Origin of the sequence: Halovivax sp., assembly GCA_007119345.1 — an archaeon.
Classification (GTDB): Archaea; Halobacteriota; Halobacteria; order Halobacteriales; family Natrialbaceae; genus Halovivax.
Genome location: SKPV01000147.1, coordinates 1 through 41,190 on the forward strand (window position 1 = coordinate 1; position 41,190 = coordinate 41,190).

Sequence of the window (41,190 nt, forward strand, 5' to 3'; positions counted from 1 at the left end):
CAGCCGTTTCGAAGGCGACGGTTTGCCAGCCGTTTCGAAGGCGACGGTTTGCCAGCCGTTTCGAAGGCGACGGTTTGCCAGCCGTTTCGAACGCGATGGTTCGGCAGCTGTTCCGAACGCGATGGTTCGGCAGCCGTTCCGAACGCGAGCTCCCTCACGCGGCTCTCCGTCGAGCGTTCGGACGGGGGAGCGCCCGCTCCGGCGCGCTTCGCTCGCCGCTTCCCGAGGCGCTTTTATCCCTGCCTCCGATCCGAGACCGTGGCGCGCTTCGAGAGTCTCCGCGGGTTCGACGCCGGCGTCTGGGTCGTCGCCGTCGCCCGGTTCGTCAACGTCCTCGGTTCGGGGATCGTCTACCCTTTCGCGACGCTATACTTCTACCGCGAGGTCGGCATCCCGTTCACGCTGGTCGGAACGGGGCTGTTCGCCAACAGCGTCGGCCTCGCGATCGGCACACTGATCGGCGGCTTCCTGGCGGATCGGTACGGCCGTCGCCCGGTGATGGTGGCGAGCATGGCCCTCGCCGCGCCGTCGCTCGCGGCGTACGCGCTGGTGACGACGGCCGCGGAGTTCGTCGTCGTCGCCGCGGTGGCGGGCACGGTGATGGGGCTGTTCACGCCGGCCAGCCAGGCGATGATCGCGGACCTCACTGACGACGAGGCGCGCGATCGCGCCTACGCCCTGCTGAAGGTGGCGAGCAACGCCGGGTTCGGCGCGGGATTCGTCCTCGGCGGCCTGATCTACGGGGTGACCCAGACCGGCGTCTTCGTCGCGAACGGGGCGACCAGCGCCGTGGTGGCCCTGGTCCTCCTCGCCGCGCTCCCGCGATCGCCGGCGGCCGAGCGACTCGAGACCGGCGTCGGATCCGTCCGTGAGACGGTACGAGCGTGGGGGCGGTCGGTAACGCATCCGACCATTCTCGGGCTCGCGGCGCTGAACGTCGGCTTCGCGATCATGTACGCCCAGATGAACTCGACGATCCCGGTGCACGCCGAGGCGACGTTCGACCTTACCAGCGAGCAACTCGGGACGCTGTTCGTGCTCAATCCGCTGGTGATCGTACTCTTTCAGCTCCCGATCGTCGCTCGGATCGCCGACTGGCGTCGGACTCGGGGCCTGCTGGTTTCGGCGGGTTTCTGGACGGCGAGCTTCGTCGCCGTCTTCCTCTCGTACGGTGCCCCCTGGGCGATCGGCGTCGGCCTGATCGGCGCATTTCTCGTCCTGCGCACGATCGGCGAGATCCTCCACGCCCCGCTGATCACCGCCCTCGCGAGCGACGTCGGACCGGTCGCCGAGCGGGGCTCGAAGCTCTCGGTGCTGGAGGTCGCGAAGCGACTCGGCTTCGGCGTCGGCCCCGTGCTCGGCGGCCTCTTCTTCGACTTCGGCGTCGATCACCTCCTCTGGCCGACGCTCGTCGTCGGCTGTCTGTGCCTGGGACTCGGCGTCCTCGCGCTCGAACGGCGCGTGACGCCCCGCCAGAACGGAACCGCCGCGGCCGTCGGCGGTTGAACCCGACGGTTCCGGGTCTCGCGCGGACCCGCTCGCGTTCCCCGTGCGCACGCTCTGCGGAACTGCCGTGCCGTCGGCCCGCCCGCGATCAGACGACGGCCCGGACCCACTCCGCGGTGACGAACTTGTGCCGACACCCCTCACAGAGGTCCACCTCGACGACCTCTCCCCGATCGAGGTGGACGTGATACTGCTGGACGGGATCGGCCTCGCCGCAGTTTGCGCACGCGTACGTCATGTCGAGATCCGAAGCTACGACGCCCGACGATATAGGCGCTTGCCCCCCGTTCGCACGCTAGAACGATGCCTCGTGCCGAGACCCTACCGGGTCGAGGCACGGGAGCCGTGTGGCTTTGCCTTGGCCCGTCCCGGCGGCGAATCGGTCCGAGGACCGATCGGGTCGGGAGCGGATGGCGGGCGGATCAGGTCGGGAGCGGATGGCGGGCGGATCAGGTCGGGAGCGGATGGCGGGCGGATCAGGTCGGGAGCGGATGGCGGGCGGATCAGGACGGGAGCGGACAGAGGCTCGCGGTGAACACGACGGGGCCGTCCGTGTCGTTGCGCGCCCCGTGGACGATGCCACGCTCGTGGAGGACGACGCCGGGCGCGTCGATCCGCTCCTCCTCGTCTTCCTGGAGCACGGTGACCGTCCCCTCCAGTACGTGGAAGACGTTCGTGCTGTCGCCGTGCTCGTGGGGATCGAGCGTCGCGCCCGGTCCGAGCGCGAACGCTTTCACGAGCACGTCGTCGGTGACGACCAGTTCGGCGGTCTCCACGGCGTCCGGCTCCGGCTCGAGATCGGCGAGCGCCGACGCGTACCTGTCGAGGTCCATGACGATACCTACCCCGCCTGCGCACTTGAAAGGAGCCGGCGACGGAGCGACCGGCCCGACCGCGCTCGTCCGACGTTCCGTCATCGCGAGCGAACGCCCCGCCTCCGCTCCGACGACGCTCCGTCATCGCGATCGAACGCCGTCACGCACCGTCACGACGCCACGTCAGAGCCGCTCGCCCACCGTCTCGGCCAGCGCCGCGATCCCCTCGTCGATCTCCTCGGGCGAGACGTAGCTGAAGGACAGGCGCAAACACCGCCCGCCGTCGCCGTCCGGGTAGAACATGGTGCCGGGAAGGTAGGTGACGCCGGCGTCGACGGCGTCCTCGAGCATCGCCTCGGCGTCGATTCCCGGGGGCAGCTCGACCCACACGAAGAACCCGCCGTCGGGTTCCGTCCAGGTCGTCCCATCAGGCATCCGGTCGGCTAACGCCTCGAGCATTCGGTCGCGTCGGCGCTCGTAGGCCGCCCGGAGGTGGGGAAGCGAGTCTTCGAGGTGGCCGGCGTCGCAGTAGCGGCCGACGACGCTTCGGGTGAAGGTGTTCGTCCCGCCGGCGGACAGCGTCCGGACGGCGTCCCGGATCGGCTCGTCGGCGAGCAGCCAGCCCAGCCGCACCCCGGGCGCGACGGTCTTGGCGAACGTGCCGACGCGGATCACGCGGCCGGCGTCGTCGAGCGCGGCCAGCGGCGGTTGCGGGTCGCCCTCGTATCGCAGGTCGCCGTAGGCGTCGTCCTCCAGGACCGCGAAGTCGTACTCGGCAGCCAGCTCCAGCAAGCGGTCGCGGCGCCGGCGCGGGAGCGTGGTTCCGGTCGGGTTCTGGAAGTTCGGGATCGTGTACAGCAGCGTCGGCGACGGCCGGCCCGCCGCGCGCCGGTCCGCGAGGGTGGCCCCGAGGCTCGCGACGTCGAGGCCGTCGTCGTCGACGGGGGCGCCGAGGATCTCCACGCCGAAGTTCTTGAACACGCGAAGCGAACCCATGAACGTCGGCTGCTCGACGACCACGACGTCGCCCGGGTCGAGGAACGCCCGGCAGACGCCGTCGATGGCGTGGGTGGCGCCGTTGGTCACCATCGCCGCCGTCTCGTCGGGGTCGATCCCGCGGTCGGCCGCGCGCTCGACCACGAACTCCTCGAGGCGCTCCGCGTACTCGCCGCCCCCGTACTGCAGCGCGCTCTCGCCCTCGACTCGGAACACTTCCTCGACGGCGTCGGCGAGGCGCTCGGTCGGAAACGACGCCGGGTAGGGGAATCCGAACGCGAGCGAGACCGCGTCGGCCGTCGCGAGGGCCCGCCAGTCGCCGTAGGTCGATCGATCGAGGACCGCGCGGGCCTCGGCCGTCAGCAGGTGAGCGGCCGGGCTCGCCGCATCGTCGGGAACCATCTCGTGGGTGGTCAGGCGGACGAACCAAAAGCCTGCGTGTAGCGGAGAAGGTGGCGGGGCGGTCGCGGGCGGCTGGCGAGCCGCCCGGGCCCGGCGGGGGATCGACGCTCCTCGGTGCCCGTTCGGCGACCCCGCTCAGCTCGTGTCCAGCTCGATGACGGTCGTCTCCGTCACCGCGGCGTTCGCCTTCCGCCAGAGCCGGTTCGTCGTCGAGACGCCGCCGCCGAACTCGCTCGCGACGTCCCCGCGCGCGTACTCGACGGGTCCGAACGCGTCGGTCCCGGTCTTCTCGGGGGCTTCGACGTAGTACGTCGCCTCCCCGCTCGCGTCGTCGACGTCCAGCGAGACGACCTGCCGGTAGCCGTCGACGGCCCGAACGGCCGCGACGTCGCCGCCGACGACCTCCCAGCCGAGCGGAATCGCGTCGCGGACCCGTACATTCTCGTCGCTCTCGACGGCGATCGTGATCCGGTGGGTCTGGCCCGCCGTCACCGCGGACGCGTCGTGGTCGCGCGAGACGGCGGCGTCGACGGGCGCGTCTTCACCGACGGGAACGTCGTCCTCGTGGACGACGTGCGGGCCGCCGTTGATGCCGCCCGCGAAGGCGACCCCGTTGCGCTGGACGAGACACCAGAAGAACGGCGTCGACGCCGTCAGGCCGTCGCCGAGTTCCCCGCCGCCGCTCATCGTCCGCTCCTCGGGAATCTCCTTCCCGCGGCGGTAGTACGCCGTCTCGAGGAGGTACCAGTCGTCGGCCGGATCGCCCGGCTCCGCGTCTTCGAAGCGGTCGTCGTACTCTTCCACGTCCGGCCCCGCCGGCAGGGGATCTCCGGGGGCGACGATCCGGTAGATCCGCGCGCCGGCGTGGTAGTGACCCGCGTAGATGCGACCATCGGGGTCGACGTCGAGGTTGTGCGGCGAGAGCCGGAAGTTGCCGAACCCGTCGTACTCGTCGGGCTTCTCGTCCGGATCGTCCTCCCTCTCGGCCTCCGCCTCGAAGCCCGCGGCGTCGCCCCATCCCTCGTCGGCCGCGCCGTCGATGAGGATCCAGCCGTCGAGTTCCCGCGGCTCGGCCGCGGGATCGGCGCCCGGCCGATCCCGGTACATCTCGAACGGCGGTTCTGTCAGCGGCTCGTACAGGTCGTCGTCGGCGTTCCAGAGGATCGAGGCCGCCCCGAGGTAGACCGGTTCCGAGTCGCCCTCGATGACGTCGTCGAGCGGATCACCGTCCACCAGGTAGTAGTAGCCGGTCTCGCCGTCGTTGAGGGCGTTTCCGCCTTCTTCCTGCGGGTCGCTGTCGGGGTTCTCGTGGCCGACGACCATCACCCGCTTGCCGTCGATCAGCGTCGGCGCGGGGACGGTGTGGTGGGCCCGTTGACTCTCGAAGACGCCCAACTCCTCGATGTCCGTCGGGTCGGAGACGTCGAGAATCCGCGTCCCGGCGTCCAGATACCCGAGGTAGGCGATCGGAATCCCGTACCTCGGATCCTCCTGGACGACGACGTCGTGAGCGTACGTCTGGAGCGGATTCTCGATCCCGTCGCCCGCCGTCTCCTGGCCGGGCCACGTCCAGGTGTTGGCCTGCGCGAGCTGGTCCGTCCCGCGCTCGAACGCGAAGACGTTCATCGAGCCGCTGACGCCGTCGGCGCCGTGAGCGGTGAAGACGTACTCCTCGCCGCCGATCTGGTGGTGCCAGCAGTTGTGCGGGCCGAGCACCCACCGCGAGATGCTCACGCTGTCGACGACCTCCGGGTTGCCGGGGTCGGAGACGTCGACGGCCAGCAGCGCCGCGGCCTCCGCGCTGGTTGAGTGGTCGTCCGTCGAGAGCAGTCCATCCTCGTTCTCGCCGAACAGGGCGGTGAGCGGCTGTTTGCAGACGAAGACGTAGTCGCCGTCGTCGGAAACCTTGACGTCCATGCAGGCGGATTCGGTGTTGTCGTTGCGGACGAACGACAGCACCGTCAGGTCGGCCCCGTCGAGTTCGTCCTCGCTCTCGGCGCGGGTGAAGTCGCTGATCTCCAGAATCGCGAGGCCGCGCTGGGTGTCGTCGTCGGTGTCCGAGAACATGGTCACGAACGCGAGGTCGTCGTGGACGCGAAGCTCGGTCATCCCGCCGACGTGGGCGTCCTCGGGCTGGCCGGATAGACTCGCGGAGCCGACGCCGCCGGCGCTGTGGTAGCCGACGAGTTCCGACCGCACCGCGGTGTCGGCCACGTTGTCACCGAGGTAGCCGTCGGTGCCGCCGCCGAACTTGTTGTGGGCGCCGGCCCGCGTCCCGAGGGCCGCGACGCCGAGCGCGCCCGCCGCCGCTTTCATCACCGCTCGCCTGGTCGCCGTTCCGAGCGTGTCTCGTGGGAGCATGGTTCTCCGTGCGGTGGCTCGACAGGTCGCTGGTAAGGGTTTGGGACAAATCCGTCCAAACGACCGCCGCGGCCCCGCCCCTCCGCGATCGTTCGAGCGGGGTCGAGCGGACCCGGGCGCGCTCGATCGCCGCGGCGGCGCGGATCGCGCACCGTGCCGGGAGCCAAAACGGTTTGCCGGTGGGGCTCGACACCTCGGACATGCGATACATCGACTGCGGCCTGCTGTACGACGGCACGGGCCGGGAGTTCCTGTCCGACGCCCGCGTCGTGATCGAGGACGGACGGGTGAGCGAGGTCGGTCCGGTCGAGGACGTCGAAGCGCCCGCGGACGCCGAGCGCATCGACCATTCGGGAGAGGCCGTGATCCCCGGACTGATCGACGCCCACCTGCACATCTGGGGAACCCGCGCGATGGACCCGTTCACGTGGGTCACCGAGACGGACCGCGAGTCGCTGCGGGCGGCCCGCGCGACGGTCGACCTCCGGCGGATGCTCGAGGCCGGCTTCACCACCGTCCGCGACGTCGGCAGCGACGTGGCCATCGGCCTCCGCGACGCCGTCGAGGAGGGCGAGATTCCGGGTCCGCGGATCTACACGAGCGGGCGGGCGTTCTCCCAGACCGGCGGACACGGCGACCGTCACTTCCTGCCCAAACGGTGGCTCGACACCGAACACGACTCGTCGATCGTCGACGGTCCGACGGCCTGCCGCGAGGGCGCCCGCAGCCGAATCCGCGAGGGCGCCGACCTGATCAAAATCTCGACGACCGGCGGCGTCCTCTCGGAGAAGGACGAGCCCCACCACAGCCAGTTCACCGACGAGGAGATCCGCGCGTTCACGGAGGAGGCCCACCGCGTCGAGATTCCGGTCGCCGCCCACGCCCAGGGCGCGCCGGGAATCAAGAGCGCGCTGCGAAACGGCGTCGACACGATCGAACACGGCATCTACCTCGACGACGAGTCGATCGACCTCCTCCGGGAGACCGGGGCGGTGCTGGTCCCCACGCTCTCGATCGTCGACCGGATCTGCGAGCACGGCGAGGACCACGGCGTGCCCGAGTGGGGGATGCGAAAGGCCGTCGAGGTCCGGGAGGACCACGTCGAGTCGATCGCCCGCGCCTACGAGGACGGGATCCCTATCGCCGCCGGTACCGACTTCATCGGCCCGGAACTCGTCCCGCACGGGGAGAACGCGATGGAGCTCGAACTCTTCGTCGACGCCGTTGGAATGGACCCCGTCGACGCCCTGTACGCCGCGACCGGCGCCGCGGGGGAGACGGTCCCGGACGACGACGTCGGGACCCTCACAGCCGGCGACCGGGCCGACCTCGTCGCCCTCGCGGACGATCCCCGCGAGGACGTCTCCGTCGTCCGCGACGGGATCGCGGCGGTCTACAAGGGCGGCGAACTGGTCGACGGGTAACGGCGAACCGGTCGACGGGTAACGGCGAACCGGTCGAGAACTGAGGGTCAGCCGGTTTCGTCGCCGCCCGCCCGGTCCCCGTCCGTGCCGCGCTCGCGCGCGGGAACTCCCGCAGCCGGATCCTCGATCCAGTTGTAACACCGGAACGACTCCGGCGGCCGATCGCCCGTCAGCATCTCGATCGGAACGAATCCGCGGCCGCCGCGGGCCCCGGTCGGGCGCGCGTCCGCGTCCTCGTAGCGCATCACCTTCGCGTCGAGCGATACGGTGAGTTCGATCGTCCCCCGGTGGTCGTCGTCGGGGTCGAACGTCAGGTCGACCGCCGACGGGGCGATTCCCAGGTAGGCCCGGTTGTCCGCGCCCTCGACGGCCAGGTCGTGGCTGATCAGCGCGCCGGCGAGCCCCTCGAGCCAGTCGGCCATCGCGTCGGCGTCGAGCTCGCGTCTGCAGTCGAACCCCTCCGGCGACACCGTTCCCGAGTCGAACGCGAGGGTCGGGTAGACGAGCTGGTCCGTCGGGAGGACGTGGTCGGTCGATTTTGGGTCCGGCGGCGTCTCCGGGACGTCGAGGTCGTTCGACCCGGCCGTCTCGTCGGTCCCGTCCCGGTCACCGTCGTCGCTCGTCGGCTCGGCGCCCTCGTCGTCGGTCATCCTTTCCGACACCACCGTCTCGTCGCGGTCGGGATCGGTCGGGGCCCAGCTGGGATCGGCGGGGTCGCGGCCGGGATCGGTCGGGTCGCGGCCGGGATCGATCGGGTCGCAGCTGGGATCGGTCGGATCGCGGACGTCGTCGTCCGGACCGATCCGCCTCGTTGGGGCGTCATGCGTTCGCTGCCGCCCGTTGGCGCGATCGGACCAAGAATGTGTGGAAACGGGGCCGCGGATACCCGCGGTGGACGAACGGGACGGGCGATCACTCCGCCAGCCACTCGATCCACTCCCCGTAGGACTCGAACCGAGCGAGTCGGGTCTCCTCGACCGCGCCGCCGTCGAACGCGACGAGGCGGTACGTCGGGGTTCCCGGTCCCACGTCGGGATCGCCGGAGAGCCAGTACAGCGGTCGATCCCGCCCGATCGTCCGGAGGGTTTCTCGAAGGTCGGCGACCAGTTCGTCGTCGAGCTGGTAGCAGACGAGGGTGCTGTAGACGATCAGCGCGGCGGCGTCGGGCGCCCCGCGGCAGAGCCGCGGCACCGCCTCGACTAGATCCCCCTGCTCGACCGACGGCGGGTCGGCCCCGGCAACGTCGAGGGCGGCCTCCAGTCGTTCGTGCCGGCCGGGCTGGTCGGGCGGGATCAGCGCGTGGAGCCACTGCGCGTCCTCCGGGTCCGCGGGATCGAGGGGGTTCAGGTCGACGCCCCGCCGGGAGATGACGCTCGGAACGCGGTCCGGGAGCGGCGGGTCGCGATCGCCCCGAACGGCGGTCGAGAGCCCGACCGGCGAGTCGGGGTCGCCCGCCCGCCCGACGCCCGCGTACTCGTACCCGTACCGGTCCCAGTTGGCGTTCAGCCCCGCGCTCGCGCCGAGTTCGACCGTGGCCAGCCGCCGGCGACCCGCGAGCCGCGCGACGAACTCGAACGCCGGCAGGAGTACGACGGACCGGCCGACGTCGTTCGTCTGGACGCTCCGCGTGCGGACGAGCTCCCGGATGCGATCCTCGTAGCGCGGACAGAAGTCCCGGAAGTGGTCGGCCGCCGCGCCGGCGCCCTCGCCGTCACCGTCGGGCGTCCGTCCGTCCCCCGCTCCGTAGTATCGCTCCAGCGGGTGATCGGCGCCGGAGCGGACCACCGCGTGGACCGCCGCGAGCAGGAGCTGCGGGGCGGTCTCGGGCGGCGCCGCCGACGCGAGTTCGAGAAGCCGCGGGTCGTCGGCCGCTACGCCGGCCAGCCGTTCGTACAGTGGCGAGACGTCGGCCGCCCAGGCGGCGTAGCGCTCGAAGGCGCTCGCGAGTTCGTCCATCGATCCGATCGGTCATCCGAGCGAAGGAAAAGCCACCGACTTCCCGATCGCAGACCCCGAACCCGACCGCGCGTCCCTCAGAGTCGTCGTTCGCCGAACAGCTCGTCCATCGAGGGGCCGCCGACCGATTCCCGCCCGGCCGTCTTCTCGACGCGTTCGGGCGGTTCGACCGCGCCGGATTCGAACACGGCCGGTGCGGGCTCGGCGGCGTCGGCCTCCGACGACTCGTCTGCGAGCGCGATGATCTCGTCCGGGGATCCCACCTCGCAGTCGGCGAGGATCTCGTCCACCGCGGGCTCCGCGTCGAGCGCGGCGAACGCCTCCGTCGCGCACCGGCCGGCGGTCCGGTTTTGACTCATGGAACCAAGTCGGTGCACTATCCGTAAAAAATTACGTCAGACGCGTGACTGACGCGTACGAGCTAAAACCGGACGGACCGGCCGTCCGCGCCGGCTCCTGCCCCCGAACGTCTGTCGGCGGCGATTACGGCCCCGAACGTCTGTCGGCGGCGGCACTCGCAACCGACCGCCCGTGGCCGGCGATCGCTGCGATCGGCGTCCTCCCGGAGCCGGACCACGCACCCCGACTCCTCGCCGGCGATAGCATCCACGCCCGGATTATCCGCCCGCGCCCTTCTCTCCGCGATCGCGGCCCATCGCCGCGCCCGGGAGTCGCGCGACCAGGCGTCCGACGTACCCCAGTTTGAGGAGTCCGATCTGGACCGAGAGCCCGACGACGACCAGGCCCAGGAAGATCGGGTCCGCGGCGTCGAGCAACAGGGGATCGACGCTGGTGGCCGCCCGAGCCTCTTCGAACGCCTCCAGCGTGAGCGATCGGCTCGTCAGCGCGGCGCCGATCACCGACGTGAGGACGATCATCGTCGTGTGCGTCAGCACCATCCCGGCCAGCGCCACGGCGACGCCGATGCCGACGGCCGCGCCCCACTCGACGTACCAGGCGCCGTCGACCAGCACGGGGGCGAGGATCGTCAGCCCGATGTAGGTGCCGACGCCGAAGCCGATCGCCGCGACGGCGACCGACAGCAACAGGTGCGCGGCGACGACGCCGACGACGATTCCCGCGGCGATGCCGACGGCGGAGGCGGCGACGCCGCCCACGCCGATCGCGGCGCCGACGGTCGGTGCGGCCAGGTAGCCGCCGCCGGCGCCCAACAGCGCGCCCATGAGCGCGACGCCGTACCGGGAGAGCGTCGCGCCGGCGATCAGGAGTACCGCGCCGATCGCGACCGGCGCGACGACGGTTGCGTCTATCATGGGAAGTTCCTTCGTCCAGAGCAGGAAGTATCTTATGTCCGACAGTCACCACGTCGGGATCGTTCCGTCCGTCGACCGGTCGCTCGCCGCGTCCGGTCTTCAGGGGTGGTCCGATCCCCGAATCTCCGGACTCGTCCCCGACTCACGGACCCGTCGACGGTTCGTTTTCCCGCCCCGTGCACCGACCTCGCCCGGATTCGCCCGCGGGACGCGGAGGCGGGAAGGGCTCGACCGCGACCGGTCGGCTCCCGGTCGTTCTCAACCCTTGCGGGTCGCCGACACCACTTTTCTCATCGCCGGTGGCGTATCCGATAGCGTCAGCGCCTTCCGCAGGCGTAAGGAATTTACGACCCCTAATTACATATCATTACACCATGAGCACCGACACACCGGTTTCGGCGGACGTCGACTACGAGGACGGCGCGGACGAATCGCCCGCGGACTATCCGGCCCTTCAGGACAAGATCGAGAAGGCGATCGAGGTGACGAGGGCGGGCCTCGAGCGCTACGAGAACCCGGCGGTGATGTGGACCGGCGGCAAGGACTCGACGCTCGTGCTCTACTTCGTGACGGAGGTCGCCGAGCAGTACGACCTGGAAGTCCCGCCGGCGATCTTCATCGACCACTACCAGCACTTCGACGAGATCCACGACTTCGTCGACACCTGGGCGAGCGAGTGGGGCGTCGAGGTGATCTACGCGCGCAACGAGGATATCGGCGAGTACGTCGACGCGAACGACCTCGAGCCGGGCGACGAGATCCCCGTCGACGAACTCTCGCCGCACAACCAGCACCACGTCGAGGAGATCCTCGAGTACGAGGACGACTCCTTCCCGTTCCTGCTCGACACGTACGCGGGCAACCACCTCCTCAAGACCGTCGCGCTCAACGACGCGCTCGAGGAGTACGACGTCGACGGCGTGATCTCCGGCGTCCGCTGGGACGAACAGGAGGCCCGCGCGGACGAGACGTTCTTTTCGCCCCGTCACGACCCGGAGATCTACCCGCCCCACGACCGGATCCACCCGATCCTCCAGTTCGACGAGGCGGCCGTCTGGGACGCCTTCTGGAACTTCGTCGTGCCGGATACGGTAGAGGAGTTCCCCGACGACGGCTACGTGCCCGAGGGAGCCGACGATCTGCCGAGCGGCCTCGATCCCGCCGACACGCCCGTCTCCCCGAAGTACTGGGAGGGCTTCCGGTCGCTCGGCAGCGAGATCAGCACCGAAAAGAGCGACGACGAGCCCGCCTGGCTCCAGGACCTCGAGGGAACCACCGAGCGAGCGGGTCGCGCCCAGGACAAGGAGGACCTGATGGAGCGACTGCGCGACCTGGGCTACATGTAGCCGGGCCGGTCGTCGGTCCCCGGCCCGCGAACGAGCCGATCGCGGTTACGAGTCGTCCCCGCTATCCGGCGACGGGCGGACGAGGTTCGCGAGCGCGACCAGAAGCCCGAGGAACCAGCCGGTCGAGACGGAGAAGCCGAACCACATCCCGGCGTAGGCGGCGCCCTCCAGCTCGTAGTTCTCCCGAAGGAACTCGTTGGCCCCGCCGACGAACAGGACGTTGTCGAGCAGCCAGGCGGCGAAGTCGTAGCTCGGCTCGAGGACGTACGGTTCGAGCGACGGCGTGACGAGCGCCGCGACGACCGGCGGAAGGAAGATGGCCGTCATGGCGAACGGGTACGCCAGCAGGACGGTGGTCGCCCGGCCGCCGTACTTCGAGCTGACCGCGGCGATGGTGGTCGAGACGACCGCGACGCTGCTGGCCGCCGCGACGGCCAGGAACGAGTTCCACGGCAGTTCCAGGTAGGCGACGAGGCTCAACAACCCCCAGATCACGATCGCCAGAACGGTGACGCCGACGACCCCGAGCCGGGTCGCCGTCGAGTCCAGCTTCGATGCGTAAAACCGGGTCGCGAGACCGAACACGGCGAGCGGGTAGAGCACGAGGAGGCCGAGGGCGCCGATCAGGTACCAGCCGTAGTAGGTGATGGCCTGCGGCAGCGTTTCGGGCTTCCACTTCCCCATGACCGAGTGACCTCGGCCGCGTTGGCGGGGGAAGACGATCTCCATCCACGCCCCGTGCAGCCTCGCGAGATCGATCTTCACCGCGCCGACGATGCCGACGCGGCCGCGGGTCCCTGCGCGGGTTGACATACCCGACTTCTCCAACCGGTGTACCGTAAACTTTCCTGTGCTTCGTGATGGGATGACAGATCGTCCCCCGGGTCCCCGAGCGCGCTCTCGCTCGGCACCGTCCCCGGCTTCGAAACCCACAAACACCGGCCCCCCGAATCCCCGATCGATGGAACCACTCGAGCGGTATCGACCGATCGTCGACGACTTCGACGCCTTCCTCGAGGCGTGCGAGCGACCGCTCGGCACGGCGGTGCGGGTCAACGCGATCAAGGCGACGCCCGAGCGAGCGACGGCGACTCTCGAGGAGGAGGGCGTCGGCTACGAGCAGGCCGAGTGGCACCCGCGAGTGCTCCGCCTGGAGACGGCCTCGCCGGGGGCGACCTGGGCGTCGTTCCACGGCTTCACCCACGGTCAGGAGGAGGTGTCGGTCGTCCCGCCGATCGTGCTGGACCCGCAACCGGGCGAGACCGTCTGGGACTGCTGTGCCGCGCCGGGCGGGAAGGCGACCCAGCTCGCGGCGCTGATGGACGACCGCGGAACGGTCGTGGCCAACGACAACAACCTCGGGCGGCTCTCGGCGCTGCGGTTCAACGCCGAACGCCTCGGGGCGACGGCGCTCGCCGTCACCAACGCCGACGCGCGCAACTACTCGCTCGCGCCGTTCGACTTCGAGGCGTTCGACCGCGCGCTCGTCGATGTCCCGTGTTCGTGCGAGGGGACGATCCGGAAGAACCCGGACGCGCTCGACGAGTGGTCCGAGCACGGCGTCCGTTCGATCGCGGGCGTCCAGAAGGGTATCCTGCGTCGGGCCGTCCAGGCCACCCGCGAGGGCGGCACCGTCGTCTACTCGACGTGCACCTTCGCGCCCGAGGAGAACGAAGCGGTGGTCGACCACGTCCTCGGCGAGGAGGACTGCCGGGTGGTCCCGTTCGACCTGGCGCTCGAGCACTCCCCGGGCGTGACGAGCTGGGACGGCGAGGCGTTCGATCCCGCCCTCGCGGACGCGGCCAGGATCTACCCGCACCAGAACGACACCGGCGGCTTCTTCGTCGCGAAACTGGAGGTGACCGGCTGATGGCGGGGGACGATTCGGTCGACGACCCGGAGTCGATCGAACCGGAAAATCTCGTCGAGAACGACGGTCAGCGCTTCGATCGCCTTCCCGAGACGCCGGCCGAGCGCACCGTCGCGGGTCGGGTCTCCCGACGCGAGGTGCTTGACTACTACGAGGAGCGCTTCGGGATTTCCCCGGAGACGTTCGCCGATCACACCTTCTGGGAGAAAGGCGCCGGCAAGATCTGGGTGTACGCGGGCGAGGCACCGTCGCCGACCGAGGTCGAGGCGCTCGGGATGCTCTGCCTGCGGACGCGCCAGGAGCACTGGAAACCCACCACCGACTTCGCCCAGCGGTTCGGCCGAGTCGCCACGCGCTGCGTGATCGACCTCGACCGCCCGTCGGCCCGCCGGTTCGCCGCCGGCGAGGACCAGGAACTCGACTGGGATGGCGACTGGGGGTACCTGATCGCCGCGCACGACGTGGCTGGCGAGCGCGAGCCGCTGGGAATCGGCCTCTACGTCCACGGGGAGTTGCGGTCGCTGATCCCGAAGGGTCGGCGGCGGGAGCTGTAGCAGTAGATCGGCGCACGACTTCTTTCTACCGTCTCGCACCTGGAACTGAAACGGGCGATTTGGTAGCGACGTCTGCGTATTGACCACCGGATGTTCTATCCGAACTGGAGGGTTCGGAAGATCGGGCTGCATACAGGACGCGAATGCAGTACAAACCGAGAGCCGGTCTTCGAAGGGATGCTGATCGATCAGTACAGATTCGGAATCGAACAGTCCGATCACAGTACTGTTGATTCAAATATCAGAATATTCCGGTCAAATGCACCAAGAACGCTATCGAAAGAGCGTCGAGATTGCGTTGATCATATTGGGTACGCTACAGGCTGGATACGGCGGCTGGCACGCCGATTATCTGGTCATGATGCTCGGATCCGTCTATGCGATTATCGGCGGAACGTTGCTCGGAACGCGGTTCAGCCTCGACGGTCGGTAGAACTGGCTACTGAACGGGGGTTCACCTGTTTCGGCGAGAAACAAACGGAGCCGCCGTGCTGAACTCATCCGCTGTATCTTGCACGCCGTGTTTGTCAGGCACCGATATAAACGATCCATCGGTGAATGATTGGATCCACGACTTCATATTCGATGCCGAACATCTGTATTCCACTTTTCGAAATACGTGGCGAGAACGTTGTACGAACTACTGCGTGTTCTGGGCAGAGTGCTATCAATCACTCCTGAAGGCCTAAACAACGCCTGATGAAGTTGGGATGAAAAGAAATAACTGAGATAATGTTACCTCTTCGATTTATTCGGGGATGAAGTGAGGTTTTAAGCTGAGGATGTCGTATCCATTTTTGATGGATCGAGACGATTTGCCTACGGATGCTGAGGATACCGAGTCCGATGAGCCCACCCTCTCGGATCGGATTGAAGCCTCTGACGACTTCAGGACGGCACTTGAACAGTCAACCGGGATCGTCGTCCAGCATCGTCGAATCTTCCTTTTGCTCGTGATCGGCAGTTTGCTCCTCGCAGCGATTCTAATCGGCTACCCCTTCTTCCGATGATACTATGAATCATCGTCGAAGTGATGGAAGTGACGGCTGCCCTAATCGGTCCATCATCAGCCCGACCCGATCCCGAATGCGGGTACTCGGCAGTTCGGCCAGAGTCTGCTGAATCCATAGCGCGACTGTGACACGAGATCCTGGTCGATTTTCGGCGATTGAGGTCGTTCACTACAGATTATTCGGTCAACACCTCGTTGGGTAACGGGAACCTTTTTCCACGAGCCGATCGTTTCGCGTTGATAAGGGCATGGCACGCTGGGACCCAGCCAAAACTCTCCCTGCGTCTCTCGATCTCCAGTACTCACCACCTGCACCCGATCATGAGCAAACAGCAATCAAACGAGGATACGACGTTCGGCCTCGATGGAGCCCTCACGGGCGTCGAAACGCGGCGGAAGGCGACCGCAATCTGCGACCACCACGGCGAGGATGGATCGAACGATCATCTCGCGTCCGTGTACGATAATCAAGACGATCAGTTCGCCGCCGTCGTGCCGTTCATCAAAGAGGGGCTGGAACAGGGCGAACAGTGCCTCTACGTCGCGGACGATAATACGGTCGAGGAAGTCCTCGGCGCGTTCCGTGAGGGTGGTATCGACGTCGAAACCGCCCGAGAATCCGGTGCGTTATCGATTCACACCAAAGCGGATACGTACCTCCGCACGAGCGAGTTCGAGCCGGAGCAGATGCTCGAATTCTGGGAGGAAACGCTCGCCGAGGCGCGTGATCGCGAGGGCTACGACGGCGTGCGAGCCGCCGCCGAAATGACGTGGGCGCTCGACGAAGATACTGGACTCGATCAGCTGATCCGGTACGAAGCACTGCTCAATACCATTTACGAGGGAGATGATTACGTCGTTCTCTGCCAATATAACCGTGACCGGTTTTCCACGGACGTCCTGTCGGACGTGATTCGAAGCCATCCGCTCGTCGTCTACGACGGGACGGTCTGCCAGAACTTCTACTATCACCCGCCGGACGAGTTCTTCGGCACCGACCATCCGCCACTCGACGTCGATCGGACGGTCGAGGGGCTCGTCAGGCATGCGGAAACCCGGCGTGAACTCACCGAACGTGATCGATTCCAGAGCCGGCTCTACGAGATCACGTCAGACCCCGATCGTTCGTTCGATGAAAAACTGCAGGCCCTGTTCGAGCTCGGGTGTGAACGATTCGATCTCGATCTGGGCGGGATGGCCCGAATCGATCCACAGGTGGACATCTTCGAAGTCGAATACGTCAGCGATACGCACGACCATCTCCAGCCCGGCACCAACGTGAGCCTCTCCGAGACGTATTGCCGGGTCGTGACCGATGATGCCACCCCGATCGGTATCACTGCACCCGCGGATGAAGGGTTCGAGGGAACGACCGCTTACGAGGAGTTTGGCGTCAAATCGTACCTGGGAACGCGGCTCCGAGTCGAAAACGGACTCGATCGTTCGTTCTTTTTCGTGGCACACAACTCCCGAGAGACGTCGTTCTCCGACGCTGAGCGGACGTTCCTGAAATCGATGGCGCAGTGGGTCCAGCAAGAACTCGAACGCCGCGAGTACGAGCACCGTCTCGAGGAGTCCAACGAGCGCCTCGAACAGTTCGCCTACGCCGCCTCACACGATCTGCAAGAGCCCCTGCGGATGGTTTCGAGTTACCTGCAGCTACTCGAACGCCGGTACGGCGATGATCTGGACACGGATGCGGAGGAGTTCATCGAGTTCGCAGTCGATGGAGCGGTCCGGATGCGGGAGATGATCGACGGTCTCCTCGAATACTCGCGGATCGAAACCGACGGTGATCCGTTCGAACCCGTCGATCTGGAAGCCCTCACCGACGATGTGCTGACCGACTTACAGCTCCGCATCGAGGAGACCGATGCCGACGTGACCGTCGAACCTCTTCCCCACGTCGAGGGTGACGGGAATCAACTTCGGATGCTATTTCAGAACCTGATCAACAATGCCATCGAGTACAGCGGTGACGAACCGCCGAGAGTGAGCGTGTCCGCGGGCCGCGCTGGCAACATGTGGCGCATCTCCGTCCGTGACGACGGAATCGGCGTTCCGCGAGACGATCAGGAACGCATTTTCGAGGTCTTCGAGCGTCTTCACGCTCGCGACGAACACGGCGGTACGGGCATTGGACTGGCCCTCTGTGAGCGGATCGTCGAGCGCCACGGTGGCACGATTTGGGTCGACTCGGAGCCCGGAGAAGGATCGACGTTTTCGTTCACGCTCCCGCCCGTCGACACGTAATCGGCCGTTTGGCAGCTCGCGATCCGTACTCGTCTCGCTGGGTGCCGCTTGCGCTGTGTATCGACACGACCGGGAGAACTATCCTCGTCGTTCGAGATGCAGATGATCGCGAACTGCGGGAGGCTGTGGAGGTCCTAGGCGAGGCTCGGCTCTTCGAGGTGGTCGGCCTCGTCGAGGCTGCTCACCGTTCGCGGGCCGTCTGCAATCGTGACGTCCGATCGGGATCCCACTCGCCCACTTCCACGACCAGTCCCGCTCGACGAAGCCCGTCGGCGGGCGGATCGCCGAGAGCTGCCGCCGGGGTGAGGATGCCGCCTTCGAGCGGCGAGTCGATCTCCTCGTTCACGAGACACATCGCGGCCTCGCCGAGCATCTTCGCGGTCGCGCCGTAACCCGGATCACAGTCGGCGCTGATTCGACTCGCGACGACGAACGGCCCGTCGGTAACGGTTCCGCGACCGAGCACGCGAATCGTAAAGTACCCGTTCTCGATCTCCGCGCTCGTCGGTCCCTCGCCCGGATCGGGAAACGCGAAGCGACGGAGGGCTTCCCGCATCGGGCCAACGGCCAGTACCCCAGTCGCCAACCAGAGGCCGGCCGAGACGGCGCTTGCACCCACCATACCGATGGGACCCGATCCGACGGGGACGACCTCCCGACACTCGAACTCGCGACCCCACGGATAGTCGAGCAGGGCGTTACTCCGTCGAATCACCCGCTCGTTCACGACCGCCATCGGCGACGGCGCCGTCCACTCGCCCCGTAGCGGGTCTTTCCTCGGGAGGGACTGTGCGCCCGGATCGACGCCGTCGCGCTCGCCCGCCGGCGCCAGCGAATACGGGTTTCGAAGCGTCTGCCGGGCGACCGGATCGGTGGACGCGGCCCGGAACACTTCGACGACGCTCGACATCGTTCCGCCGCTTACCCCGCCGCGACCGTCCTCGAGGTAGATCCGAACCAGCTCACAGGGCGTCCCGAACTCCTCGATGGCGAACGACTGCACGAGCAACGTGGCGAGGTCGGCCGGGATCGAATCGAAACCGCAACTGTGGACGATACGAGCACCCGCATCGACCGCATCGTCGTGGTACCGGTCGATCATCTCCCGTATCCAGTTTACTTCCCCGGTGAGATCGCAGTAGTCCGTTCCGGCCGAGATACACGCCTCGACGAGCGGGGTCCCGTACCTGGTGTACGGACCGACGGTCGTACAGACGACGCGGGTATCCTCGGCGATAGCGCGCAGGCTCTCCGGATCCGTTGCATCGCCGATGACGATCGGGAGCTCCGCCCATCCGGAGCACCGTGCCACGAGCGCCGCTTCCAGTCCGCGAAGCCGCGTCTCGTCGCGACCGCCGAGGGCGAGCGAGAGGTCCTCGGACGTGTACTGTTCGGTGAGGTACTCGGCGACGAGACGGCCGGCGACGCCGGTTGCACCCCAGACGACGAGATCGTACGTCCGGTCAGTGTCCGACACGAGTAGCCGTCGCTTCGTGGCCCATCGCCCTCAACCGTTCGGTGGTCTCCACACTGGTCCACCCAAACCTGGAGCGGCCGGTCGGCTCCCAGTTCCGTGAATCCGTCTTCCCCGGTCGGTGCTGCTACCCGCGGATTGATCGTCCGTCCTCCCGATGTGACGGTATGTCGAACGCGACCGATCGCGCCTACGAACTCGGGTTTCGAACGGTCGACACCGAGTACGTCGACCGACAGTTGCCGGTCGAGGGTACCGTCCCGTCTTGGCTCTCCGGGGCATTGATCCGGAACGGACCGGGACGGTTCGAGTTCGGCGGCGAGCGTGCGACCCACTGGTTCGACGGCCTGGCGATGCTCCGCCGCTACGGGTTCGCGGACGGCACCGTTTCGTATACGAACCGGTTCTTGCGGACCGACGCGTACGCGGCCGCCGACTCCGGTCACGGCGCCACGGAGTTCGCAACCGGCGGCGATTCGTTCCGCCGGATCCTGCGGTGGCTCCGGTCGCTCGGGCCGCCCGAACCGACGGACAACGCGAACGTCCACGTCGTCAAACTCGGCGAGCACTTCGTTGCGCTCACCGAGGCACCGCGGCGGATCGCGTTCGACCCGGTAACGCTCGAGACACGCGGCGAGTTTCGCTGGCGCGACGACGTTCCGGAGCATCTGGCGACGGCCCACCTCCAGGTCGATCTCGATCGCGAGGAAACGATCGGCTACAGTACGACGTTCGGACGCGCTCCGAAGTATCACTTCTACCGGATCCCGTCCGGGCGTGCCGGCCGAACCCACGTCGCTAGCGTCCCGGCCGCCGGCCCCGGATACGTCCACGACTGTTCGATCACCGACTCACGTATCGTCATCGTGGAGACGCCGCTCCGGATCTCGATGGCAAAGGCACTGGCCCCGTGGAACGACGGATTCCTCGATCTCCTCGAGTACGACGACGGGGCCGCGAGCAGGTTTATCGTCGTCGATCGGGACGCCGAACGGCTCGTCGGGACGCTGGAAACGCCGCCGTTCTTCACGTTTCACCACGTCAACGCCTACGAGGACGACGACGAGCTGGTGCTCGACATCGTCGCGTTCGACGACGACGAGATCGTCCGGGCGCTCACCTTCGACGCCCTCTCGGAGGGCGCCTTCGGCGCGGCACCCGACGGTCAGTTCGTCAGATTCCGACTCCATCCCGACGAGGGACGCGTCCGACGCTTCGAGCGGTACGACGGCGGAATGGAACTCCCGACGGTTCCGAAACCGGTTCGGGGCCGACGGTATCGGTACGCGTACGCACAGGCGACCGACAGGACGGGCGCGAACGGACTGGTCAAACTCGACGTCGAACGGGGAACGGCGACGGAATGGTGGGAACGGGGCGTCTACGTCGAAGAGCCGCGGATGGTTCGGCGCCCGGGCGGGACCGCGGCGGACGACGGCGTCGTGATCGCGACGGCGCTGGACACCCGACGGGAGCGATCGTTGCTGCTCCTGTTCGACGCGGAAACGATGGTCGAGAGAGCGCGTGCACCCCTGCCACACGCCGTTCCGTTCGGCTTCCACGGCCGGTACTTTCCGGAGGTGTAAATCAGGCCCGGTCGAACGAGGACACTCTCTTTCTCGATCGATTCGAATCGACGACGACGGGTTTTTGCCTCCCTTCTAACCCGCGCTCCGTCCAAGATGCACGCGCTAAGTCGGCCACGTCGTCTCCGACAATGCTCAGGCAGTTCATTCAGCGTGTCCTGAACTCACAGCGCGAGTCTTGCACGGGTTTTCGACTCGATTTCTGCGGTGAGAGATCGCTCGATACTGTCGCACGATATCCTGCATCCACCAACAGAGACAAGGGCCAGCGGCCGCGACGGATTCACATGGGCGACGCTGACGATCTACCGGGTTCTGACTCTGATATGCTCGTGGATCGTGGTGAAACGTACAACCACGCCGAACACGGCCAAGTTGAAGTCACGGGGATCTGGAAAGCCGTTGAGCAAGTTGATAGAGCCCGCCACACCAATGAGAAGGACGTGATCACCGTCCGGTATTCGGCTGAAATCAACGGAGAGGCGGTCGACGAACTCACAGACACGTTGGACGAATTTCTTCAGTCGATTCAATAATCGGGATATATTCTCTGACAGTTCTTCTCCGCAGGGTACCTCCGCTCGGTTTGCAGCTGCGCTGACCGGCTGATTCAGAGGCCTGAACTCGAACCAACGGTGTCACTGTGCGGCATCTCTGCTCTATATTCAGCAGGTGGCTTTTCGCGTCGTTCGGTTCGATCGATAGCTGCTTCGGTAACTGCCTGCGCTATCCTGGCCGCGAGTTTCACGTCTCGTGCTGAATTCCGAAATCGTGCTTCCCACTACTGAGAGGGACGATCGATACCTCTCGACCCGGGCGAGGGGTCCGTCAGAACACCGGCGTCGCCACGCCCGCCCCGAGGATCGCGCGCAAGACCATCCCGACCACCACGGAGTAGGTGACGTTGACGAGCGTCCCGGCGAGGTAAAAGAGGCTGTTGTTCTTCATGTCGTCGCTGCGGACGATGCTCTTGGCCGCGAAGACGATGGCGAGGGCGGCGTAGGCGCCCGCGAGGACGAACGTCAGCAGCAGGACGTTCTCGGTCTTGCCGACGATGGCGCCGATGTCGCGGTCGGTATCCTCGACGGAGGCGGCGTAGCCGTCGTCGGCCCACGAGAGCGCCGTCTTCACGACCCAGCCGCTGGTGGCGAGCAGGACGACGTAGCCGAGGACGACGACGAAAGCGGCGAATAGCGAGGACGGAACGACGACCGGGATCATCCGTCGTCCACCTCGTCGTACGCCGCGAGCGTTCGACGCAGCCGCGCCTCGACGGTCTCGACGAGCGGCCAGGACGCCCCCTGCAGGACGTTCGAGACCGCCTGCTGGCTGACGGCGAGCTCTTCGGCGACGGCGCGCTGGGTGCCCGCGCGCTCGTAGCGGCCCACCACGTCGCGCTGGCGGTCGGTCCAGGACTCGCGCAGGTGGACGAGGAGGTTGATCTCGTCGGCGACAGCGGTGTCGAGCGGGTCGGCGCCGGTGTCCAGGCCGACGCGCAGGTCGTCCGCCTCGATCGACTCGAGCAGTTCGGTCGCGCGGTGGAACGCCTCGCCGTCCATGTGGGCGACGTCGCCGTTCCCGCCAACCTCGATTTCGCCGCTCGCGACGGCGAGGCGGATCCCGTGCGGGTAGAGGGCGTCGTGGAGCACCAGGACGACGTCGTAGAACGTCTCGAGCGAGGTCAGCACCGCGGCCATCTCGTCGATCCCTTTCAGCACCGACGGTCCGGCGGCGACGTCGTCCGCGTACTCGTCGGCGATTCGTCGGCGGGCGTCGGCGAACGTCTCTCGGAACGCCTCCCTGTCGTCGATCTCCCTGGAGCCGACTACGTCCCCGAGGACGACGTAGCGGGCTCCGTCGACGGCGTCGGCGGTCATTCGTGCGTCTGGGCCACGAAGCCACAACTGAAAAACGTTGTTATCCGTTCTACAATCGTGAGCGGCTGTTCGTGAGCGGCTGTTCGTGAGTGGCTATTCACGAGTGGCTGTTCGTGAGCGGCTGTTCGTGAGTGGCTATTCACGAGTGGCTGTTCGTGAGCGGCTATTCACGAGTGGCTGTTCGTGAGCGGCTATTCACGAGTGGCTGTTCGTGAGCGGCTATTCACGAGTGGCTGTTCGTGAGTGGCTGTACGCGTCGTCGCCGCTCACCGATAACAACCTGCTAGAGTTGTTTCTCAGCATACAACCCATATCTATTGTGGATCCGCGCATCGAGCGGTCGAGGGACGGGCCGCTCGCGGACCTCATTCGTTTTAGATTCTGTGAAAGATCAGCAGATTATATCGGATATTGTGTCTATTTGCGAGGATTCATGGCCTTGAAAGGCGATAATTGGGAATAAATGACTCACATATCGCTGCAAAAGGTCAGCAAGTACTTCGACGGCGGAAACACGGTGGCGAACTACCAGATCGATCTGGAGGCCGAGGACGGCGAGTTCGTCGTGCTGCTCGGCCCGTCCGGGTGTGGCAAGACGACCGCCCTCCGGATGATCGCGGGCCTCGAGCAGCCCTCCGAGGGCGCCATCTACTTCGACGACGAGCGGGTCGACGGCACGTCGCCGAGCGCCCGGAACGTCGCGATGGTCTTCCAGAACTACGCGCTGTATCCCCACATGTCCGTCGCCCAGAACATCGGCTATCCACTGAAAGTCCGCGGGATACCGCCCGACGATCGGGATCGAAAGGTCGAGGAGGTCACCGAACTCCTCCACATCGAGGATCAGGTCGACAAGAAACCGGCGGCGCTTTCCGGCGGTCAGCGTCAGCGCGTGGCGCTCGCGCGGGCGATCGTCAGGGAACCGTCGGTGTTCCTCCTCGACGAGCCGCTGTCGAACCTCGACGCCAAGCTCCGTCAGGAGATGCGCATCGAGCTGAAGCGCCTCCAGAACGAGCTCGACATCACGACGGTCTACGTCACCCACAACCAAGAGGAGGCGATGGGGATGGCCGACAAAGTGGCGGTCATGAACCAGGGGACGATCCAGCAGGTCGCACCGCCCCAGGAGCTGTACGAACGGCCGCGGACGGCCTGGGTCGCCCGGTTCATCGGGATGCCGCCGATGAACCTGTTCCAGGGGACCCGCCGGAACGGGTCGATCGACCTCGGCGAGGCGGGGACCGTCGACCTGACGACGATCACCGAGCGCGAGCGCGACGGTGCCGACGTCCGCCGGCGCGAGGTCGTCACGGCGAACGGCCAGCCGGAACCGGGCGGCGACGATCGGGAGGCGGAAGCGCCGTCCGCCGAAGCGGACACCGGCGGAGGCGGCCCCGACGCCGGACGCGGAACCGTCGCCCTCGGCGTTCGGCCCGAGGACCTCGGCGTGAGGACCGAGGAACCCGCCGACGGAAACGCGATCGTCGGGACGGTGGACACGGTGGAACCGCTGGGCGAGTACGTCCTCGTCAACGTCTCCGTGAACGACCAGGTCGTGAACGCGAAGGTGCCGGACACCGACCTCCGGCGGGACGACCGCGTCTTCCTGACGTTCGCGAACGACGACGCGTACCTCTACGACGAGAAGGGGGAACTCGTCGCCTGAGTCAGCGATGAGCCTGCGAGATCACATCGACGGCCTCGAAGCGGACCGCGATCTGGGACTCCCGACGGACTTCGACCGCGAGAAGGCGGTGGCGATCGCGATCTTCCTAGTGCCCGGGCTGACCCTGTTCGGAATCTTCTCGGTCGCCCCGATCGTCTACTCGGCGATCGGGAGCTTCTTCTCGTGGGAGACCTTCACGATGGAGAGTTTCGTCGGCTTGGACAACTGGGTTCGATCGCTCAGGGACCCACTCATCGTTCACTGGCCCAACATGCGGGAGTTGCGGTACCCGATGGGCGCGCTCACGCACAATCTCCTCTGGGTGGTCATCCACGTCCCCGCGAGCACGCTGTTGGGCCTCGCGCTCGCGCTCTTGTTCGCCGACCTGAAGGGGCGTCGCTTCCTCCGCTCGATGGTGTTCGCGGGATTCACCGTCCCGCCGATCGTGATCGGGCTCGTCCTCATGTTCGTCTACGACCCCCAGGCGGGGATCTTCAACGAGTTGCTCCGGGTGCTCGGGCAGGACCAGTGGGTTCGCAACTGGACGCAGTCGCCGCAGGTGGCGATCTACGCCCTCATCGTGGGCGGCATCTGGGTCCACACCGGGTTCAGCATGCTGCTGTACAGTTCGGCGCTGTCGGCCATCGATCCGTCACTGATCGAGTCGGCGAAGGTCGACGGCGCGAACGCGTGGCGACGGTTCTGGGACATCATCTGGCCCCTGGTCAAACCGGTGACCGCCGTCGTCGTCATCATGGGGATCATCTGGGTGATGCGGATGTTCGACATCGTCTACGCCGCCGGGGGCGCCGCCGGCGGGCCGAACCACGCGTACTCGGTGCTGGGCATCGAGGTGTATCGAGCGGCCTTCCGGCCCGAGATCGACTACGGGATGGCGATGGTGGTGGCGCTCGTCCAGCTGTTCATCGTCGCGCCCCTCGCGCTGTACATCGCTCGAATGGACTGATCACAGATGGTACCAGACGACTCCCCCGAACCCGATTCCGATCGCGACGAGCACACCGACGCGCAGGCCGACGGCGGACGGTACGTATCCGTCGAGACGGTGCCCGAGACGGCGCCGGTGGCCGATCTCACCTGGGGCGACCGGATCGCCGAGGCGATCCCCTCGCGACGACGGGGCCTCAAGTACGTCGTCGCGATCACGATCGCCGTCCTCTGGATCGTCCCCTTCATCGGGCTGTTCATGGCGTCGATCCGGCCCCTCTCGGAGATCATCGGCGGCTGGTGGCACCTCGAGGGAATGACGATCACGCTCGAGAACTACCGCGCGGCGTGGGACTACTCCACCGCGCCGATGAGTCGGGCGCTGCTCAACACGTTCATCGTCACGATTCCCGCGGTGCTGGTCGTGATGCTCCTCGGCGTGATGGCGGCGTACCCGTTCGCCCGATTCGAGTTCCCGCTGAAGACGTCGCTGTTCTTCCTGATCCTGCTGATCATGGCCGCGCCGCCGGAGCTCATCGCGATGGGCAATTACAACGCCCTCCGCGAGATGGGACTGTTCGACACCTACATGGGGCTGATCCTGATCCACATCGGCTGGGGGCTCGGCTGGGTCGTGCTGTTCCTGCGAAACTACTTGCTCGGCATCCCGAAGGAGCTGGAGGAGGCCGCGCGCGTCGACGGGGCCTCGCGGTACCAGATCTTCCGGTCGATCATCCTCCCGCTGTCGACGCCGGCGCTCGTCTCGGTGGCGGTCATCCAGTTCACCTGGGTCTGGAACGCCTTCTTCTTCCCGCTGGTCTTCATGCGCTCGCCGGAACTCTACCTCGCGCCGCAGGTCCTCCCGCTGATGCGCGGCCGCGTGCAGGTCGAGTGGGGGATGATCGCCGCCGGTTCGATCATGACGATGGCCGTGCCGGTGATCCTGTTCCTGCTGCTCGAACGGTACTACAAGCGCGGGATGGTCGCCGCCGTCGCGGATTGAACGGGGGTTCCGTTCGACCGTCTCGTCACCATCCTCGCCTCGCGACGGATCGACCCGCGGCCCCGGCGATTCGAGGAACCCGGGCGAAGCGTCACCCTCGTCGGCTCGTCGCCGGTCACAGCGGGACGACGCCCGCCAGCGTCGCCCCCACGGTCAGGCCGATCACGATGACGTTGAGGATGAAGAAGAGCCGCGAGGACATCCAGGCGAAGGCCAGCATGACCGCGAGGGGCAGCGCGGCGATGACCGCGGGCCAGAGCCCCCGAACCGCGAGCGTGGCGAAAAAGCCCACGGCGAACACGTACACGAAGTCGACGGCGACGGCGTTGACGCTGCTCCGACGAACCTCCTGACCGACGACGATCAGGGGCTGAAGGATGCCCCCGTCGCTACCGTTCTCGCCAACGCCAGCCACGCTACTCCTCGTCGTCCTCCGCTTCCGCGTCCTCGTCGTCTACGCCGTCGTCAGCGTCGTCCGCGTCCTCGTCGTCTACGCCGTCGTCAGCGTCGTCCTCGTCGTCCACGTCCTCCGGGATCTCCTCTTCTTCCTCGACGGTTTCCTGCAACACGTCGTCGAGCGCCTCGACGATCGGCTCGACGTCTTGATCCGGTTCCGCCCAGAGCCCGAGTAACTGGGACCAGAACTCCGCCTGGAACGGATCTCCCAGGGCGTCGTCCAGGTCCGGAACGAGTTCGACCTCGTCCGCCTGCTCGGTGAGATCGCGCATGATGTCGAGATCGTAGGCGTCGTCCGGAACGTCGAGGGCCGTCGGAACGAAGCCCCCGCGTTCGGTCCAGACTTGCTGTGCATCGGGCGAAACGATGGCCTCGACGGCGGCTCTCGCCGCGTCGACGTCCTCGCCGTAGGTGGGGATGGTGAACCAGTTGATGCTCGTCACCATCGCCTCCGTCCCCGGGAGCATGAAGTAATCCAGGTCCTCCGGATCCTCGATCGCGCCGAACGTCGGCGTCCAGGAGCCCATGAAGTACAGCGGGGTCTCGTTCTCCCAGAAGAACTCGTACTGGACCCCGAAGTCGCGAACTTCGCTGAAGTAGCCGTCCTGGAGGAGCTCCTGTACCTCTTCGAAGGCCGTGACGACGCGGTCGTCGGTGAACTCCGCGTTTCCATCGATGAGGTCCACCTGAAGTTGCGCGCCGTCATCTTGTCGAAGGATGAACGCCTCTACCACGTCGCTCAGGGGCCAGCCGGCACCGTTGCCGGACGCCAGCGGGGCCTCGACCCCCTCGATCTCGTCGATTTCAGCGAGCAGGTCGAGGAACTCGTCGTAATCGTCCGGTTCTTCGAGGTCGTGCTCGTCGAAGAACGACCGACGGTACCAGAACCCGGGTTTGAGGTCGCCGCCGAAGGGCGCGGCGTACACTTCGCCGTCGACCTCGACCGTCGCGTGATCGGCCGTGTAATTGTCTTCGTCCCACAGATCCCCTACCGGCTCCAGGTGGCCTGCTTCCGCGTCCCGTCGAACCCGTCCTTCCGTCGGGAACACGACGACGTCCGCGGTCGCGGACCCCGCCTCGAAGTCCATCAGGGTCTGGGTCAGGAGCGTTTCGGTGTCGCGGAACGCGTATTCGATCTCGAGGTCCGTTTCCTCCTCGACGTAGTCGACCACGGCGAGGAAGTCCTCCTCCTCGTCGTCGCTCCAGAGGGCCGTCACCGTGACCTCTCCGTCCACGTCGTCGTGCTCGTCGGCGCCGAGACAGCCGGCGAGTGCCACGACGCCCGCCCCCGTCGCGCCCAGTACTGTACGCCGATCGATGAGTTGTCTCTCGTCCCTCATACACCGGATGTGCCACAGTCGACGGTATATTATTATCCCATGGATTCTGAAGTAGAAATTCAATAATGATTTACACTCATCGGATATTTCGGATTACACCTTCCGAATTGGTATAGGGGGAGATGAATATCTGAAAATCGAAACTATCGGCCGGGACAACCGATCGGGAGGGCGGCTCGTCACCCGGGTACTGGACCGGGCACAACTCGTTCGGAAGGGTCGCCAGCCGTGCGGTCGGGATCCGTTACTCGGCGGTCTCGTCACGGTCCCCGCCGGCCTGCCGGTCGCCGGCGCCGTCGAGCTCGTCGCTTCCCTTTCGATCGTCGACGTCGTCGGGATCCGCCTCAACCGGCTCGTCGGTCGTCGGCCGATCGCCGGGCTCGTTTGCCGCCGGCCGGTCGCCGGGTTCGTCGTCGTTCGGCGCCGGATCCATCTCGACGACGGCCTCGGCGCCGCACTCCGGACACTCGTCGTGGTCGGCGTAAAACCGTTCGCCGCACGACCGGCAGGCGTGGCTCGTCCCCTCGGCCGCCGTCTCCTCGGCCGTCCGCTTGAACTCCTCGACTTTCCGGCCGAGATTCTCGAAGAATCCCATTTCGTGTCGATAGAACGTCCCTCCACAAAACGGTTCGCCGGGACGACGGCTCGATCGAACCGCCGGTCGGTCCGTCGGGCGAGCGGCGGGCGATGGGACGGGATCGATCACCGGTCCCGGCCGCGTCGAACGGTCCCGCCGCTCAGCCCCTCCCACTCGACGCGGTAGCCGAGTCGCGACAGCGCCGCGCTCGCGTCCCCGACGCCGTGGTCGTCGAGCACCGCTTCGGCCTCGGCCAGCGACTGGCCGGGTTCGAGGCGCTCGTCGATCGACGACAGCACCTCGGGGCGGACCAGCGTCCGTCCGACCCGCTCGTGTTCCGGGAAGGTCACGCGATCGATGGCCGCCTCGCTCACCCCGCGTCGGTCGGCCAGCTCGGCGACGCCGACGGCGGCGTCGTCGGGAACCAGCTCGTCGGGGAGGTCGGCGGCGCTCGCGTCGACCAGCTCGCCCTCGAACTCCCGGAGGACGTCGGCGACGTCCTTCACGCGCACTCGACCCGCGTACGGGACGACGCGGTGATCGAGGGCGGCGAGGTCGGCGTCGATCCCCAGGGACTCGTCGACGGCGACGAGCAGCTCCACGTCCTCGACGTGGGCCAGCTGGTCGAGCTTCTTCGCGACGTACTCGGGGGTCCAGAATCCCACGATTTCGAAGTGGACGCGGAACTCCGCGTGCCGGTAATCGAACGCGAAGTCGGGGATCATCACCCGCGTTCCGGTGGCGAGCGGCTCGGGCTCGCGCACCAGCTCCCACGGCAGGTCGAGCCCCTGGAACCGCCCGGCGAAGTCCGCTTCGACTTCGCTGTCGTAGCTGACGTCCGCGACCGGGTCGGCGTCCGGAACGGCCACGGGGTCGGCGTCGCTGAGCTCGAGCGAACGCTCGGTCCCGCGGTCGTCGATCGTCGCCTCGAGGCGCCACTCGTCGGTGCCCGCCACCGTTCGCAGGAGCCGCGCGAAGCGGGTGCCGTAGCGTCGGCTCGATCGATCGACCGCGGTCGGCCCGGTCACGACGAGCTCGCGGCCGTCGCCGGTCCGCCGGAGCTCGTACATGAGCCGGAGGCGCTTGACCGCAGCGACGAGCGCCCGCGGGTCGGCGGATCGGACCCGGACCTCGGTCGCGTCGAACAGCGCGGTCTGGGCGAGCGAGAGGTTGTACTGGACCAGGAGCGCGTCCGGATCCCATCGCGACCCGAACTCGACGAGGACCTGGCGTTCCTCGCGGTCGGCGTACAGCGACTCGGCGACGCCGTCGGCGGAGGCGCCGAGGGCCTCCCCGGCGCGGATCAGGGCCATCGCTCGATCGTCTTCGGAGACGACGCCGACGGCCTCGGCCGCCTCGAACGCCGCCCGGCGGGCGCGCTCCGGCTCGACCGGGGCTCGGGTCTCGAAGGCGGCGTCGCGCTCGCAGAGGGACGCGAAGCCGCGAACGAGCTTGAAGTCTGCGGCCTCGCTCTCGAGGGTCGCGAGCGCCTCGTCGAGGTCCCCGCGCGCCTCGCCGACGTGGTCCTGAAACGTTCCGATCACGCGAGCCGCGAGGGGGCGGTGCTCGCGGTCCGCGAACCGCGGCCGGTAGCCGCCCCCGGCCCGGGAGACGCCCAGCAGGTCCTTCGTCAGCATTCGCCGGGAGTTGGGGCTCGACCACAGTGAACGCACCGGAGCCGGTGACCGACGACGAGTCGGGGGTGATCGGTTCGCGAGCCGCGACGACCCGGTCGTTTTTGCCGCTTCGCGACGGAGCGTGCTCATGACCGATCACGTCGGAGTCGACGACCGGCGGAACGCCGACGACGGATCGACCGCCGACGGATCGCGTTTCCGCCCTCGCCAGGACCGACGCGACCCGTTCGCCGACGGCGTCGACCGGCGGCGCCTGCTCCGCTCGTCGGCCGCCGCCGGCGGCGCGGCCGCCCTCGCTGGCTGCCTGGGGAACGGCGACGAATCCGAGACCGCGCCGACCGTCTACGTCTTCAACACGGGCGATCGAACCGTCACGATCGTCGACGCCGAGGCGAACGAGGCCGTCGAGACGGCCCACGTCGACACGACCGCGTCGTTCCCCGCCAACCAGTACGGGACGGGCGCCGACTCGGGCTACGACGTCTGCTGGCTCAACGTCTCCGGCGGCGTCGTGGCGCTCGACCAGCGCGACCTGGAAGAGATCGCCCGCGTCGAGACCGGTTTCGGGCCGAACTATCCGAACCTCTCGCCCGACGAGGACCACCTCCTCGTCGCCGCGGGGGGAACGACCGGGATGGATCCGGAACCCGACCCGGACGATCCCGAGGACCATCCGATCGTCCGCGTCGACGCCGACCCGGAGAGCGACGAGTTCGGCGAGATCACGGGCGCGATCGAGACCGGCTACGCCGGCCCCTGCGACGTCACGATGGACGCCGACGGCGAGCACGCGTACGTCCCGGAGATCGCCCACGAGACCCTCCGCGTCGTCCGGACAGATCCGCTCGAGACCGTCGCCGAGGTCGACGTCGGCGAACCGGCGGGCGACGGCGACGTGCTGCCGTTCATGGCGACGGCCGCATGGGACGGCGACCTGCTCGCCGTCGAGAACGGCGAGGGCGAACTCGGTCCCGACGGTGATCGGGAGGGCTCCGAGAGCGTCTGGGACGTCTCCGATCCCGAGGAACCGGAGGAGATTACCCGAATCACGCGCGACGACGGCCTTCCGGCGATGCCGATCACGAGCGAGATCGACCCGGACGGCGAGGTCGCGTACCTGTTCACGCCGGACGCCGACTCGGTGACGGTGATCGACCTCGACGAGTTGGCGGTCGCGGGCGAGCTCGAGGTGGGGGGATCGGCCATCTCCGCCGCCTGGGGGCCGAACAGGGAGCAACTGTACGTGCCGGTCCAGACGGCGGATCACGTCGCGGTGATCGACCACGCCGAGCGCGAGGTGGTCGAGACGATCGAAACCGGCGACTCTCCGACCGGGGCGGTCGCCGGGATGATTCGACCCGAGCCGTCCGCGAGCCAGCGGATCGCGGCGGCCCTCGCGGGTCTCGGGGTCGAAATCGGCGATAGCGAGCCGACAGCCTGTCCCGAGGGCAACTGCTACTGCGGGTGAGCGCGGACGATTCCCGTCGCGACGCTCGCTCCGATTGGGACGCTCCCGACCCGGTGACTCGACTCAGTCGCCCTCGACTCCGACGGGTTAGCCCAGCCGGATGCCCGTCGGTGCGGGGTCGGGCGCCGCATCGTCGGGCGAACCGGGGCACCTGAGAGCGGACCGTGCCCACGAGCGGCTGTCCGCGACCGACGCACGAGCGCATGCCACTTACCCGTCCGTGTCACGGAGGTTCCCCTCCATGACGAACGCAGCCATCATCGTCCTCGCCGGCACCGACTCGTCAGCCGACCTCGGTCGCGTCGTAAACGCGCTCGAGGCCGCCAGGGAGTTTCGGGACGAAGGCGACGACTTCGAGCTGATCTTCGACGGTGCCGGCACGCAGTGGGTCGGCGAGCTGGACGACGAGGACCACGACTACCACGACCTCTACCAGTCGATTCGCGACGACGTATCGGTCTGTGATTACTGCGTAAGCGCCTACGACGTCGACGACGTGGTCGACGAGGAAGGGCTGGAGCGCCTCGACGAGTTCGAGGGCCACCCGAGCATCAGGTCGCTGGTCGACGACGGATACGAGATCATCACCTTCTGACGCGGCGGTCGCCCGGGCCCGAACGTTCGGCGGCGACGCTGGAGCCCGAACCTTCGGCGGCGACGCCGGACCAGCATGCCGGACCGGCGCGCGGAGTAGCGGTGACGCCGGAGGTGGAATTATCCGGCGGGCCCTCGAGCGTCGAGTATGAACGTGCTCGTTACCGGCGCGCACGGCACCGTCGGCACCGCGATCACCGACCACCTCGGCGACGACGAGCGGTACGATTTCACGCTGCTGGACGTCGAACCGGGGAACGGCTCGGACACCGATCCGGATGCCGCTTCCGGCGAGTCGGTCGTCGCCGACGTCCGCGAGGCCGACGAGATCCGTCCCCACTTCGACGGCCAGGACGCGGTCGTCCACCTGGCGTTGATCCCCGGGCTCGGCGGCATCCACGATCGCGACATCGGCTGGACGGAGTCGGTGGCCGACAACCTGGAGTCGATCCAAAACGTCTTCGAGGCGGCGGTCGAGGCGGACCTCGACTCGATCGTCTTCGCCTCGTCGAACCACGCTGTCGGGATGGAGGAAGTGCACAACGCTCCCGAGATCTATCGGCACGACGCCGGTCGATCGGTCGACGACGCCGAGCCGACGATCGGCGACGACGCTGACCGGTCGATCGACGAGACGGAGTCCCACCGGCCGGACTCTCGGTACGGACTCGTCAAGTGCTACGGCGAGGACCTCGGCCGACTGGTTGCGGAGGCTCACGACGTCCGGTTCTACGCGCTCCGGATCGGCTCCGTTCGCGACCCCGAGTACGATCACCCCTACGGGGACGCCGAACGCGGCGTCGCAGCGGGTCGCTGGGAGCGCGCCAGCGACGCGTACGAGGAGCCGGTCGCTCGCATGAAGGCGACCTGGCAGTCCCGGCGCGATCTGGCGCAGCTGGTCGACCGCTGCCTGCAGGACGAGTCGGTCGAGTGGGATCACTTCTACGGGGTGAGCGGAAACGACCGTCGGTGGCTCGACGATCTCGATCACGCTCGGGAGACGATCGGCTACGAGCCGCTGGATAACGGTGAGGAGTGGGACGCGCCGCCGGAGTGAGGGTCGGAACCGATCTCCCAATCGAGCCCACTGGACGGTTTCGAGCGTCGCGTCGCCGTCGGTCACCGCTCGACGATGGTTCCGTTCGCGCCGACGGCGATTCCCGCCGTCCCGTCGACGGCGACGCTGCGAAGCGACTCGATCCGGTCGACGCCGCGTCGCCTCCACTCCCCGCCGCGCTCGTCGCGCTCGTAGAGCGTCCCCGCCTCGGTGGAAAGCGCGGTCAGTCCGTCCGACCGGTCGATGCTCGTCGGGGTCCCGTCGCAGACGCTCAGGGGCGTCCACCGCGGCCCGTCGTACCGGTGGACGACACCGTCGTCGTCGGCGACCAGACACTCCCCCGGCGCCGCGGACGCGAGATCGACGAGAGTGCCGTCGGCGCCCTCGAGGCCGATCCGTTCGAACGCGTCACCGCCGTCGACCGTCTCGTAGACGCCGTCGTTCGTATCGCAACAGTAGGCCGTCGTCGGCTCGGCGAACGCGACGCCGCAGAGGCTCGACCCGCCGCCCGGCGCGACGGGTTCCGTCCACTCGACCGCGTCTCCGTCCGCATCGCCCCGCAGCACCTGCCCGGAGCCGTCGATCGCGAGGACGACCTCCTCGCCGCGCGAGCCGCCGACGGCGATTCCGAGCAGGTCGTCCGTCAGATCGAGTGGAGCGGAGTAGTCCGCGTGCCGTCCGGTTTCGGCGTCGATCCGCCCGAGTGCGCCGCCGTCCCCGGTCACCCAGACCGCCTCGCCGTCGGCCGTCGCGTCGACGCCGTGCAGGTCGCTCGCGTCGGCGCCGGGGCCGTCCTCGAGCACGGGTCGCCAGCCGTCGGCGTCGCGGGCGAGCACGAGCCCCGATTCCCCGACGGCGAACGCGCCGTGACCGCCGGCGATACCGACGTCGAGAAGCGATCGCTCCGTGGGCGAGTCGACGACGGTCCACTCGCCGGCGTGATCGTCGTCGGTCGCCGCTTCGCCGCTCGCCGCGTCGTCGTGGCTGGCCGCGTCGTCGCGGATCGGGGGCTCGTCGGTCAGCGCTTCGGCCGCGGTCGGCTGCGCTGTCGGCGCGTCATCGGTCGCTCCTTCGTCGGTGGTCGCCGTCCGATCGGCGGGGGCCTCGTCGGTGGTCGCCGTCCGATCGGTGGGGGCCTCGTCGGGGGTCACCGTCCCGTCATCGCCGGTACCGTCGCGACTCGCCGCCTCCCGTTCCCGCTCGCTCGCTCCCGTTTCGGGACCGGACCGGCCGATCGAGCGACCGGCGGATCGCTCGGCGTCGGCGGGATCCTCGGTTGGACGGCGTCCGACGTAGAGCGCGAGTGGCGGCACGAGGTAGCTGGCGAGCGCCAGCACGACGAACCCGCGGTGGACGATAGTGAGGGTTCCGAACGCGGTCAGTCCGGCCGTGGCGACGGCATGAATCCACGATCTGGTATAGCGCCGGAAGAACGGGACGAAGCCGCGACGCTCGCCGAGCTCGGCGCTCGGCGACCGCTCTCGGTCGGTCGCCTCCGAGCGGTTCGGGACGGGTCGCTCGTCGCTCACGATCGATCGGACACCACGCTACCGACGCGTTCGACGCCAAAAAGTGCCGGAGTTGCACACGGAAGGGGGTGGACGGTTCGGACGCTCGGCGAACGGCCACGAATTATCGACCGGCGCCGTCGCATCTCCGGAGGGGGTTCGCTACGACCGGCGGCCCGCGGGTATCGGGTACTATCGCCCCGCCGATTCGACGGCGCCGTCCACCACGACGCCGTCGACGATGATGCTCCCCTCGACGGCGTCCTCGTCGACGTCGATCCGGTCCTCGTCGCCGCCGGCGTCGCCGACGATCACGTCACCTCGAACGGTCGAGTCGTCGTCGATCTCCAGTTCGCCGTCGGGACCGACCCGGTCGATCGCGACGTCGCCGTCGACGGTCGCGTCGTCGAACTCGACCTCGCCGTCGACGCTCCCGAGGGTCACGTCGCCGCCGACCGTCCCGTCCTCGAATTCGACCTCTCCGTCCTCGGAGACGCGTTCGACGTCCAGGCCGCCGGAAACGACCGCGTCGTCGTCGAGGTCGAGCCCACCGTCACCGATCGACTCGATCCCGAGGGAACCGCCGATCACCGCGTCGTCTTCGATCTCGATATCGCCGTCCTCGACGGTCCCAACGACGACGTCGCCGCCGATACCGGCATCGTCTTTCATCTCGATCTCGCCGTCCTGGACGGCTCCGACGACGAGGTCGCCGCCGATACCGGCATCGTCTTCCATCTCGATCTCGCCGTCTTGGACGTCGTCGACGACGAGGTCGCCGCCGACTCTGGCACCGTCCTCGATCGCGAGATCGTCCCGGAGCGTCCCCGCGACGACCGAACCGTCGACGACCGCGCCGCCTTCGAGGTCGAACGACTCGTCGACGGGGTCGTCGAGTCGGACCGACCGCTCGATCCGTTCGTTCGAGAGCGTCGACCGATCGGTCGGATCCAGCGCGAGCGGGTCCGCCTCGTCGGGCGGCGTCGAGTTGGCGACCGCGTCGGCGCCGCCCGCTCCGGGAACGCCCGCGGGCGAGCTGACGTGAAGGTGGGGCGCGAGAACCGTCGCCGTGACGGCGACCGTAACGAACACGAGCGCCGTCAACCCCAGGAGTTCCCGGGCCGATGCGTCCGCTCGCCTCGCAGTCGCGTCGGTCATCGTCCGATCGACGGGACGAGCGGGTTTTGTAAGGGTTCGACTACCGACGACCCACCGACCGGGAGTACGAGGAACGGTCGGTCGCCGGTTCACCGCCGTCGCTCGGCGACCCGCTCCTCCGCCGTCTCCCCGCTGACGACCTCGTAGAGCAACGCGCGGCCGCCGTCCGCTTTGGGCCGCAGGATCCGGCCAAGTCGCTGGGTGAACTCCCGCTCGCTGCCGCTTCCCGAGAGGACGACGGCGACCGACGCGTCGGGGACGTCGACGCCCTCGTCGAGGACGTTCGAACTCGCGACGCGCGTGTACGTGCCCTCGCGGAAACGCTCCAGGATCTCGCGGCGCTCGGCCGTGCCGGTCCGGTGGGTGATCGCGGGAATCAGGAACCGTTCGGAGACGTCGTACGCGAGGTCGTTGAACGCGGTGAAGACGATGACGCGCTCGCCGCGGTGTGCGTCGAGGATCCCCTCGAGGGCGTCGAGCTTGGCCTCGCTACCCATCATGATCTCGCGGGCGCGCTGCTTGGCGAGCAGCGCCTCGCGCGCCCGGGGATCGCTACCGGAGCGCTTGACCAACTCCTGGTAGTCGGAGCCGCTGCGGAGCCTGACGCTCGACGTGGCGAGGTAGTCCGTGAAGATCTTCTGGTGGGCCTCGTACTCCTCGCGCTCTTCGGGGGTCAGGCCCACTTCGAGTCGCTTGAGGTCGTACGGGGCGAGGTGCTCGCCCGCGAGCTCGTCCACGTCGACGCGGTGAACGACCGGGCCGACGAGTTCGGCGACGACCTCGTGGGCCTCGTCCGGCCGCTCGAAGGTCGCGGTGAGGCCCAGCCGAGCCGGCGCGGCGAGCAGGCGGGCGATCTCCCGGAAGCCTTCGCCGCCGAGGTGGTGAACCTCGTCGAAGACGACGAGACCGAATCGATCGCCGATCGCGTCGGCTTTGAGATACGCCGAGTCGTAGGTCGAGACGGTGATCGCCTCGCGGCGCTGCTCGCCGCCGCCGAACCGGCCGACCGGGACGTCGAACTCGCGTTCGAGTTCCTCGGTCCACTGTTCGAGGAGGTCAATCGTCGGGACGACGACCAGCGTCGGGACCTCGAGCCGCTCGATCGCGTGGAGGGCGATGACGGTCTTGCCGCTGCCGGTGGGAAGTTCGAGGACGCCGCCCGGCGCGCGCTCGACGGGCCGTTCGGCGGGGTGCCACGCATCCGCCAGATCGGCCCACCGGTCGGTCGCCAGCCAGTCCTCGAGGGCGGCCCGCTGGTAGGGGCGGAGCTCGTACGTCGTCGACGACCGGGAGGTGGCGTCGAGCGCGAGGACCGCGTCCGCCACGTCGACGCCGGTCGCGGCGAGTCGCACGCGGACGTCTGCGTATCGGTGCGCGGACGTCCGCCAACCGCCGGTGCGCGCGTCGGCGTCGACGCCGAGGCTCTCGGGATCGAACCCGTCGCCGGGCTGGCCCGCGAGGGCGATCGTCCCGTCCTCGTAGCGTAGCGTCACTCCGCTCACGCCCTGGGGAAGGACCGGGCGATACAAATGTTTCGCGACGCCACGACTCCCAACGGGAGCCGACCTCAATCCTTTTATTTCCGGTGTTCCTTGGGGGTGACATGAGCGAAGACGAGGGTACGGACCCCGGGGCCGGGGGCGTCCGATCGGACGAGACGTCCGAGGATGGCGACGCGACGGAGCCGTCCGCCGAGTCCGCGGAGGGCGCGGGCGAGGAACCGCGGGCCGCTGACGGCGCGAGCGAGGCCGGGGACGACGAGCGGCCGGCCGAGAGCGACCCGGCCGAAGAGCGCGAGTCGAACGAGGGGTTCGAGGACGGTGATCGGAGCGAGGCCGAAACCGACGACGAGGAGGAAGCGCCCGACCTCGAGGACGCGGCGACGGAGGGGCCCGAAACCGTCGAGGAGCTCCAGGATCTCCTCGACCGCGTCGCCTCGCACGAGGAGACGCTCGCCCGGGAGGTTCGCACGGTCGTCAGGACCGCGCGCGAGTTGAACGAGACCGTCGAACACCAGCGGGTGGAACTGTCGGACCTGCGCGGCCGGATCGACGAACAGGCCGAGACGATCGAGACCCTCCAGGACGAACTGAGCGCGCGCGACGACCGCATCGAGGAGCTCGAGAACGAACTCGAGAACCGCGAGGAGCGCGTCGAAGAACTCGAAACCGCGCTCAAGCGCAAGCAGGCCGACTTCCAGAACTACAAGAAGCGGACGAAAAAGCGCCAGGAACGGATCAAATCCCGCGCCACGGAGGACCTCGTCGGGCGGGTCGTCGGCGTCCGGGACAACTTGAAACGCGCCCTCGAAGAGGAGAGCGACGACGCCGAGTCCCTCCGGGACGGCATCGAAATGACTCTCCGGGAGTTCGACCGCGTCCTCGCCGACGAGAACGTCGTGGAGATCGATCCGCAACCGGGCAGCGAGGTGGACCCACAGCGCCACGAGGTGATGGTCCAGGTCGACAGCGATCAGCCCGAGGGGACCGTCGCCGAGGTGTTCACGCCGGGCTACGAGATGGACGACAAGGTCATCCAGAACGCGCAGGTGACGGTCAGCAACGGGGAGTCGGTAGACGAGCCGGGACCCGCCGACGGGGAGGACGGTGCGGACGTCGCCGGTGGCGCCGAGTCCACGCCGGCCGAAGATGCCGGGACCGCTGATGCGGACGACGACGCCGAGGGGTCCCCGAACGCACGCTCGGAAGGCGACGCGAACGGCGAGGAAGGCGCGTCCGACAGCGACGAGGCGACCTCCGGTGGAGGGACCGGGACCGCCGCGGCCGACGTAAACGCGGGCGGCGGGAACGACGGCGCAGAGGCGACGGATGACGAAGACGACACCGGCCGGGACCGCGGCGGCTCGGACGACGACGCGGAAGCGATCGAGCTGGGCGGCGAGGTCGACGAGTCCGCGGGAGGAGACGACGCAACCGCGGATGAAGAGGATTCGGCCGCGGATGTTGGCGACGGGGAGGCGATCGAGCTGGGCGGAGAGATCGCCCGCGACGGCGCGAGTGCGGACGACGCCGACCAGTAACCGGCCGCTCGCTCGACCCCGGCGGGCGCCGATCGGCCACCCGCTTAGCGCTCTCTTCCGATCGGCCACCCGCTTAGCGCTCTCTTCCGATCGGCCACCCACTCGGTACTCTATTCTGATCGACCACCCGCTTAGCGCTCTATTCCGCACTTGGGCCGGGCTGTGCGTCCCGCCGAGAGCTGTGAACCAGAGCAAACTCTCTCATAATACCAAGTGATGGTGTCGGAACGTACTAAGATTTAAAACAAAGTGCGCACAAGAGGGATCTGATGGCGAGCAATAAGATCCTCGGAATCGACCTCGGCACGACGAACAGCGCGTTCGCGGTGATGGAGGGCGGCGATCCCGAGATCATCGTCAACGCGGAGGGTGACCGAACGACGCCGTCGGTCGTCGCGTTCACGGACGACGACGAGCGCCTGGTGGGCAAGCCGGCGAAGAACCAGGCGATCCAGAATCCGGAGCGGACGATCGCCTCGATCAAGCGCCACATGGGCGAGGACGAGTACGCCGTCGACGTCGACGGCGAGGAGTACTCGCCGGAGGAGATCTCGGCGATGACGCTCCAGAAGATCAAGCGCGACGCCGAGGACTATCTCGGCGACGAGGTCGAGAAGGCGGTCATCACCGTACCCGCCTACTTCTCGGACCGACAGCGTCAGGCGACCAAGGACGCCGGCGAGATCGCCGGCTTCGAGGTCGAGCGGATCATCAACGAGCCGACGGCCGCGGCGATGGCCTACGGCTTGGACGACGAGTCCGACCAGAGCGTCCTCGTCTACGACCTGGGCGGGGGTACGTTCGACGTCTCCATCCTCGACCTCGGCGGGGGCGTCTACGAGGTCGTGGCGACCAACGGGGACAACGACCTGGGCGGCGACGACTGGGATCGGGCGATCATCGACTGGCTGGCCGACAACTTCGAGGACGAACACGAAATCGACCTCCGCGAGGACCGCCAGGCCCTCCAGCGGCTCAAAGACGCCGCCGAGGAGGCCAAGATCGAGCTCTCCTCGCGCAAGGAGACCGAGATCAACCTGCCGTTCATCACGGCCACGGACGACGGGCCGATCCACCTCGAGGCGTCGCTGACCCGCGCGAAGTTCGAGTCGCTCACGACCGACCTCATCGAGCGAACCGTCGAGCCGACGGAGCAGGCCCTCGAGGACGCCGGCTACGAGAAAGACGACATCGACGAGGTTCTGATGGTCGGCGGCTCGACCCGCATGCCCCAGGTCGGAGAGAAGGTCGAGGAGCTGACGGGCAAGGAACCCCAGAAGAACGTCAACCCCGACGAGGCGGTCGCGCTTGGCGCGGCGATCCAGGGCGGCGTCCTGGGCGGCGAGGTCGACGACATCGTCCTGCTCGACGTCACGCCCCTCTCGCTGGGAATCGAGGTCAAGGGCGGCCTCTTCGAGCGACTCATCGAAAAGAACACGACGATTCCCACCGAGGAGTCGAAGATCTTCACCACCGCCGCGGACAATCAGACGTCCGTGCAGGTGCGCGTCTTCCAGGGTGAGCGAGAGATCGCGGAGAAAAACGAGATGCTCGGCGAGTTCCACCTGACCGGCATCCCGCCGGCGCCCGCCGGGACGCCCCAGATCGAGGTCACCTTCTCGATCGACGAGAACGGGATCGTGAACGTCTCGGCCGAAGACAAGGGTACGGGGACCTCCGAGGAGATCACGATCGAAGGCGGTGCGGGCCTCTCCGACCAGGAGATCGATCGCCTCCAGAAGGAAGCCGAAGAGCACGCCGAGGAGGACAAGCGCCGGCGCGAGCGCATCGAGGCCCGCAACACGGCCGAGGCCACGATCCAGCGCGCCGAGACGCTCCTCGAGGAGAACGACGACGTCGACGCCGACCTCCGCGAGTCGATCGAGGACGCCGTCGACGAGCTGGAGACCACGATCGACGACTCGGACGCCGACGCCGAGGACATCGAAGCGGCGACCCAGGACCTGAGTAAGGAACTCCAGGAGATCGGCAAGCAGATCTACCAGGAGGCCGCCGCGGGCGCCGGCGGCGC

At 67.7% G+C, this 41,190-nt stretch carries 37 protein-coding genes and 1 pseudogene; 18 read left to right on the forward strand and 20 right to left on the reverse strand.

Going from position 1 to position 41,190, the window contains the following annotated elements:
* The first annotated feature begins 258 nt into the window (after positions 1-258).
* Positions 259-1,506 carry an MFS transporter gene (locus QZT59_RS10035; protein WP_290815138.1) on the forward strand — a complete coding sequence of 416 codons (1,248 nt, stop codon included), beginning with the start codon at positions 259-261 and terminating at the stop codon, positions 1,504-1,506.
* A gap of 88 nt (positions 1,507-1,594) precedes the next feature.
* Here the strand turns inward: QZT59_RS10035 and QZT59_RS10040 are convergent, their stop codons facing one another.
* The 4 genes from QZT59_RS10040 to QZT59_RS10055 form a co-directional block, all read right to left on the reverse strand.
* On the reverse strand, positions 1,595-1,744 hold the full coding sequence (locus QZT59_RS10040) for a hypothetical protein (protein WP_290815152.1): 150 nt from the start codon (positions 1,742-1,744) through the stop codon (positions 1,595-1,597).
* A gap of 265 nt (positions 1,745-2,009) precedes the next feature.
* On the reverse strand, positions 2,010-2,339 hold the full coding sequence (locus QZT59_RS10045) for a cupin domain-containing protein (protein ID WP_290815161.1): 330 nt from the start codon (positions 2,337-2,339) through the stop codon (positions 2,010-2,012).
* Between the two features lie 165 nt (positions 2,340-2,504).
* A complete protein-coding gene (locus QZT59_RS10050; RefSeq protein ID WP_290815171.1) occupies positions 2,505-3,719 on the reverse strand; it encodes a PLP-dependent aminotransferase family protein in 1,215 nt (404 codons plus the stop codon).
* 135 nt (positions 3,720-3,854) lie between these two features.
* Positions 3,855-6,080 (reverse strand): hypothetical protein, encoded by a 2,226-nt coding sequence (locus tag QZT59_RS10055; RefSeq protein ID WP_290815182.1) that lies wholly within the window; start codon positions 6,078-6,080, stop codon positions 3,855-3,857.
* Positions 6,081-6,280: 200 nt separating this feature from the next.
* On the opposite strand from QZT59_RS10055, the gene QZT59_RS10060 reads away from it, so the two are divergent.
* Positions 6,281-7,504: an amidohydrolase family protein gene (locus QZT59_RS10060; RefSeq protein WP_290815193.1), complete on the forward strand. Its 1,224-nt coding sequence runs from the start codon at positions 6,281-6,283 to the stop codon at positions 7,502-7,504.
* 47 nt (positions 7,505-7,551) lie between these two features.
* Here QZT59_RS10060 and QZT59_RS10065 read toward each other — a convergent pair whose 3' ends face one another.
* The 4 genes from QZT59_RS10065 to QZT59_RS10080 all read right to left on the reverse strand — a co-directional run bounded on the left by QZT59_RS10065 (position 7,552) and on the right by QZT59_RS10080 (position 10,734).
* Complete coding sequence (locus tag QZT59_RS10065; protein WP_290815206.1) at positions 7,552-8,154, reverse strand: hypothetical protein; 603 nt, start codon at positions 8,152-8,154, stop codon at positions 7,552-7,554.
* A 262-nt stretch (positions 8,155-8,416) separates the two neighbouring features.
* The gene (locus tag QZT59_RS10070; RefSeq protein ID WP_290815218.1) at positions 8,417-9,460 is read right to left on the reverse strand and encodes a DUF2332 domain-containing protein; all 1,044 of its coding nucleotides are present in this window, start codon (positions 9,458-9,460) and stop codon (positions 8,417-8,419) included.
* Positions 9,461-9,537: 77 nt separating this feature from the next.
* Positions 9,538-9,819 carry a hypothetical protein gene (locus QZT59_RS10075; RefSeq protein WP_290815226.1) on the reverse strand — a complete coding sequence of 94 codons (282 nt, stop codon included), beginning with the start codon at positions 9,817-9,819 and terminating at the stop codon, positions 9,538-9,540.
* Positions 9,820-10,077: 258 nt separating this feature from the next.
* Complete coding sequence (locus tag QZT59_RS10080) at positions 10,078-10,734, reverse strand: phosphate ABC transporter permease (RefSeq protein ID WP_290815237.1); 657 nt, start codon at positions 10,732-10,734, stop codon at positions 10,078-10,080.
* A gap of 374 nt (positions 10,735-11,108) precedes the next feature.
* Between QZT59_RS10080 and QZT59_RS10085 the strand changes: the two genes are divergently transcribed.
* A complete protein-coding gene (locus QZT59_RS10085) occupies positions 11,109-12,080 on the forward strand; it encodes a phosphoadenosine phosphosulfate reductase family protein (protein WP_290815250.1) in 972 nt (323 codons plus the stop codon).
* A 45-nt stretch (positions 12,081-12,125) separates the two neighbouring features.
* Here the strand turns inward: QZT59_RS10085 and QZT59_RS10090 are convergent, their stop codons facing one another.
* On the reverse strand, positions 12,126-12,893 hold the full coding sequence (locus QZT59_RS10090; protein ID WP_290815262.1) for a hypothetical protein: 768 nt from the start codon (positions 12,891-12,893) through the stop codon (positions 12,126-12,128).
* A 148-nt stretch (positions 12,894-13,041) separates the two neighbouring features.
* Between QZT59_RS10090 and QZT59_RS10095 the strand changes: the two genes are divergently transcribed.
* The 5 genes from QZT59_RS10095 (at position 13,042) to QZT59_RS10115 (ending at position 17,769) form a co-directional block, all read left to right on the forward strand.
* Positions 13,042-13,950 (forward strand): RsmB/NOP family class I SAM-dependent RNA methyltransferase, encoded by a 909-nt coding sequence (locus QZT59_RS10095; RefSeq protein WP_290815274.1) that lies wholly within the window; start codon positions 13,042-13,044, stop codon positions 13,948-13,950.
* Positions 13,950-14,504 (forward strand): hypothetical protein, encoded by a 555-nt coding sequence (locus QZT59_RS10100; RefSeq protein WP_290815286.1) that lies wholly within the window; start codon positions 13,950-13,952, stop codon positions 14,502-14,504. The genes QZT59_RS10095 and QZT59_RS10100 overlap by 1 nt, the downstream gene beginning before the upstream one ends.
* Positions 14,505-14,763: 259 nt before the next feature.
* Positions 14,764-14,937 carry a hypothetical protein gene (locus QZT59_RS10105; protein WP_290815298.1) on the forward strand — a complete coding sequence of 58 codons (174 nt, stop codon included), beginning with the start codon at positions 14,764-14,766 and terminating at the stop codon, positions 14,935-14,937.
* A 367-nt stretch (positions 14,938-15,304) separates the two neighbouring features.
* A complete protein-coding gene (locus QZT59_RS10110; protein ID WP_290815301.1) occupies positions 15,305-15,514 on the forward strand; it encodes a hypothetical protein in 210 nt (69 codons plus the stop codon).
* A gap of 323 nt (positions 15,515-15,837) precedes the next feature.
* Positions 15,838-17,769: an MEDS domain-containing protein gene (locus tag QZT59_RS10115; protein ID WP_290815304.1), complete on the forward strand. Its 1,932-nt coding sequence runs from the start codon at positions 15,838-15,840 to the stop codon at positions 17,767-17,769.
* A gap of 59 nt (positions 17,770-17,828) precedes the next feature.
* On the opposite strand, the pseudogene QZT59_RS19210 reads toward QZT59_RS10115, so the two are convergent.
* A pseudogene (locus QZT59_RS19210) lies at positions 17,829-17,969 on the reverse strand (AAA family ATPase); the annotation flags it as partial.
* On the reverse strand, positions 17,951-19,246 hold the full coding sequence (locus tag QZT59_RS10120) for a saccharopine dehydrogenase NADP-binding domain-containing protein (protein ID WP_290815307.1): 1,296 nt from the start codon (positions 19,244-19,246) through the stop codon (positions 17,951-17,953). The gene QZT59_RS10120 and the pseudogene QZT59_RS19210, both read right to left, overlap by 19 nt.
* 164 nt (positions 19,247-19,410) lie before the next feature.
* Here QZT59_RS10120 and QZT59_RS10125 point away from each other — a divergent pair, with 164 nt between their 5' ends.
* Together QZT59_RS10125 and QZT59_RS10130 are read left to right on the forward strand one after the other, a co-directional pair.
* On the forward strand, positions 19,411-20,829 hold the full coding sequence (locus tag QZT59_RS10125; RefSeq protein ID WP_290815310.1) for a carotenoid oxygenase family protein: 1,419 nt from the start codon (positions 19,411-19,413) through the stop codon (positions 20,827-20,829).
* Between the two features lie 287 nt (positions 20,830-21,116).
* Positions 21,117-21,365 (forward strand): hypothetical protein, encoded by a 249-nt coding sequence (locus tag QZT59_RS10130; RefSeq protein WP_290815312.1) that lies wholly within the window; start codon positions 21,117-21,119, stop codon positions 21,363-21,365.
* 292 nt (positions 21,366-21,657) lie between these two features.
* Here QZT59_RS10130 and QZT59_RS10135 read toward each other — a convergent pair whose 3' ends face one another.
* Complete coding sequence (locus tag QZT59_RS10135; protein WP_290815315.1) at positions 21,658-22,050, reverse strand: hypothetical protein; 393 nt, start codon at positions 22,048-22,050, stop codon at positions 21,658-21,660.
* Complete coding sequence (locus QZT59_RS10140) at positions 22,047-22,706, reverse strand: SatD family protein (protein WP_290815318.1); 660 nt, start codon at positions 22,704-22,706, stop codon at positions 22,047-22,049. The genes QZT59_RS10135 and QZT59_RS10140 overlap by 4 nt, the downstream gene beginning before the upstream one ends.
* A gap of 463 nt (positions 22,707-23,169) precedes the next feature.
* Here QZT59_RS10140 and QZT59_RS10145 point away from each other — a divergent pair, with 463 nt between their 5' ends.
* Genes QZT59_RS10145 through QZT59_RS10155 form a run of 3 tightly spaced genes read left to right on the forward strand, consistent with a single transcriptional unit; the run spans position 23,170 to position 26,323 of the window.
* Positions 23,170-24,372: an ABC transporter ATP-binding protein gene (locus QZT59_RS10145; protein ID WP_290815321.1), complete on the forward strand. Its 1,203-nt coding sequence runs from the start codon at positions 23,170-23,172 to the stop codon at positions 24,370-24,372.
* Between the two features lie 7 nt (positions 24,373-24,379).
* A complete protein-coding gene (locus QZT59_RS10150; protein ID WP_290815324.1) occupies positions 24,380-25,339 on the forward strand; it encodes a carbohydrate ABC transporter permease in 960 nt (319 codons plus the stop codon).
* A 6-nt stretch (positions 25,340-25,345) separates the two neighbouring features.
* Positions 25,346-26,323 (forward strand): carbohydrate ABC transporter permease, encoded by a 978-nt coding sequence (locus QZT59_RS10155; RefSeq protein WP_290815327.1) that lies wholly within the window; start codon positions 25,346-25,348, stop codon positions 26,321-26,323.
* A 115-nt stretch (positions 26,324-26,438) separates the two neighbouring features.
* Here QZT59_RS10155 and QZT59_RS10160 read toward each other — a convergent pair whose 3' ends face one another.
* From QZT59_RS10160 to QZT59_RS10175, 4 genes are all read right to left on the reverse strand, one after another.
* Positions 26,439-26,738 (reverse strand): hypothetical protein, encoded by a 300-nt coding sequence (locus tag QZT59_RS10160; protein ID WP_290815330.1) that lies wholly within the window; start codon positions 26,736-26,738, stop codon positions 26,439-26,441.
* A 1-nt stretch (position 26,739) separates the two neighbouring features.
* Complete coding sequence (locus QZT59_RS10165; protein ID WP_290815333.1) at positions 26,740-28,119, reverse strand: ABC transporter substrate-binding protein; 1,380 nt, start codon at positions 28,117-28,119, stop codon at positions 26,740-26,742.
* 244 nt (positions 28,120-28,363) lie between these two features.
* Positions 28,364-28,714, reverse strand: coding sequence for a zinc ribbon domain-containing protein (locus QZT59_RS10170; protein ID WP_290815335.1), 351 nt, complete (start codon positions 28,712-28,714; stop codon positions 28,364-28,366).
* A gap of 107 nt (positions 28,715-28,821) precedes the next feature.
* Complete coding sequence (locus QZT59_RS10175; RefSeq protein ID WP_290815338.1) at positions 28,822-30,333, reverse strand: DUF790 family protein; 1,512 nt, start codon at positions 30,331-30,333, stop codon at positions 28,822-28,824.
* Positions 30,334-30,460: 127 nt separating this feature from the next.
* On the opposite strand from QZT59_RS10175, the gene QZT59_RS10180 reads away from it, so the two are divergent.
* The 3 genes from QZT59_RS10180 (at position 30,461) to QZT59_RS10190 (ending at position 33,452) form a co-directional block, all read left to right on the forward strand.
* Entirely contained in the window at positions 30,461-31,801 is a 1,341-nt protein-coding gene (locus QZT59_RS10180) for a YncE family protein (protein WP_290815341.1), read from the forward strand.
* 241 nt (positions 31,802-32,042) lie between these two features.
* Entirely contained in the window at positions 32,043-32,396 is a 354-nt protein-coding gene (locus QZT59_RS10185) for a hypothetical protein (protein ID WP_290815344.1), read from the forward strand.
* 147 nt (positions 32,397-32,543) lie between these two features.
* Positions 32,544-33,452, forward strand: coding sequence for an NAD(P)-dependent oxidoreductase (locus QZT59_RS10190; RefSeq protein ID WP_290815347.1), 909 nt, complete (start codon positions 32,544-32,546; stop codon positions 33,450-33,452).
* Between the two features lie 62 nt (positions 33,453-33,514).
* On the opposite strand, the gene QZT59_RS10195 is transcribed toward QZT59_RS10190, so the two are convergent.
* From QZT59_RS10195 to QZT59_RS10205, 3 genes are all read right to left on the reverse strand, one after another.
* Positions 33,515-34,981, reverse strand: a complete 1,467-nt coding sequence (locus QZT59_RS10195; protein WP_290815349.1) for a hypothetical protein — start codon at positions 34,979-34,981, stop codon at positions 33,515-33,517.
* A gap of 171 nt (positions 34,982-35,152) precedes the next feature.
* Positions 35,153-36,118, reverse strand: coding sequence for a hypothetical protein (locus tag QZT59_RS10200; protein WP_290815351.1), 966 nt, complete (start codon positions 36,116-36,118; stop codon positions 35,153-35,155).
* An 89-nt stretch (positions 36,119-36,207) separates the two neighbouring features.
* On the reverse strand, positions 36,208-37,620 hold the full coding sequence (locus tag QZT59_RS10205) for a DEAD/DEAH box helicase family protein (RefSeq protein WP_290815354.1): 1,413 nt from the start codon (positions 37,618-37,620) through the stop codon (positions 36,208-36,210).
* A gap of 101 nt (positions 37,621-37,721) precedes the next feature.
* Here QZT59_RS10205 and grpE point away from each other — a divergent pair, with 101 nt between their 5' ends.
* Positions 37,722-39,158, forward strand: a complete 1,437-nt coding sequence (gene grpE, locus QZT59_RS10210; RefSeq protein ID WP_290815357.1) for a nucleotide exchange factor GrpE — start codon at positions 37,722-37,724, stop codon at positions 39,156-39,158.
* Between the two features lie 269 nt (positions 39,159-39,427).
* Positions 39,428-41,190, forward strand: a 1,763-nt coding sequence (gene dnaK, locus QZT59_RS10215) for a molecular chaperone DnaK (RefSeq protein WP_290815360.1), incomplete at its 3' end; no start/stop codon positions are given.

Bases quoted from the DNA above. Each gene is read 5' to 3' on its own strand.
- grpE (WP_290815357.1), top strand. From the start codon at position 37,722: ATGAGCGAAGACGAGGGTACGGACCCCGGGGCCGGGGGCGTCCGATCG.
- QZT59_RS10045 (WP_290815161.1), bottom strand. From the start codon at position 2,339: ATGGACCTCGACAGGTACGCGTCGGCGCTCGCCGATCTCGAGCCGGAG.
- QZT59_RS10145 (WP_290815321.1), top strand. From the start codon at position 23,170: ATGACTCACATATCGCTGCAAAAGGTCAGCAAGTACTTCGACGGCGGA.
- QZT59_RS10060 (WP_290815193.1), top strand. From the start codon at position 6,281: ATGCGATACATCGACTGCGGCCTGCTGTACGACGGCACGGGCCGGGAG.
- QZT59_RS10175 (WP_290815338.1), bottom strand. From the start codon at position 30,333: ATGCTGACGAAGGACCTGCTGGGCGTCTCCCGGGCCGGGGGCGGCTAC.
- QZT59_RS10135 (WP_290815315.1), bottom strand. From the start codon at position 22,050: ATGATCCCGGTCGTCGTTCCGTCCTCGCTATTCGCCGCTTTCGTCGTC.
- QZT59_RS10050 (WP_290815171.1), bottom strand. From the start codon at position 3,719: ATGGTTCCCGACGATGCGGCGAGCCCGGCCGCTCACCTGCTGACGGCC.
- QZT59_RS10100 (WP_290815286.1), top strand. From the start codon at position 13,950: ATGGCGGGGGACGATTCGGTCGACGACCCGGAGTCGATCGAACCGGAA.
- QZT59_RS10125 (WP_290815310.1), top strand. From the start codon at position 19,411: ATGTCGAACGCGACCGATCGCGCCTACGAACTCGGGTTTCGAACGGTC.
- QZT59_RS10200 (WP_290815351.1), bottom strand. From the start codon at position 36,118: ATGACCGACGCGACTGCGAGGCGAGCGGACGCATCGGCCCGGGAACTC.
- QZT59_RS10080 (WP_290815237.1), bottom strand. From the start codon at position 10,734: ATGATAGACGCAACCGTCGTCGCGCCGGTCGCGATCGGCGCGGTACTC.
- QZT59_RS10150 (WP_290815324.1), top strand. From the start codon at position 24,380: ATGAGCCTGCGAGATCACATCGACGGCCTCGAAGCGGACCGCGATCTG.
- QZT59_RS10130 (WP_290815312.1), top strand. From the start codon at position 21,117: ATGGGCGACGCTGACGATCTACCGGGTTCTGACTCTGATATGCTCGTG.
- QZT59_RS10040 (WP_290815152.1), bottom strand. From the start codon at position 1,744: ATGACGTACGCGTGCGCAAACTGCGGCGAGGCCGATCCCGTCCAGCAG.
- QZT59_RS10090 (WP_290815262.1), bottom strand. From the start codon at position 12,893: ATGTCAACCCGCGCAGGGACCCGCGGCCGCGTCGGCATCGTCGGCGCG.
- QZT59_RS10105 (WP_290815298.1), top strand. From the start codon at position 14,764: ATGCACCAAGAACGCTATCGAAAGAGCGTCGAGATTGCGTTGATCATA.
- QZT59_RS10180 (WP_290815341.1), top strand. From the start codon at position 30,461: ATGACCGATCACGTCGGAGTCGACGACCGGCGGAACGCCGACGACGGA.
- QZT59_RS10070 (WP_290815218.1), bottom strand. From the start codon at position 9,460: ATGGACGAACTCGCGAGCGCCTTCGAGCGCTACGCCGCCTGGGCGGCC.
- QZT59_RS10190 (WP_290815347.1), top strand. From the start codon at position 32,544: ATGAACGTGCTCGTTACCGGCGCGCACGGCACCGTCGGCACCGCGATC.
- QZT59_RS10185 (WP_290815344.1), top strand. From the start codon at position 32,043: ATGACGAACGCAGCCATCATCGTCCTCGCCGGCACCGACTCGTCAGCC.
- QZT59_RS10170 (WP_290815335.1), bottom strand. From the start codon at position 28,714: ATGGGATTCTTCGAGAATCTCGGCCGGAAAGTCGAGGAGTTCAAGCGG.
- QZT59_RS10085 (WP_290815250.1), top strand. From the start codon at position 11,109: ATGAGCACCGACACACCGGTTTCGGCGGACGTCGACTACGAGGACGGC.
- QZT59_RS10115 (WP_290815304.1), top strand. From the start codon at position 15,838: ATGAGCAAACAGCAATCAAACGAGGATACGACGTTCGGCCTCGATGGA.
- QZT59_RS10065 (WP_290815206.1), bottom strand. From the start codon at position 8,154: ATGACCGACGACGAGGGCGCCGAGCCGACGAGCGACGACGGTGACCGG.
- QZT59_RS10140 (WP_290815318.1), bottom strand. From the start codon at position 22,706: ATGACCGCCGACGCCGTCGACGGAGCCCGCTACGTCGTCCTCGGGGAC.
- QZT59_RS10075 (WP_290815226.1), bottom strand. From the start codon at position 9,819: ATGAGTCAAAACCGGACCGCCGGCCGGTGCGCGACGGAGGCGTTCGCC.
- QZT59_RS10095 (WP_290815274.1), top strand. From the start codon at position 13,042: ATGGAACCACTCGAGCGGTATCGACCGATCGTCGACGACTTCGACGCC.
- QZT59_RS10165 (WP_290815333.1), bottom strand. From the start codon at position 28,119: ATGAGGGACGAGAGACAACTCATCGATCGGCGTACAGTACTGGGCGCG.
- QZT59_RS10110 (WP_290815301.1), top strand. From the start codon at position 15,305: ATGGATCGAGACGATTTGCCTACGGATGCTGAGGATACCGAGTCCGAT.
- QZT59_RS10055 (WP_290815182.1), bottom strand. From the start codon at position 6,080: ATGCTCCCACGAGACACGCTCGGAACGGCGACCAGGCGAGCGGTGATG.
- QZT59_RS10155 (WP_290815327.1), top strand. From the start codon at position 25,346: ATGGTACCAGACGACTCCCCCGAACCCGATTCCGATCGCGACGAGCAC.